Raw genomic sequence first — 51,505 nt, 5'->3', positions numbered from 1 at the left:
AAAACCCGCGAGCACTTCTGGGGCATGCCCAAGCGCGGCCTGGCGTTCATCCTGGCCAACGCCATGTTCTGGCAACCGCTGTGGGCCCAGGCGGAAGGCATCGTGGTCAGCGCGCCGGGCACCAGCCTGGGGCAAGCGGGCAACGGCGTGCCCATCGTCAATATCGCCACGCCCAATGGCAGCGGCCTGTCGCACAACCAGTTCCACGACTACAACGTCGGCCAGCAGGGGCTGATCCTCAACAACGCCACCGACCGCACGCAAAGCACCCAGCTGGGCGGGATCATCGTCGGCAACCCGAACCTCAAGGGCGTCGCCGCGCAAACCATCCTCAACGAAGTCAACGGTGGCAGCCCCAGCCAACTGCGCGGTTACACCGAAGTGGCGGGGCAGTCGGCCCATGTGATCGTCGCCAACCCCTATGGCATCAGCTGCAATGGCTGCGGCTTCATCAACACCCCGAAAGCCACCCTGACCACTGGCAAGCCGGTGATCGAAAACGGCCAGCTCAGCCGTTATCAGGTCGATCAGGGGCAGGTGACCATCGAGGGCGCGACGCTCAACGCCAGCAACGTCGACCGCTTCGAAATCATCACCCGCAGCGCCAAGATCAACGCCGAGATCCAGGCGAAAAACCTGAGCATCGTCACCGGGCGCAACGACGTCAACGCCCAGACACTGAACGCCACCGCCCGCGCCGACGACGGCAGCGCCAGGCCGGAACTGGCGATCGACTCTTCGGCCCTGGGCGGGATGTATGCCGGGGCGATCAAGCTGGTGGGAACTGAAGCGGGCGTGGGGGTAAAACTCGACGGCAAGCTGATCGCCAGTGGCGGCGATATCCAGCTCGATGCCAACGGTCACCTGAGCATGGTCCAGGCCTCGGCCAATACGGCGATCAAGGTCAAGGCGGCCAGTCTGGAGGCCCAAGGTCCGGTCCATGCCGGTAGCACGCTCGATGTGCGGACCCAGGGCGACCTGAATAACCGACAAAACCTGACTGCGCGCGACAGCATCAGCCTGAGCGCCGGCGGCCGCCTGAGCAACAGCGGCATCATCGAAGCCGGGATCGAAACCGGCAACAGCCGCAATGCCAATGGCGATGTCAGCCTGAGCGCGCAGCACCTCGACAACAGCGGCAAGAGCGTGATCGCCAGCCGTAACCTGACGGTCAACACTGTGCAAACCCTGAGCAACCAGGGCGGCACCTTGAGTGCCGGGCAGAGCGCCAACGTCAGCGCCGCGACCCTGGATAACCAGAGCAAGGGGCGGGTGCTGAGCAGCGGCAGCATCGATCTCAAGGCCGGTCAGGTGCTCAACGGCCGGGGCCTGATCAGCGGCGACGGCAATCTCAGCGCCACATTGGGCCATCTGAATAACCACGATGGCGAAGTCTCCAGCGCCGGCATCACCACCCTGACGGCCAACAGCCTGGACAACAGCGACGGTCAGGTCAGCGGTGACGTGGCATTGAACATCGGTTTGAGCGGCGCCCTGAACAACCAGGGCGGTGTCCTGGGTTCCGCCAAGCGTGTGAGCATCAGCGCCGCCAGCCTGGATAACCGCCATGCCGGCAGCCTGGCCAGCGATGGCAGCCTGACCACGCGGATCGCGGGCCTGTTCGATAACCAGAGCGCAGGAGACCTGGGCGCCAAGGGTGTAGTGGACCTGCAGGCTGGCAGTCTCGACAACCGTGGCGGCAGCCTGACCGGCCAGGATCGCCTGACCCTGGACACGGCTTTGCTGGACAACCGCGGGGGCAAGGTACGCGCCGACAAGCACCTGCAGCTCGATGTGCGCCAACTCGACAATCGCGACAAAGGCGTGATCACCAGCCAGGCAGGGATCGGCCTGACCGGTACCCACCTGGACAACCGCGGCGGCTTGCTCAGCGCCGTTGGCCCGGTGACGCTGAAGGCCCAGAACGTGCAAAACGCCTTGGGGCGGATCGCCAGCCAAGGCGACGTACATGCGACTGTCGACACCCTCCAACAGCAGGGCGGCACCCTGGTGGCGCAAGGCAACCTGACGCTGATCGGCAGTGTTCTCGACAACCGTGACAACAGCCTGGTCGCGGCGACAAAAGCGCTGAAGCTCGAGGTTCAGGGCATCGACAACCGCGCCGGAAAACTGTCCAGCGGAATCACCACTGAAATTGCCGGCCAGCAACTCGACAACAGTGACGGCGGCAGAGTCCTGGTCGGTGGCGATCTGCAGCTGAAGGTTGCCCGTCTTATCAATCAGAGCAAGGGGCTGATCCAGGGCAAGGGCACCACGACGCTGAACAGCCAGAGCCTGGATAACACCGATGGCGAGATCGACAGCCACAACGGGCTGCAGATCACCCTGGCCGGTGGGCTCGACAACACCCGCGGGCGGGTCCACAGCGACCGCTCCTTGACCCTGGGCACCAGCAAACTGACGAACACCGCCGGCCGTATCGAGAGCGTGGAAGACCTGTCGATCACCAGCCGTGGCGAACTGCTCAATCAGGGCGGCTCCATCAAGTCCGAGAAGGGCCTGACTGTTGCCAGTGGCCCTCTCGATAACAGCCAGAAGGGCCTGCTGTCCGGCAAGCACGCCACGCAAATCACCGCGACGACCTTCAACAACAGCCAGGGTGGAAGCCTGCGCAGTGAAAGCAGACTTGGCCTGATCGCCACCCAGGTCAATAACGCCGATGGCAGCATCAGCAGCGCACAGGACCTCACGGCCAGCGTGACCGGGCTCGATCAGCAACACGGGGAGCTGTTCAGCGAGGCCGCCCTGAGCCTGGACCTGAACAACGGACAGCTCAATAACCAGAGCGGCTACATCCATTCGCCGGGAGCCCTGCTGCTCAAGAACCTGAAGGGTGTCGACAACCAAAAGGGTGAGATTTCCAGCGCCCGGGCTTTCAGCCTGAAAGCGCAAAGCCTGGACAACAACGGTGCCAAACTGATCAGTGACCAGGGGCTGACACTGCGCATCGCCGAGGCCCTGAACAACGTGAAGGGCCTGGTCAGCGCCAGTTCCATCGACAGCCACAGCGCCAGCCTGGACAACACGGATGGCCTGCTCAGCACGACCGGTGACCTGGACCTGAAGGTCGATACGGCTTTTGCTAACCAGCGCGGCACCGTTGTTGCCGACGGCGCGTTGCTGCTCACCGCCGCCAGCCTGGACAACCGCGCTGCCGATATCTCCGGCAAACAGGATGTGACCGCGCACATCGGCACCCTGGACAACCAGGGCGGCAAGTTGATCGCCACTGGCGCGCTGGACCTGACGGGGGCGAGCCTGGATAACCGCCAAGGCGGTCTGGTAGGGGCGACAAAAGCGCTGAAACTCAAGGTCGATACGCTCGATAACCGAGGCGGCGAGCTTTCTACCCAGGCCGGTCTGAGCTTGACAGGCAAGCAGCTGGATAACAGCGACCAGGGTCTGGTCGAGGCCCATGACAGGCTGACGCTCAAGGTCGATGAGGTGATCAACCAGGCTGCCGGCTTTATCAATGCGCTGGCCGACCTGACGATCACGGGCGGGCGTATCGATAACCGCAGTGGGAAAATCAAAAGCCAGCAAGGCCTGGACCTCACCCTCAAGGGCGACCTGCAAAACAACCAAGGGCTGATCGATAGCCAGAGCACCCTTGATGTGGCTGCGGCAGCCCTGGACAACAGCGACGGTCGTCTCATGAGCGCTGCTGCGCTGGACCTCGGCGCTCGTGGCGCCTTGACCAACGTGGGCGGCAAGCTGGTGAGCGAGGGCGGCGTGCAGTTGCGCAGCGCCAGCCTGGACAACAGCCACAAAGGCGTGATCAGCGGCAAGGGCGCGGTACAGGTCACCACCGGTGACTTCGATAACAGCCAGGCCGGCAGCCTCGACAGTGGCGACACCCTGGACCTGACGGCGGCAAAACTGACCAACGCGGCCGGGCGCATCGGCAGTGACAAGGCACTGACCGCGAAGGTCAGCAGCCTCGAACAGCAGGGCGGCAGTCTGTTCAGCAACACCAGCCTGAGCCTGGACCTGAATCGGGGGCGGCTGAACAACCAGGGCGGCTTCATTCACGCACCGGGTGCGCTGCTGCTGAAAAACCTCAGTGACGTCGATAACCGCAACGGCGAAATCTCCAGCGACGCGACCTACGAACTCAACGCCAAGAGCCTGAACAACGACGGCGGCCAGTTGCTCGGCAACCAGGCATTGACCCTGCGGGTCGAACAGGCGCTCAGCTCCATCAAGGGCAAGATCGGTGCCTCGGCGCTGGAGGTAGAGGCCGCCAGCCTGGATAACAGCGCCGGCGCATTGACCAGCCGTTCCGGGCTGAAACTGACGGTACAGGGGTCATTGACCAACCAGGACCAGGGGCTGATCAACGCCATCAACGGCTTGAGCATCGCCAGCGGTGACTTGAACAACCGTCACGGTTCCGTTCTGGCCGGTGACTGGCTGAACCTGTCGGCCAAGGCGCTGAACAACACGGACAGCGGGCTGATCAACAGTAAAGGCGCGCTGGAGCTGACCGCGCACCAGTTGGACTCGAGCGATGCCGGCGAGGTATCGGCCAAGGGTGACATGAACCTCAAGGTCACGGGGCTGACGCAGCGTGGCGGTCGCCTGTTGGGCGACGGCGCGGTGACCCTGGACCTGGCCAATGGCGATCTCGACAACAGCCTCGGCAAGCTGAATGCCAAAGGCTTGTTGAGCATCAAGCAACTGCAGGACCTGAAGAACCAGCAGGGGACATTGTCCAGTCGTCAAGGCTTCACGCTGACGGGCCGCACGCTGGATAACAGCCAAGGCAAGTTGATCAGTGAGGCGGCACTGGGTGTCGTGTCCGGCCAGTTGCTGAATGCCAATGGCCTGGTGTCGGGGATCAAGGGCCTGACCGTCGAGGCGGGGAGCCTGGACAACCGCAACCACGGGACGCTCTCCAGCAAGGAGGGCAACCTGGCCGTTGATGTCAGCGGCGCCCTGCTGAACAGCGGCGCCGGCGCCCTGGCCAGCAATGGCACGCTCAAACTGAGCGCCGCGAGCCTGGACAACAGCGGCGAAGGGGTGGTCTCCAGTGTCGGCGGCCAGACGCTCACGGTCGCCGGCCTGCTGAATAACGCGGGCGGCGGTCTGCTCGACAGCGGTGCCACGCTTGATCTCAAGGCGGCAACCTTGAACAACAAGGCCGGCAACCTCAGTGCGTTGCAATCGGTCGATCTGCGCGCCGGCAGCCTGGACAACAGTGGCGGCAGCCTGGCGACCAAAGGTGCCCTGACCCTGGATGTGGCGGGTAACCTGGACAACGCCCTGGGTACCCTCAGCAGTGACGGGGCCTTGTTACTCAAGCACGCGGCCCACGTCGATAACCGCGGCGGCAAACTGATCGGCCAGGATCTGTTGACCTTCAATGCCGACAGCCTGGACAACCGTGACCACGGCACCGTGGCGGCCAATCAGCAAGCCACGCTGGGTGTCGCGGGAGCTGTCCAGAATGCTCAGGGCGGTTTGATTTACAGCCGTGATGCGGGTCTTGAGCTGACGGCTGCCAGCCTCGATAACAGCAAGGCCGCGGTGCAAAGCCAGAACGGCCTGACGCTGAACATCAGCGGCGACTTCAACAACCAGGGCGGCAAGGTCATCGGTCAGGACGGCGCGGTCAGTATTACCGCGGCCAGCGTCGACAACCGTGGCGGGGTGCTGTCGAGCCTCAAGGGCGCGCTTGAAACCCACATCAGTGGCGTGCTGCTCAACGGTTATGACCTGAACGACCAACGCCAGCGTGGCGTGATCGAAGCCCAGCGCTTGAACCTGCGTGCCTTGGCCGGGCTGAACAACAACGGGGGCCGCATTGCCGCGCGCCAGGGCGATGTCATCGTCAACACCGCCGGCTTCGATAACCGCAATGGCGGGCTTTACGCCAGCGGCCAGCTTGGCGTCACTGCGACTACGTTCGACAACGGCGGCGACAAAGGCGGGCAGGTCGCCGGTCAAGGCATCGATCTCGGCTTGAGCGGTGCATTGAATAACCGTTTGGGGGTTATCGAGAGTGACACCTCGCTGCTTATTCGTGCGGCCAGTATCGACAACGCTCAGGGTCAGCTACGGGCCGCAGGGAGCGGCGGCAAGAGCCTGTTCCAGATCGGCGGCTTGCTGGACAACCGTAACGGTCGCATCGAAGTGGCCAGTACCGACCTGGGCCTCAACGCGACGAGCTTGCAGAATGCCGGCGGTACCCTGCTGCACTCCGGCAAAGGGCAATTCGATATCTCGATGGCCAACGTCAGCGGGGCGGGCGGCACCCTGGTCACCCAAGGGGGGCTGACCCTTGCGGCCGATTCGTGGAGCAACACCAGCGTCATCCAGGCCGGGCGTCTGAAGGTCAATGTCAACAACTTCTACCAGAGTGCCAGCGGCCAACTGCTGGCCTCCGACAGCTTCGAAGGCGGTGGCGGCAACTGGACCAACGATGGCCTGATCGCCAGTGACGGCAGCCTGAGCCTGCAACTGTCCGGTGCCTACGGTGGCAACGGCCGATTGACCAGCCTGGGCGACATGAGCTTCGGCGCCGCCCAGCTCGACCTGCCAGGCTCCGCGACTATCGCCGGTGGTGGCAACACCCGGATCAATGTCGGCGGGGTGCTCACCAATCGCGGACGCCTGAGCTCCACCCAGGGGCTGACGGTCAATGCCGGGGCGATCAATAACTATGGCTCCCTCGGCAGCGCCGGGGCGCTGACCCTCAATTTCGGGACGCTGCTCAATTCCGGTGTCAGCGATGCCGAACACAGCTCGATCTTCAGCGGCGGCGACATGCAGTTGCTGGGCAACAGCTTCAGCAATCGCTATGCCGACGTTTACAGCATGGGCAGCCTGCTGGTGGCCGCCAATGCCGGGCAGGCCCAGTCGAGCCTGCTGGAAAACCGCTCCGGCACGATCGAAAGCCTGGGCGACATGACCATTCGCGCCATGACCGTGAAGAACGTCATGGACATCCTCACCTACTCGGAACACGAGAAGTACTACGCCGCAATCACTGAACTGCCGTGCGGCCCCTTTGGCGTATGCCATGTCAAGAAACATGGCAATCGGCGCAATGCGGTCTGGCAGCTCACCGAGCGTGATCGCCTGCAGGTGACCGCCAGTACGGCGGCCTCCAGTATCTCCAGCGGCGGGCAGCTGAACATCGGTGCCCAGGAGCTGAGCAACGAAAGCAGTGTTATCGCTTCCTCCGGCAACCTGGCGATCAATGCCGTCAGCATCAAGAACCAGGGGGTGGTGCCTCAGGACATTGAAACCACCACCATCAAATACAACCACGTGGATGAGTACCAGGGCGCGGTCGCCGCGGTGGCTGACTTCAATGCCAAAAATGGCGCAAAGCCCTCCAGTACCTTCGAAGCCGACCTGGCGCGGTTCAACGCCCTGATGACCGGTACCCGAAAACTGGCCGGTGGCGGTACCAAGACCCTGGACAGCAGCGACGGCAAGCACTTCGACGCCATTATCCAGTCCGGCGCCAGCGTCCAGCTCAACGCCTCGGAGAAGATCGACAACGGCGTGGTACGTGGTTATTACGCCTATGTCGGTGGTGGCAAGAAGACCGGCGACACCTCGGCGGGCAGTCAGTATTCGACGCCGATCTACATCAACTCGCAATTGCCGCCGGACCTGGCCAAGCAGCAGGTCAACCCCTTGGCCCTGCCAGGCTTCACGTTGCCGGTCGGGCAACACGGCCTGTTCCGCCTGAGCAGCGAAGGAGCCGGCGACACCGCGGCGACCCAGCGCAACCCGGCACCGATGGACTGGAGCATGGGCAGCATCAGCCTGAGATTCGCCGAGCGCGAGCAGAACCAGGCCCAGAGTCAGGCGCGGGCGATCCAGATCGATTCGCTGGCCCCGGTGGCGGCGACTGAGCGCAAGCTGGCGCAGGTTGGCGCGGTGCAGCCTGGCGTCGATGCCAGTCTGCCGACGATTAGCGTCACGACCCCGACGGACAGTGGAACGGCTACTCAGGGGCCGGTGTACAGCCGTACCCCGGCGCAACAGGTGCAAGGCAGCATTGTGCGGGTCCAGGGCATCCCGACGCTCGACAATCCCCCTCAAGCGCACAAATACCTGGTTGAAACCAACCCGGTGCTGACCAACCAGAAACAGTTCATGAGCTCGGACTACCTGCTGTCGAACCTGGGTTACAACCCCGACAACAGCTGGAAGCGCCTGGGCGACGGTTTCTACGAACAACGGCTGATCCAGCAGGCGGTGGTCGCCCGCACCGGCCAACGTTTCATCGACGGCCAGAACTCCGACGAGAAACTGTTCAAGTACCTGATGGATAACGCGCTGCAGAGCAAGCAGCAGCTCAACCTGGCGATCGGCACCTCGCTGACCTCCGAGCAGGTCGCGGCCCTGACCCACGACATCGTCTGGCTCGAATCGCATCAGGTGAATGGCGAGAACGTGCTGGTGCCGGTGCTGTACATGGCCCACGCCAACAACCGCCTGGCCGCCAACGGCGCGCTGATCGCCGGGCAGGACATCAGCCTGATCGCCGGCAAGGACCTGCTCAACGCAGGCACCCTGCGCGCCACCAACAACCTCTCGGCCAAGGCGGGCAACGACCTGGTCAATAGTGGCTTGATCGAAGCCGGCAATCGCCTGGACCTGCTGGCGGGCAACAACCTGGTGAACAAGGCGGGCGGCATCATCGCCGGTCGCGATGTGAACCTGAGCGCGCTCAATGGCGACCTGATCAACGAACGCACGGTCACCAGCCACCAGAACAGCGGCGGCGATCTGCAACAACGGCGTGACTTCCTCGACAGCGCCGCGCGTATCGAAGCCGCCAACGACCTGACGCTCAAGGCCGGTCGTGACTTCAACAACGCCGCTGGCGTGCTGCAAGCCGCCCGCGACACCACCATCAACGCCGGCCGGGATGCCAACCTTACCGCAGTCGAACAGCAGGACAACGAGACCCGGACCAACTCCCTGCACACCAGCACCAGCCAGCACGGCTCGGTGCTCACCAGCGGCCGCGACCTGACAATCAACAGCGGCCGCGATCTGTCGGCCATCGCCAGCCAGATCGACGCCAAACGCAACCTCGCCATGGCCGCCACCGGCAACCTGACCCTGGCCTCGGCGGCGGACGAACAGCACTCGTACTCCAGTTCCAAGAAGTACAAGGGCCAGTCCGACAAGGTCAGCCAGGTCTCCACGGCGGTGACCGCGGGTGGCAGCGTGGCACTGAGTGCCGGCAAGGATCTGGAGCTGATTGCCAGCCGGGTGAGTGCGGGGGACGAGGCGTATCTGGTGGCCGGCGGCAACCTGGCGCTGGAGTCCGCGGAAGACAGCAACTACAGCTTCTACAGCAAGACCAAGAAGAGCTCGTCGGGCAAGAAGAGTCGGCTTGATGAGGTGGCTAGCACCACCAACATCGCCAGTTCAGTCACCTCGGGTAATAACAGCGTGTTGATCGCTGGCAACGACTTGTTGGTCAAAGGCAGCGAAGTCGCAGCAGACAAAGGCGCTGCCCGGCTGACGGCGGGTAATGACGTGCAAATCCTGGCCGTCAGCGACTCCAACAGCGCGCGCCACGAGAGCAGTAAAAGCAAAAGCAGCTGGGGCGGCCTGAAGGCCAGCAAGGTCCAGGACAAACTGGCGGAAACCCAGACCAAGGCGGTCGGCAGCATCATTTCCGGCAACACCGTGGACGTGGTTGCCAAGCACGATGCCACCGTTACTGGTTCCGCGCTGGTCAGCACCAAAGACCTGAGCGTACAGGCCGGCAATGACCTGACCATCGACGCGGCTGAAAATACCTTCACCCGTAGCGAGTTGCACAAGCAGAAAAACCGCGACCTGATGGGCGTGCTCACCGCCAACAACCTGGGCGTGGACGACATCACCGGCAACCAGCACTTGTCGATCAGCAGCAGTAACCACACCGGCAAGGCGGCGCAAACCACCTTGACCGGCAGTACCGTGGGTTCGAGCGAAGGCAGTGTGAAGCTTGAGGCGGGGCGTGAGTTGAAGGTGGTGGCCAGTGATTTGGTCAGCACCAAGGATATGGCCCTTAAAGGTTCCAATGTCACCATTACCGCGGGTATGGAGAGCGCTAGCCAGAGCTCTACCGACAAGTCCAAGAGCCTTGCCGTGGGGCGTGTGATCGGCGGCACCGTTGTGGATACTGCACGGAGTATTCGTGATGGGGTCAAGGCCGCAAAAGAGGCGGATGACCCGCGCCTCAAGGCCGTGAAGCTGGCCCAGGTCGCCATGGATGCCTACAACCTTGGCGGGTACGCCTCGGATGCCAATGGTCAGAGTTCCGGTTTCAAAGACAAGCAAGGTGGGACGGCCAGCAATGGTTCGTTGATCAAAATCGGTACTGAGCTTGCCAATACCCACAGCAAGAGCACCAGCGAATACACCAGTGAAACTGCCAAGCAAAGCACGCTCAATGTGGGTAAAGAGCTGTCTATCGTGGCAACGGGTAAGGCACCTGATACCCAAGGCGATATCCATGTGGTGGGCAGCGACCTGAAGGCAGGCAGTACCACGCTGGTGGCCAAAAACGACATCACCCTGGAAAGTGCGCAGAACACCACTGAGAGAAAAAACGACAGTAAAAACAACAAAACCAGCATCGGTGCCAGCTTCAACATCGGTGAGCAAAACGGTTTCACCCTGGACCTGGGGGCACAGATCGCCAAAGGCATGGGTTCGGGCAGCTCGGTCACTCAGGTCAACAGCACGCTGGAAACCGGTGCACTGGTCCTGAACAGCGGCAAGGACACGACCTTGGCCGGCGCCCAGGTACATGCCGACAGCATCCAGGCAGATGTCGGCGGCAATCTCAACATCGCTTCACGGCAGGACACCGAGACGCAGAAGAGCAAGCAAAGCAGCGCTGGTTTTGGCGCGAGCATTTGCGTACCGCCGTTCTGCTACGGCTCGATGGTCACGGCGTCCGGGAGCATGTCCGCCGGCAACATGAGCAGCGATTACAAGGGGGTCACTGACCAGAGTGGTCTGTATGCGGGCAAGGGCGGCTACACGATCGATGTCGGCAAGAACACCACCTTGCAAGGCGCCGTCATCGCGAGTGAGGCCTCTGCCGACAAGAACCTGCTGATCACTGATCGGTTGCTGCTCAGCGACATCAAGAACACCAGCGAAATCAAAAGCACATCGGCCAGCGCCAGTGTTTCCAGTGGCTCGGGAGGCACGACACTGGGGGCTCCGATGGGCATGGCGCTCAATGAGTCGGACCATAGCCGGACCCAGTCAGCGGTCAGCGAGGGCACGATTATCGTGCGCAATCCTGAGGGCGCCAATGACTTGGTTGGCCTCAATCGCGACACGGCCAATGCCAACAAGAAACTCGACAAACCCGATGAAAAGGCCATGCGCGAGCGTATGGAGCTGATCACCAGTTCGGTGGCGCTGGCGCAAAGCATTGGCAATACCATCGCTACAGACAAAATCCGCGAGGCAGAAGATGCCAATAGCGACACGGCGAAAACGGCGCGGCAAAAGTTACTGGACAAGGGGATCGTCAACCCGACAACCGATCAGGTAAGGCAGCAGGTCCAGCAAGATTACGGTGTGGGAAGCAGCTTCCAGCGCACCACCCAGGTTGTGTCGGCCATCGTGCAGGGGATTGCAGGTGGGAATATCGGAGCGGCCGCTGCGGGGGCAGCGGCGCCGTATCTGGCACGGACAGTGAAGGAAATGACCGAGGGCGATGCCGCCGCGAACCTCATGGCTCACGCGGTGCTGGGCGCAGTGCTGGCCAGGGCCGGCGGTAACTCGGCACTGGCAGGGGCAGGTGGCGCTGTAGCCGCTGAGGTCACGGCGAAGTTGATCCGCAGCCAGCTGTATGGCGACGTCAGCAACGAAGAGCTGACGCCGGAGCAGAAGCAAACGATCTCCGTATTGTCGACATTGGCGGCGGGTATTGCGGGCTCTGCTGTGGGCAAGGATGCGCTGAATGCGGTGGCGGCGGCTCAGGTTGGGAAGAATGCGGTTGAGAATAATTATCTTAGTGTGCGCGAGGCTCAGAAAAAGAAAGATCTATTAGCTAAAGAGCGTCAAGGCACAATTACATCTGAGGAAGTCAAAGAATTAGTAGCTATAAACAAGCTTGACCAAGATAGAGATTCTGCAATCCGTGCAGCTTGTACTGCGGGCAATAAGGCTGGAGCGGAGTGTGGACGTCTAGTTGCGTTGGCAAATAGTGCGTTAGCGCAATATGGTCAAAATGTTAGCTATTCACTGCTTTATAAAGATTTGTTTCCGAACGACGCTGCTAACGTTGAGAGGGTATTGAGAGGGTTAGATTCTGGGAGCATTACCCGGGACTCTGCTATAACCGCAATCGTTAAAGAGTCGGGGAGAAGTCGAGAGGAAATTGAGCAGCGTTATGACTTGGCGATGACCCTGCAGGCAGTGACTTCAACCCTTGCAGGTTTCTATGGGGTTAAGGCGGCTGTTCCTGAAACTCGATCATCAGGTGGTGAAGCTGCGAAGGGAGCAGCACTCGACTTGGTGTCTGGGGAAACGAAAACTGTAGGTACTGGCAAAGCTGCAGCTAATGATGCAAGCTTCGGTACAAGCGTGGGAGGAGGAACAGCTAAGCTCCTAGATGATGCTAGTAAACAATTAGAGCAATACATCAGGACGTTTGATAAATATAAACCGCCAACCGCGATTGGTGCCGTAGATCCATTGACAGGAAAAATAGTCACCATGTCCAGCGGGAAAGTACCGACTAAAATTGCACCTGAATTACAGATGTATGCAGATAAGTTGGGAGGCTTGGGTGTTAAAACTGCATGTGGAAACACTCTAGGGCGTTGTGCTGAGTTTAGAGCTGCTAATGAACTGCTTTTGAGTAATCCTGCTCTTAAGCTTAACGATATTAAATTTACTCCTGCTATTCGTCCAAGAACGGGAGAGGTTGTTCCTCGTTGTGAAAACTGTACTAATATTTTTGGAGCGGAATGATGGAGATGGATGATGAGTTTTTAGAAACTAATGATTTGGATTGGTTTGCTTGCTGCCAAGATGGGCTGCTTGCGCATTTTGCGAGTGGAGGCCGAGGATTTGTTCCTGTAGCGATAAGGAAGTCAGTTTTTGAATATGAAGTTATTTATGATTATTTTTATTCGTTGACTGATGGTTTTGAGTTTGAAGTTGTTGAAAGAAATTTGCAGGAATTTAATTCTGCTGCTCAGCGTGATCGTTATTTGCAGTCGTTTGTGGAAATGGCGAAAAGAGGTTTGTTTAGTTACGATGTGAGTGATGCTGGTTATAAGCTGATAGCTAGGCCTAAAGGGTTTAAAAAGTTTCAGGAATTGCCGGATGAAATTAAAAATGTTCTTCATGTGTTATCGGTGAGTGTTTCTGAGAATGTAGATGTAAGTAATGATGTTTAGACTTGAATAATGCACTCAAGCGCTAAGGTATTTGCTGGCTTTGTGAATTGGTTGCTCTCTTTGTGTCTTGTTTCTGAGGGGGAACTTCTTGAAATACTTGAGGGGTTTGATGGTGTTCAGGGAGTTATAGAAAGCAATTTGTATATATCAGCATACGAGGAGATCGCTCGCTACCTTGCCCATCTTCGATCTTTTGAAGAAATGATTTTCTTTGTTGAATCGAATAGTGAAGTTCTGAGCGAGTTGCCAGGGGAGCAGTATTACTTTGTTGAGGCTGTAGTTGATGTGTATTCTGTCGGTGGACAAAATGTTGCGAGGTTGATTGATGCCTCACCCAAAAGATATAGGGAGTATTTGATTAAGCGCTTTGGGTAGTTGGTGCAAAAGGAGTCAATCCTCCGTCCGTACCATGTAATGCAAGTAATCTTTTGGAGGGGGGCAGGCAAATGCTGGCCAGATTAGTAGGCTTTTCAAGCTAGATGGTACGCCAGTCAATGGAGCGGTATGTCGAGCGAATAACCAAGGATGCTGTAAAACGATTGGGAGCAACATATCAGAAATATCAATTCTGATGGAATATTGATATCGGATAAGGTTAAAGGGCTGCAATAATGATCCTTGTTAGGGTTTTAGATGCAGAAGGTGAGTTGCTGAATGTACTTTATGATTTGAGTGCGCTTGAGTATAGGCAGCGCAAGCCAGAGGTGTGGGTGAAAGATCACTTTGAAAGATAGGATCGCTCGAGTCTTCCTCCGTATGTATCCTTTCGATTTGGAAGAGAGGATGATCGTATTGTTTCTACTTTGAGGGGGGCGGTTAGTTTATATAAAGGTCTGATAGATTGGGTCTTGACAGGGTATGAGCGCCATGCGTTTCCTGGCATGAATTGGGTGATAGAGCCTGCGCGAATTAAAGAGGTAGAGACTAAGGCTGGGGCTTTGGGTTTGTCGCCTGAGGACTATCTTTCTGAATATGAGCCGGAGTTTGGCCCTATTTCTTTTGAAGACTTGGTCGGATTAACCCAATATGTTCGTCAAGTATTTTCAGGGCAGGGCAACCTCAGCTCTTGAACTGGGGTGTTGTATTTGTCTTGCCGTAATCACCAGACGCCCTTCATGATTTAACTCTAAAATTCTTAGTTACCTAAAGCCCCGCAAAACATCTCCGTAACCGACCCGAGCGCTGCCTCGAATCCTAAGAACTACGGCACACATCAAATCGAAATCGACGTGAAGCGATTGCAGCAGGATATTGATTCCGGTGTATTGCCAAACACTAGGTTCTTGAGCAACCGTGAAGTCACGGCCGAGTTGCAATCAAAGGTAGATGCGGCACGGGAGAAATACACGAACAACCCCTCCACGAAAAATGAGACTTCATTGACGAGGGCAGAGGCAGACTTGAGCAACGCCACGCGTGATGGCGAGTGCTTGATCAAGGGCTGTGTCCCGGCCGGCTATATTAAATTTATCGATAAATAGGTATTTGTCATGGATCGGAAAACAAACGACCTGCTTAATAGCATTCCGGAGCATGCAGATTATGCAGCTGATGCAGGAGACTTGGACCCGGAGGATATTCCGCAGGAAAGAATGGATGCTGTGATGGATTTGCTTCGTCACGCAGATAATGACGTGGTGCGCTTCCTGGCTGCGAAGTTATTGACCAGTTGGGGGGTCCATGAAGGCTTGATTGCCTTGGAGAAGAACATGGAAAGACCCGAAATTATCGAAGGCATCTATTCTCATAGGCTGCATGGATACGATGATACTTATCGTCAGATACTTATGGCAGTGACCATGTATTTTGCCAATATGGCTGACAGGGGGGAAAGAGAGGTGGCGAGAACCCAGGTCTACTCACCCTTGTCGAAAATCATAGCGTTGGCGGGCAGCAAACCTTTTGAAATAGCCGATGCTTTTGCTTTCGTGAAGCGTGAAAGATATCTGGAGTATGTACTTCCTATTAAACAGCATCTTGTTTCGATAATTGATCATCCAGAAATACATCGTTGGAAGATTTATGATGCTATCGAATTATTGATGGGTTTTGATCCTGAGTTCGTCATGTCTCTATTGAAAGAAAAAAACAAGACGATTGATGATTTCAGACCAACAGTACAGGGTTGACCCAGTAAGCGGGAGGCAAGGCTCAGGTCGGCTCCGGTGCAAAAGGTACTATTGGACTACCGAAGCCTACTGTAGAGCTGTTCGGTGGTAAGGATGCTCAAACTTCTGGTGCAATCAATAAAGGGAAGTTTGAGTGATGTGTCGGTAAGGCGCTGTTATATCGATTGGAGCTGGCGAGGAATCTCAAACATCTGCTCAATATAGTGGAGATATGAAAAAGACATTTCGTTCAATAGCGGCCGCTATGGGGTCTAAGTGGGAGCCGGAACGCGAACCTTCGTCCTTGACTCAGTGGTACTTGTCCGCTCTCGATATCCCTATTGAGGAACTTGGGCTTGAGGATCTATGTCGGGCTTTGAGGCAGGATTTATTCTCACTTGAATTACTGCCAATTGCCGTTGATGTTCTATCCAAAGACCTGCTCTCAGGTTTCTTTGATGATGGGGAGTTGCTGGCCCTGATCAATGATTTGCCATTGATCTATTGGTCTGATAATGAGCTTTTGGCTCAAAGGCTTTTATCTGTTCTTGTTAATGGTGAATATTTACTGAGTGAGGAGCCTGAGACATTGCTTGTGGCTAAGGGGTTGGAAGTTAAATTGCGAGAGGTATTGATTGAATAGGTTTGATGGTCATTTAGCTCGTGTAGTCTAATCCAGAACACAGGCCGGGTGATGCTAAGGTCTGATTAGTTTTAAAAATGGGCATGGGGAACTCACAATTGAAGGCGTTAAAGCTCGAAAGGCCAAGCGGGCGACTTTAAGATCGCCCGCTATTGCTTAGGCTGAAATCTGTTCCTGTAATTTTCGCCCTGTTACATCTAGAAGATCGCAACCGTCACGCAACAGAATAGTGCAGACCAACGTCAACTCCTGAAGAACCATAGGGTGGCTTCTAGCATTTTCAGGTTCCACAAAGTTTTCCAACAACTGAGTCACCGCACGAATGCGATAAGCCGCTGCATCGTGCAGCACATCGACAGGTGCCTGGGTGTCGATCAGCAGGTAGGGAATGTTGCAGTCGTGGCCGGTAATGGGCATGTAGCGGTTCATATGTGTAACTCCATTCAGTTGAAAAGAGCTATCACTCAAACGTCGCCAAACGAAAGGTGGCAGCTGTACGCGGGTTGGCGAGCCGGGAATGGAAAACCGACAGGCCCGAAGGCCTCCCGCGCACAACTGCCGTAAAGCAGCTTTGCATGCGCAAAAGCTTCTGTAATTAGAAATCTTTTGCACACCATTCCCCAGGTCGCCAAACCCGGTCGCCATCTGGGCGACCCACCGACTGTAAATCGCACTGTGGTTGGCGGGAATAAGGTGAGTGCACAGCAGGCTGTAGGGCTTTTCTGATTAGCCCAGAAGGAAGCTGTCGGCTTGGCGGGCAGCTCCAATACCCAATAAAACACCCCGTGCGTTTTCCAGAGTACGGCTTCCCGCAAAAGGTTTCGGGCAATACTGGCACTTTGCTAAAAGCACTGGGCTCAGACGAGAACTTTCGGCCCCAAGCTCTGTTACCATTCGGCGCGCACATCCGTTCGGCAGGGCCTGTGGCGGCTGTTTCAGCGGTTCCGGCTGCGGTCGGTCTCTTGTCACGGCTTGCGCGGGATGTGCACGCATAGCCTCCTGATTTCCAGACGGCATCGCTTTTGCGCGGTGCTTTCGATGCTCCTGTCTGTACCTGATTCCGAGGGGTGGAAGCCCCTTCGCCTATTCACCTGTCAAAGGATGATGGAGCTTTTGAACCAAGGCTCCACACTGGGAATACGCCTATGAACTACCTCGAACGCTCCATGTCTGCCCTCCGCTCGGTCGGTATCAACTTTCCCACCCAGGATGCACCCGTGCTGGCGCTGCTGGACAAGGTGTCGGTGTATGACGCCAACCGGGTGACCAATATCGCCGCGACCCTGCAACAGTCCACGGTCTTTAATGCCTCGGTACGCGACAAGCTGCAGAGCATGGATATCAGTACCCGGTATGCCGACATCGCCGCCAGTTTCGACTCGATTCAGGCCGACGCGCAGCAGATGATGGAGTGGATGGCCGACGGCAAGCTGCAATTCTCCGAGCGGATCCAGCTGACCTGGCTGAACATGCGCCGTGGCTCGATTCCGGATCGCTTCGAGGACATTCGCAAGAATTATCTGGCGGTGGCCAAGTCGGCCAATGAGCAGATCCAGCTGGAAACCCTGATTCTCGAGGCTTACCAGGATTATCGCCTGGCCATGAAGACGGCCGAGGTCGATGCCTGTGAGGTGCAGAAAGTGGCCCAGGCGCAGCTCGATGCCGGGCGTAAAACCCTGGCGGACGCCGGTACGGCGCTGGAGGTGGCCGAGCTGGAGGCGGCCGAGCGGGTGAAGCTGGAGCTGGCGCGGGATGTGGCGTTGCGCAATCTGCAGGACGAGGACAAGCGCTACCAGATCATCACCGACATCGCCGATCAGCTGAAGGCGGGCTACAACGCGGCCGAGCTGGTGTTCGCGCGCTTGAGCCAGTACCACTCGGTGAAGGAGCGCCTGTATCAGCGCGCCGTGAGCTTTTTCGCCACCAATGAAATCGTGCTCACCGGCCTGGCGGCGGGCTTCACGTCGTCCGGCGGGTTGGCCGAGGTCACCCAGACCCTCAATGCCATGAACGACGGCATAAACTCCAGCCTCGAGGCCCAGGCCAAGGTCGGCGGGGAGCAGCTCGAGGCCGCGCTCAAAGCGGGCTACGGGACCAACCTGAAAGTCAGTTCGGTCAAGGCCCTGGCCGAGGCGGTGGTCGACTTCCAGGCCAGCAGCCTGAGCCTGATCCAGGAGCTGCGCAAGGAGTCCGCTTCGGCGGCCGCCGAGATCGAGTCGATTACCGAGGACAGCAAGCGTCGCTTCAGCGCGCTCCTGCAAAAGGGGCTCTGAGGTGAGCCAGGTTTCCCTCACCGAACAGATGGGGGCCATGGCCCTGATCGACGAGCTGCGGCACAGCCAGGCCGAGGTGCAGAAACACCTGGACCTGCCCCGGCATCGTCAATTGGTGGCTGAACGAATTCGCGAGTTCTATCGATCCCGGGGGATCGAGGTCGAGGATGCTCTGGTCGAGGAGGGCGTGCGGAATTTCTTCGCCACTCGACTGACCTACGAGGCCCAGCCGATGGGCCTATGGTCGAAATGCTTGGCGCAGGTCTATATCACTCGCGCTCAATGGTTGATGCCCCTGGCGGTGTTCTCGATCGTGAGTCTGGGCGCGATTTTCATGGCGCGGCCGGTAGCCAATTTTTTTGGCGAGGTGCGGCTGCAGACCACCCAGACTCAGGTGGATCAGGCACGGACCCTGGCTGATGCTCGGGGCGTGCAGTTGGATCGTCTGGAAAAACGCCTGTCAGGCCTTGAGTCGGAAGCGTTGGCCGCCAATCTGTCGGCCGCGGTCCGGCTGCTCAAGCCTGTCCATGAGGCGCTGGAGAAGCTTCGCCTGGCGCAGCCGATCACCTTGCCGCCAAAAGTCACCGCACAGAGCCGGGCAGAGGACGCCGCGCTGGCCGTTGCGGTGACTGAAAGCCTGAAGAAGGAGGCTGCCGACCTGCAGGCGCTGGAGCCTCAGCTGAATACGGCTGCGCTGCTTCTGGCGGCTGATACCAAGCTGAAAACCCAGGTGACGTCTGCGTCGTTCGCGGTGCTCGGCGCGACCTACCCGGCGCTTGCTGCCGCGGCAACCAAGGCGCGCTCCGTATTGGATCAGGCCGATACCCAAGGCCAGCCGGCGGTTCAGTCGGCGCTTGAGCAGCTGGATGCGCTGATAGCGCAAACCCGTGTGATCAGCCCCTATCTCACGCAGTTGCAAGAGGCCCGAGGCAACCTGCGCAAGATGGGCTTGAGCAAGGCGGACGCCGAGCAGTTCCAACCCTTGTTCGCCAAGGTCGATCAGGCCGTCAAGGATATGGATACGGCGGCGGCCGAGCATGGCCTGCAGGAGCTCGAACGACTGCGGACCGTCGCAGCCACGCCGTTGACCCTGGAAGTGGTCAGCCGTACCGGCGAGAAGTCGATGATCGAACGCAACTATGATCCGACTGGAGGCAAGACCTGGTATCTGCTGACCGAGGCGAGCGATGCCTCAGGCAATGTGGTCTCGGTACCCATCACCAGCATCGAGAGCGGGGAGCGGCGTTATGCCTCGATCTTTGGCGTGCGCGTCAGTCAGGCAACCTATCAGGCCGCCAAGAATGACAAGCTTCTGGATGGTCATGTCGATGATCGCTTGATGGGTAAAAAGGCGGCCAACTCGCTGACCTTTACCTTCGTTAAAGGGCCTGTCAAAACCAAACCCGATTACATCCTGGAGTGGTAATGAACTCGAGCAGCATGATTGCGTCCCTTGGCGAGAACTCTCGGCGATACGAGGCCGAACTGCGTAGGTTCCAGCTCGAGTTGTCCAATGCCCACGAGCAGGAGTTGCGCCTGCAGCAGCAGATCGCTGGCGTCTTTCCACAGATTGCCAACTTTCAGCTGGCCGGTGGGGCTCGGCTGTCGGACGAGGTTCAGCGTTTGCTGGACCAGCGGGAGCGGAGCGAGTCCGAGTTGCGTGAGCAATTGGCGGTGGCGGAGGCCGGGGTTGCCAAGCACCTGCAGGAGATGTCGACGGTTTCCCAGGAAATCGAGGCCCTCGTTGCCGATGTCGACCGGCAGTTGACGGTAGATCCAGCGTACCAACAGCAAGCCGCGATCCTCGCGGAGGCCGTCGAGCGTTGCAACGAAGCGGCCGCGTCTTACCAGGAGCTGCGTGATGAATGTCGCGGCAAGCTTCGGGCCTTTCAGACCGAGCCTCTGTACCTCTACTTGAAGGGCCGCGGGTTCGGTACGGATCGTTATGTTGGCCGGTCGTTTTTTCGGGAGTTGGATCGGTGGATTGCTCGCCTGTGCAATTTCCCGCAGAACAGCGCGATCGAGCAGAGCCTTCTGGCCATGCAGGAAGCCAATGAAGGCGCCCAGTGGCAACGGGACAGCCATCGGGCCGTTCAGGAGGCCGAGCTGGCGCGGCTGTATCAGCAAGCCCTGGCGGGCACCCTGTTGTCGGTGCTGCAAGCGCGCCTGAAGACGGAGCGCGAGGCCGTGGAGGCCGGCAAGGCTCAGGCCAATGCCGTTCATGAGCGCCTGGGGCTGTTCGTCTCCAAGGGGGACGAGCACTTTGCCCAGGTTGCTGAGCTGTTGTCCCGGCAATTGGCCGAGATGAGTGATGCCAAGCTTGAGCACTTGGCCGGACAGACAACGACGCCGCAGGACGACGAGCTGGTGCAGAGGGTGCGTGATTTGCGTTCTGAGCTCGATGATCTGCGGTTGCGCGTGCCGTTCCTGGAGATGAAGTGCAGGGATACCGAGCGCGACTATGCAAGAGCCAAGCAGCTTGAGCGTGAATTACAGTCGAGTGGGTCTATCAGCGGTAGCTACAGCTATTCCGCAGGTATGAATCTTGACTCTCTGGTTGCCGGGTTCATGCAGGGCGCGCTGTCCCTCTCCCAGGTGGCGAATGAGGTGGGGAGCCATCGCCGCGCCAGCAGGCCGGCCCCGAGCTTTTGGAGCAGTGGCTCCAGCAGCGGTTCGAGCAGCCATTCCAGCAGTCGCCCGAGCAATTCCGCAAGCAGTAGCTCAAGTTCCAGCAGCTCGTTCAGTTCCTCCCGATCGACGGGCGGCGGTGGGTTCTCTACCAGCGACAGCCTTTAGGCCGAGTATTCCTGAGGCGTAAAAAACGGGGCAGCGTTGGCTGCCCCGTGTCGTTTCTCCGTTCGTTACGGCTTACAACGCCTTCACCGGAATACAGATCTCACATTCCAGTTCCCCCGTCTTCATGTCGTATTTCGCGTCCACCGGATAACGTTCGAACGCTGGCCGTGCATCGAATTGCATGCCGCTCTTGGGCAGCCAGTCGCGGCACAGTTCGGTCCAGGCGTCGGCGATGTCGGGGCCTTTGCCCTGGTAGTGGGCGACGGCGTAGAGGCCGCTGAGCAGGGTGGTGACGACGGCGGGGGCGCTGGCCTTGAAGTCGGCAGGGACTTCGACGCAGGCGTCGTAGCGGCATTTTTCCGGTGGGGTGACGTAGGGATCGTCGTGGCCGATGCCGTAGCGCGCACGGCCCAGCAGGCCGTTTTCGACCATCCAGGGGGCGACGGTGTCGCGCCAGAAGGTGCCGATGCCTGGCCCGTAGGGGCCGATGTAGCGCAGGTAGGCGACGCGGACCGGTGGCAGTTCCTTGAGGGTGACGTTCATCGTGAGTTCCTTCAGGTGGATGAAGGCGTCAGGATCGTCGAAGGCCGGGATGTGCGTCTGATCAGGATTGCTCAATTCGCGCAGGCGCCGTTCGCGGACGTCGCTGAGGCGGCGGTGCCAACGCTTGGGTTCGGTACTGCGCCAGGTGCTCGGGGTGACCGAGAAATGCTGCTTGAACGCCCGGGAGAACGCTTCGCCGGAGCTGAAACCGACCTCCAGCGCCACCTCCAGAATGCTCAATTCCGGATGACTGGCCAGCTGATAGGCGGCACAGGCCAGGCGCCGCCGGCGCAGGTAGTCGCCCAGGGTTTCGCCGACCCAGGCGGTGAACAGGCGATGGAAGTGAAAGGGCGAAAAATGCGCGACCTGCGCGAGTTCGGCCAGCTCCAGCGGCTGGTCCAGGTGTTGGTCGATATGCTCCAGCACCCGGTTCATGCGCAGGGTGTATTCGTGGAGGCTGTGATAGGCAGAGCTCATGGAGCCAAGTTTAGCCGGGGGCGAGACGGTGGGTTTGCGCCGGCCGGTTTTTTTGTCGTGACAGGACGGACGAGATCGCGAGCAAGCTCGCTCCTACAGGGGCGGGCTTGTTCGCGATCTCGGTCTAACGCTCAGGAACCGCCATGGCAGCAACTGGCGGCCGGTTTGTCGTCATAACGATCATGGTGCCTGACCCAGTCCATGATCTGCTCTTCATTGCGCCCTTTGGGTGTCAGGTCCAGGTAGTTGTAGGCCCCCACCAGCAGGTCCAGGCCACGGGCGTAGGTGGAGTAGGTGTGGAAGATCTCGCCGGCTTCATTGCGGTAGAACACGCTGAGGCCGGGCAGCTCTTCTTCGGCGCCGTCGGTCTTTTCATAGTTGTAGGTGGCGGTGCCGGCGGCGACCTCGTCGGCCCGGGCGCAGACCCCGAAGTCATAGTTGAAATCACAGCCGGCGGACGAGACCCAGTCGAACTTCCAGCCCATGCGCCGCTTGAACGCCTGGAACTCGGCGAAGGGCGCGTGGGACACCGCCACCAGCGCGATGTCGTGATGGGCCAGGTGCTGGTTGGCGCCGTCGATATGGTCGGAGAGAAAGGAGCAACCCGGGCAACCTTCGTCCCAGCCTTCGGCGAACATGAAGTGGTAGACCACCAGTTGGCTGTGATCGCCGAACAGGTCGGCCAGGCTCAGTTCGCCGTGGGGGCCCTGGAAGCGGTAGGGCTTGTCGATTTTCACCCAGGGCAGGGCGCGCCGCTCGGCGCTGAGCTGGTCGCGCTGGCGGGTGAACGCCTTTTCGTGAATCAGGTGCTGCTTGCGGGCCTGTATCCATTGTTCCCGGGATACGACCGGATGATCGTTGAGGTGCATGACGTCTTCTCCTGCGACAAAGGTGGCGCGGCGACAGTGCCTACACAGGCTAGTCGTTTCACCCGCGGGCAAATCGACAGCCGCCGGACGGTTCCGCCCAACGGTCGCCCGCCAGCCCCACCTCGCTGGACGGCTATTCAGGCGTTACTTCTGGCGTGCCGTCCTCATGCATTTCAACGCTTCGAATTCATTGCGCACATTCTGCAGCTTGTTGCGCAGATGCTTGCGCTGGGTTGGCGTGCTTTGGGCCATCACGTCCACCAGCAGGTTGCGCGACGCCTGTTCGCTGTTGGCATAGGCCTGGCGATAAGCCGGTGTCCAGAAGCTTTCGCGATCCACCAGCAGGCGCTCGATGCGTTTGTCGAAGTCGCTGTTCTGGCGTTGTTCCAGCGCGGCACTGAACTGCGCCTGCCAGTTGGCCCGGTTGGCAAGCCAGAGCTGGTTCTGTTCGCCGAGGGACGTCGACCAGTCCGCCACCCGCCGGGTCTGCTCGGGAGTGAGGGAGCCGAGCCAGGTAGTCAGGCGTTTGTCCATGCGTTCGGCGCGCAGCCTGATCTGTTGTTCCAGTGGTGACTTGAGGTATTTGCTGCGGCGTTGGCGCATGTCCTTGGCGAAGGCCGCCTTCATTTCCGCGACCTGTTGATCATCCAGGCCTCGCAACAACTCGATGGCCGACGGCGCGATCGCGCGGGCGGTCTGGGCAATGGCCTGCTTGGCTTCGCGGGTGAACTCTTGCAGCTCGGCATCGTTGACCTGATTGCGCTCGACCATCTGCTGCAGGCGGTCCAGGTAGTCCAGGTAGCCGGGCAGTTGCGTGCCGCAATGCCAGCTCAGGTGTTCCTTGAGGCGCTCGTTGAACCAGATTTTCTGCTCGCGGTTCATTTCCAGGTAGTCGTTGAGCGTCCAGGGAATGATCACATCGAGGTTGCGGTAAGCCAGGCCGACCCGATTGCAGGAGGTCAGCACCAGGCTTAGCAGCAGTAGCAGGGTGAGGTGTTGCAGCCGGCGCGACATGGCAAGTCCTTGCGAAGGCCTGGGGTTGTAAGGCATGGGTTTCTTATCTGAACCCGGAACGCTTCCGGCAGTTCAGCCGCTCAATAGAACGAGTGCTCGGCCTTGAAGGTGAGCAGACCGTCGCATTGCGCGTTATGTCCAGAATAGGCCGAACAATCGCTACCGTTGAGGCTGGAGTCGCTGTAGATCAGTTTCAGGTCGATGCCCATCCAGGGGCGGGAGAACTTGATCGACCAGTCGTTGAAACTGCTGACGTAGCCGCTGCTCACCGAAACCGGGTTGCCCAGCTGATGAGTGGTGTACTTGATGCTGACGCCGATGCCGAACGGCTGGTTGCCGCCCAGGTCGGCGAACAGGGTGCTGTTGCGCGTGTCCGGGTCCTGGCTGAACGCGGCGCCGAAGCGGCTGCCCAGCAGCGTCAGGCCGCCGTAGAACTCCTGGCTGTCCTGCGGGGCCAGTTGCGGGTAGTTGTACTGGATCATCCCCACTTCATAACCCAGGGTCTTATCGAAGGGGCGCTTGAAGCCCAGGTAGGAGTCCACTTCCAGGTCGCTCTCGCCCAGGCCCATGCTCGGCGACCACTGGCCGATGTACCAGCCACTGTCGTGGGTCAGGTCCAGGCCGCCATGGAACGAACCGGTGGCTGAGGGTTTGACCAGGCCCTGGGCCATGCTGCGGCTCGGGGTGCTGCTGAGCTTGAGGTCGAAATCCCCCAGTTCGCGCTGGAAGATCTGCCCGTGGACCAAGGGGCTGGCGAGAAGGCTGGCGAGCAGCACATGAGACGGTTTGAGCATGCTTCACTCCATGAAACGCGAGGAGCAGGAACCGCGAAACCTGCTGAAATGCTCGATCTAGAGGTGTGCAAGGATACCGGCGAAACCTCGGGGATGAGGGCCGTTCGTCGATTTTTACAGGAGGGGAGGGCTCAGAACTCTAGTCCTAGCGCTTTGAGGCTCAAAGCGCATAGGGACCAGGAGGTGTTGCGGAGGGATTACTTCTTGCCCAGGCTGATCTGCTTGGACGGGCCGAAAGTCTGGCCGCTGACGCCTTTGGCAATTTGCTGGATCTCGCCGCCGGATTTCAGGAAAGCAGCAATCTGATCGTTGATCGATTCGCTGGTTTCAACGGCTGGAGCTGGCTTTGCTTTGCTGTTGGATGCTTTTACACGCATGGCGGCCATTAACCTTCAGGAAATTAATTTGGCCAGCCATCATACATGAAATGCTTGACAATTGCTTGGTAAATATCCTCCTGGAATAACGGTGGAAAACTCTCGAATAATCCTAAGTTGATCTCGGGAATATCCCCATAAGCTGCTGTTTTAAATAAAGACAATGGTAAAAAGAAAGGCTTGCTCGGCGGCGCTGAGGCAAAAGCCGCTGCCGGTTGGCCTGACGGGCGGAACCGGTTGCTGGCGCAAAGCCATAAAAATCAAGGCATTCAGGAAAATATCCGCTGCTATCCGGCGACTCGGGCCAACCAGGCCCGGAAAAACGGGTAGAATGCCGCCCACGCAATGAGGGTATTGGAAATGGCTTTAGTCGGGCGCTACAACAGTTTGCAAGTGGTTAAACACACTAACTTCGGTTTATATCTGGACGGCGGGGCGGATGGCGAAATATTGCTGCCCAATCGTTATATTCCCAAGGATATTCCCAGTGAAGATGAAGACTGGTTGAATGTTTTTGTTTATCTGGATAGCGCCGACAAGTTAATTGCAACTACCGAAAAACCAAAAGTTCAAGTCGGTGAGTTCGCCAGTCTTAAAGTCGTGGAAGTTAACAGCATCGGTGTGTTCCTCGACTGGGGCCTGCCCAAGGACCTGTTGCTGCCGTACTCCGAGGAAAAGCGCCAACTGACCGCCGGCGAGTATTGCGTGGTGCACGTCTACCTCGACAAGCACACCCGTCGCATCACCGCCACGGCCCGTCTGGACCGCTACCTGGACAAGGCTCCGGTGACCTACAAGGTCGGCCAGGAAGTCGATCTGCTGGTGGCCGAGAGCACCGACATGGGCTTCAAGGCGATCATCAACAACAAGCACTGGGGCCTGATCCACAAGAACGAAGTGTTCAAGTTCCTGCGTCCGGGCAAACAGGAAAAGGGCTTCATCAAAGAGATCCGCGCCGATGGCAAGATCAGCCTCAGCCTGCAACCGGTGGGCGAAGAACTGGCCAGCAGCCTGAACGCCAAGATCCTCGCCAAGTTGCGGGAAAACAACGGCACACTGCCGGTCAGCGACAAGAGCGATCCAACGGTGATCAGTGGACTGTTCGGTGTCAGCAAGGGCAACTTCAAGAAGGCCATCGGCGCCTTGTACAAGAATGGCCAGATCGTTATTCATGCCGATCGCATTGAGCTGACCTGATCCGTTCCTCCCGGGCGTAGGTGCGGTCGAAGATCACGACCGCGCCACGAGGGCATTACCGAACAACCGCTGCCGGTTCCGGCAGCGGTTTTTTATTGCCTTTTTTCTGGCTGCTTGAGGCGGGAGTCGGGGCCGGTGTATCCGAACACTCGCAAAGGCGCTGTATACAATCGATCACCCCTTGTCGATGCACTGATATCAGGCAGTCATGCACAGCCAACGGGCATGCCTACTTCTGATTCCGCCTGCTGATCATCTTTGTGTAGCCAAGCCTCAGCCCTTGATGGACAAGCGATTAGCGCCGTTCGCCTACAGCTTTTTCCGGTATGGCACGCATTCTGCGTAGCGCTTCGTATACAAATCATGCCGGCTCCCGTACGCAGTGTGGTCGCAAGGTCAATCGCGGGGGCAGAGCCTGTCCAACAAGGAGCCTTGCAATGACCGAGCAACTACCGAAGGGCTACAGCCCGCGCTTGTACAACCAGGACCTGGGGCCGCTGCCGCAGAAGTGGAACTGGTACAACATCTTCGCCTTCTGGATGAGCGACGTGCACAGCGTCGGCGGTTATGTATTCGCCGCCAGCCTGTTCGCCCTCGGGCTGGCCAGCTGGCAAGTGCTGGTGGCCCTGTTGGCGGGGATCTGCATCGTGCAACTGATCGCCAACCTGGTGGCCAGGCCCAGCCAGCAGGCGGCGGTGCCGTACCCGGTGATCTGCCGGCTGGCGTTCGGCGTGTTCGGGGCGAATATCCCGGCGGTGATCCGCGGCCTGATCGCGGTGGCCTGGTACGGGATCCAGACCTACCTGGCGTCCAGCGCCCTGATCATCGTGGTGCTGCGCTTTTTCCCGGCCATGGCGGCCTATGCCGAGCCGCATTTTGCCGGGCTGTCCTACCTGGGCTGGTTCGGTTTCCTGGCGCTGTGGCTGGTCCAGGCCCTGGTGTTCTGGGCCGGCATGGAGTCGATCCGGCGCTTTATCGACTGGGCGGGTCCGGTGGTCTATGCAGTGATGTTCCTTCTTGCCGGCTGGATCGTGTGGAAGGCGGGCTGGAGCAACATCAGCTTCACCCTTGGGGAGAAGTCGCTGTCGGGTTGGCAGGCATTCGGCCAGGTGATTGTCGCCACGGCGCTGGTGGTGTCCTACTTTTCCGGGCCGACCCTGAACTTCGGCGACTTCAGCCGCTACTGCCGCAGCATGCAGGATGTGCGGCGTGGCAACTTCTGGGGCTTGCCGGTGAACTTCCTGGCGTTCTCCCTGGTGACCGTGGTCATCGTCTCCGGCACCCTGCCGGTGTTCGGTGAAATGCTCCATGACCCGATCGCCACCGTGGCGCGGATCGACAACGACGTCGCGGTGCTGCTCGGCGCCTTCGCCTTTGTCACCGCCACCGTCGGCATCAACATAGTCGCCAACTTCGTCTCGCCGGCCTTCGACTTCGCCAACGTCGCCCCGAGCCGGATCAGCTGGCGCACCGGCGGCATGATCGCGGCTCTGGCGTCGATCTTCATCACCCCCTGGAACCTGTTCAACAACCCCCAGGTGATCCACTACACCCTCGACGTGCTGGCCGCCTTTATCGGCCCGCTGTTCGGCATTCTGCTGGTGGACTACTACCTGATCAAAAAGCAGCAGATCGATGTCGACTCGCTGTTCAACGACGGCCCGGACGGGCGTTATTACTACAGCGGCGGCGTCAACTGGACCGCGGTCAAGGCGCTGGTGCCGGCGACCCTGGTGGGCGTGGCGATCACCTTCACGCCAGCATTGCAGCCGATGGCCAACTTCGCCTGGTTCACCGGGTGTTTCCTCGGTGGCGCGCTGTTTTTCCTCCTCGCGCGCCATGAGGCCTCGCCATCCCTGAGGCTGAGCCCGACGGCCTCGAGCTGACGGTCAGGATAAAGGTCTTTTTCCAGGCGTTTTTTTCTGTCCGTTTGGTTGATAATCGACAGCACATTAATTCTTCGCCCCGGACCGGTTCCGGGGCTTTGTCGTTTCTGTCGAGTAACTGCCATGTCTATGAATCTGCCCGAGGGGCTGCGGTGAGCATCGAGCGGCGCAGCGCCGACGGTTTTGCACTGCAAGTGATGCTGGGGCTGTGCCTGATCTGGGGCGTACAGCAAGTGATGATCAAGTGGGCCGCGGCGGATATCGCACCGGTGATGCAGGCTGCCGCCCGTTCGGGCATTTCGGCGCTGCTGGTGGCCTTGCTGATGTGCTGGAAGGGCGGCTGGTCGCAGATCGGCAGCACCTGGCGCGGCGGTTTGCTGGCCGGCAGCCTGTTCGGCCTGGAGTTCCTGTTTATCGCCGAAGGGCTCAAGCTCACCAGCGCGGCGCACATGTCGGTGTTCCTCTATACCGCGCCGATCTTCACCGCACTGGGGGTGAACTGGCTGCTGCCCAGCGAGCGCCTGAGGCCCTTGCAATGGCTGGGGATCCTGCTGGCGTTCATTGGCATAGGCGTGGCCTTCGCCGGCGGCATCTCGCTGGATAACCTGGACACGCGCATGCTGCTTGGCGACGCCCTGGGCGTGCTGGCCGGCCTGGCCTGGGGCGCGACCACGGTGGTGGTGCGCGCGTCGCGCCTGTCCGAGGCGCCGGCGACCCTGACTCTGTTCTATCAGTTGATCGTCGGTTTTGTCGGCCTGCTGCTGATCGCCGTGCTGAGCGGCCAGGTCACCCATGTCAGCCTGACCCCGGTGGCGGTGGCCAGCGTGCTGTTCCAGGGGCTGGTGGTGTCGTTTTTCAGCTACCTGACCTGGTTCTGGCTGCTGCGCCGTTACCTGGCCGCCAATCTGGCGGTGTTTTCCTTCATGACGCCGCTGTTCGGCGTCACCTTCGGGGTCCTGTTGCTGGGCGAACCCCTGAGCCTCAACTTCGTGATCGGCGCGGTGCTGGTGTTGCTGGGCATCACCTTCGTCAGCGCCGAACAGTGGCTGCGCCGACGGATCCGCAGTTTGCTGTAACCCCCTCAGGCGGTGGCGTGGCATTCCCGGGCAAGCGGTTGTTGGCTCAACAGCAAGCCCCCTGCCAGCAGCAGGCTGCTGCCGGCGACGATCAGCGCCGGTTGCAGGCCACCGCTGAAATGGCTGCTCAGGGCCGCCAGCAGTGGCCCGCTCAACTGGCCCACGGCGAAGCTGGCCGTGAGCAAACCAGCGTTGCGCTGGGTGGTGTGGGGCGCCAGCTCCCGCGAGCGCTGCATCACCAGTTGCATGCAGGCCAGGAACGGCGTGCCGCAAAGAACCACCCCCAGCGCCAGGCCAGCGCCATTGCCCAGCAGACAGGCAAACACCCCGGCGGCTTGCAGCCACAAGGTCGCCATCAGCCAGTGGCGGGTGGCGTTCAGGCTGTGCCGGCGCAGGCTCACCAGCCCCACACCGATGGCTGCCGCCAGACCGAAGCACGGCCAGAACAGGTCGGCCTGCCATTGCCCTTGAAAGCGCGCGCTGGCCATCTGTGACAGGAAGGTCGCCGGGATGATGTAACCCAGGCCGTACAGCGCATAAACCAGCCCGAGGCGGGGGATGCCGCTGTGGCTCGAGGCGTGTGGCATCTGGGTGGTCGGGGCGGGCATGGCGGGTTGCGGCAGGATCGGCAGGATCACCAGCAGCATCAGCAGGCCGGCCGCGGCGTACACCAGCCACAGGGTCGCGGAGCTTTGCCCCAGCAGGTTCGAGCCCAGGGCCAGCAGGCCAGTGAGGAAAATCCCCAGCCCGGGCCCGGCAAACACCAGGGCGCCCAGGCGTGGCCGGCCGGTGGCATGTGCCAGGGGCTGGCTCAGGGCGGCGATCATCACCATCACCCAGGCACTGGCCACGCCGGTGCCGAAGCGCAATACCGAATGCGCCCAGAAGCCGCCGGCCCAGAACGAGGCCAGGGTCAGCAGCACGCACAGCCACAGCCCGCCCAACAGACGTCGGCGAACCTGGCGCGGGCGGCGGGCGAACATGGCATCCAGCGCGCCGATGAAATACCCCAGGTAGTTGGCGGCGGCAATCAGGCCGGTGTCGGTCAGGTCGACCTGGCCCTCGCTCAGCAGGTGCGGCAGTTGCGGGGTGAGGGCGAAGCGACCAATGCCCATGGCCATCATCAGGGCAATGAAACTGGCGAGTAAGCGAATCAGCGGTGACATGGTCCGGGTTCCGTCGAGTGGGCAATGACCGTCAGGCTAGGACTGATTGACTTTCTATAAAAATGAATAATATTGAGTAACTTGTTCGTTTTTGGAGAATGGTCGTGGAGTTCAGCCAGTTGCGCATCTTCCAGGCGGTCGCCGAGGAAGGTTCCATCACCCGGGCGGCCGAGCGCCTGCATCGGGTGCCGTCCAACCTGTCGACGCGGCTCAAGCAACTGGAAGAGCAACTGGGCGTCGAGCTGTTCCTGCGGGAACGGCAGCGGCTGCAACTGTCGCCAGCGGGCAAGGTACTGCTCGATTACGCCGCGCGCCTGTTTGCCCTGCGCGATGAGGCCCATGGGGCAGTGCAGGGCGGTCAGCCGGCCGGGGATTTCGTACTGGGCACCATGTACAGCACGGCGGCGATTCAATTACCGGCGCTGCTGGCGCGTTACCACCGCGCCTACCCGGCGGTGAACCTGCAGGTGCAATCGGCGCCCAGCAGCGAGTTGCTCGAAGGCCTGCTGGCCGGGCGCCTGGATGCGGTGCTGGTGGACGGCCCTCTGGAGCTGGCCAGCCTGGACGGGGTGCCGCTGTGCGATGAAAAGCTGGTGCTGATCAGCGAGGCGGATCATCCGCCGATCCGCAGCGCCCGGGATGTCGAAGGGCGCGCGGTGTTCACCTTTCGTCGCGGCTGTTCGTATCGCCTGCGCCTGGAGTCGTGGTTCGCCCACTATCATGCGGCCATGGGGCGGGCGATAGAAATCGAGTCCTACCAGGGGATGCTGGCCTGCGTGATTGCCGGCTCCGGGGTGGCGCTGATGTCGGAGTCGATGCTCGCCAGCCTGCCCGGTCGCGAAAGCGTGGCGGTCCATCCACTGGCCGAGCCATTCGCCAGTGCCACTACCTGGCTGATGTGGCGCAAGGGCATGCTCGGCGCCAACCTCAATGCCTGGATCGAGCTGCAACAGGCGAGTCAGACGGATCTGCGGGCGACGGCCTGAAATGGGCAGGCTGATTCAGATTAATCCGGTAACAGATCATTGCCATCCAGGTTGAGCAATGCGCGGAACTTAGCGCTATTATCAGAGCTAAGCGGCTCCAGAACCCTGCCGCTGGGCACGACCCTTAAGGGGGGCACTATGAAAGAGAAACTGCAAAACTGGCTTCACGACCTCGGGGTCGCACTGGGGCTGATCGAGCCGCCATTGCAGCCGGTGCCAATTCGCACAGACGACGAACAACGGCGTCGGCAACAGCGTCGCCGCTAACCATCGGCTCGGGAGTGGAGCAGGCATCCAGCCTGCTCCCGTCACTTTTCAGCCGCGCGAGGGCAGGTTTACTCGCGATCGGTTGCCGCCTTCTGATTCAAACCCGTCAACTCGCAACCCGCCAATGGCGCCCAGCGCCATGAAATCCTTAGCGCCGTGAAATCGTCAGCAGAAACCGGCTCAGGTCGTTGGCGCTGTTCGCCGCCTTGAGCATCTGGTCTTCTTCGTGGGTGAAGGCGGTCACTCCAAACTCATCTTCCAGGTGGAAGATCAGGTCCTCGATATCCTGCTTGTCCAACCCCAATTCCTGCAGACTCACGTCGTCGGAAAATCCGTCATTGCCATCCAGCAGGCGGCTGATGAAGTCATGCACGGCTTGTCGGACTTCGGCTCTATTCATGTCGCTCTTTTCGCCAGGGGCCTGCGCAGGGGCTTTGAAGCGGGCGGGATTGTGTGCAGTACAGCACAGCTTCAGGGGTGCCGACGGATCCAATCCTCGATCATCGTGCGCAGCTGCGCTCCCGAAAAACTGCCGAAATGGCCGCCGTGCACAGTACGCACCGGCAGCTGGTACAGGCGTTCCAGGCTGGTGGCGTAGTCCTCCAGGTTGGAGTGATAGGCGTCTTCGACCAGCGGACCGTCGTAGATGATGTCGCCGCTGAACAGGGTGCCGCTGGCCGCTTCCCAGAGGCTGATCCCCCCGGGGGAGTGACCGGGCGTATGCAGCACCTGGAGGCTACGGTTGCCCAGGTCGAGCACGTCGCCTTCCTCGATCAGGCGCGTTGCCGGGGCGGCCTTGACCCGATATTCGGCGTAGCACAACGGACAATCCGGGTGGGCCTCGAACATTGCGTCGCCAACGTAGGCGGCAGACAGGGTATTGGCGCCGTCGGGCGCGGCGAGGATCTGCGCCTCGGCCGGGTGCACCAGGCGTTCGGGGAATTCGTGATGCCCGGCGATATGGTCGAAATGGCAATGGCTGGCCACCGCCAGCAAGGGCCGTTCGGTGAGCCAGGGCAACTGCTCGCGCAGGCTGACCAGGCCGGAGCCGCTGTCCAGCAGCAGGTCCCTGTCGCGGCCCTGGATATGCCACAGGTTGCAGCGATAGAACGGCCGGATATAGGGCTCGTGGATCAGCCGAATCCCGTCGCTCAGGCTTCTGACTTCGAACCAGCGGTCGCGGCTGACAATCTTCATCGACTTTCCTCCAGGCGAAAAAAACGGGTGCAGCCACCGACGCTGCACCCGCCGAAGAAAAATGTACGGCGTCTGACCTGAGGTTAGATCGCGTTGGCCAGGGTTGCCGGACGACGAGACAGCAGGCTCACCACCACGAAGCTGATCAGGCCGACAGCCAGGCTGTAGTAGATCGGGGTGTTGGCATCCAGGCCGTCCTTGAACATGAACGCCAGGGCGGTGAGGAAGCCCAGGCCCATGCTGGCGATGGCACCGGCGGTGGTCGCGCGTTTCCAGAATATGGCGCCGATCAGCGGGATCAGCATGCCGCCCACCAGCAGGTTGTAGGCCAGGGTCAGGGCGCTGATCACGTCGTTGACCACCAGGGCGATGCCCAGTACCAGGATGCCGGTCAGCAGGGTGAACAGGCGGTTGATGCCCAGGCTCGACTGCTTGCCGCCACGCAGCTTGGGCAGCAGGTCTTCGGTCAGGGTGGTGGAGGCGGCCAGCAGGCCGGCGCTGGCGGTGGACATCATGGCGGCCAGGGCCGCGGCGATCACCAGGCCACGGATGCCGTCCGGCAGCGAGGCTTTGACGATGGCGGCGAAGGCGTTGTTGACGTTGTCCAGGTCCGGCAGCAAGACGTGCGCGGCCATGCCGATCAGGGCGCAGGCCAGGCCGTAGAGGATGCAGTAGAAGCCGGCGACGGTGCCGGCGTATTGCGCGACTTTTTCGGTCTTGGCGGTGAACACCCGTTGCCAGATGTCCTGGCCGATGAGGATGCCGAAGAAGTAGATCATGAAGTAGGTGACGATGGTGTCCCAGCCGATGGTGGTGAAGCTGAAGCTGGCCGCCGGCAGCTTGGCCACCAGCTCATCCCAGCCACCGACGCGGTACAGGCAGATCGGCAGCAGGATGAACATCAGGCCGACGGTCTTGATCACGAACTGGACGATGTCGGTCAGGGTCAGCGACCACATTCCGCCGATCGCCGAATAGATCACCACCACGCCGCCGCCCAGCAGCACCGAGATCCAGAACGGCAGGCCGAACAGCACTTGCAGCACGGTGCCGATGGCGAGGATCGAGGTCACGCCGATCATCAGCGCGTAGGCCAGCATGATCACCGCGCTGGCCTGGCGGGCCATCGGGTTGTAGCGTTTTTCCAGGACCTGGGTAACGGTGAAGATCCGCAGCTTGAGCAGGGGTTTGGCCAGCAGCAGGTTGAGGGCGATGATGCCCAGGCCCAGCGCCGCGCACAGCCAGAAACCGGAGATACCGTGGACATAGCCCAGGCGCACGGTGCCGACGGTGGAGGCCCCGCCCAGCACGGTGGCGGCCATGGTGCCCATGTACAGGGTCGGGCCCAGGTTGCGGCCGGCTACCAGGTAGTCCTCGTGGGTCTTGGCCTTGCGCATGCCGTAATAGCCGAGCACCAGCATGCCGGCGGCATAGATGAGTACGACGAGTAGATCTAAAGCCATGATGGCGTGTCTCCGATTGTCTTTCTTATAGTGGCTTGCTGTAGAAGCGAGGCTTGCCGCAATCAAGGCGACGCGGTCTGGCGGACCCGTCGTGTGAGGCGTGATTGCCGGCGAGCCTGCCGCTACAGGTCATGCTTGAGTCAGGCGGCTTGGCGCATGACCGGTTTACCGAGCGAATCCGTGCTCTTGCTGCGTGGATCGTTGGGGCCGTAGACCGCGGGCGGTTCCGGGAACAGGTTGAGCAAGGCCAGGTACACCAGCGAGGCCAGGCCCAGGGTCACCGGCAGGCTGATGTCGATGCCATCGGCCAGGTTGCCCAGCGGACCGACGAACTGCCCGGGCAGGTTGACGAAGCACAGGCCAACCAGCGCGCTGGGGATCCAGGCCCCCAGGCCACGCCAGTTCCAGCCATGCTGGAACCAGTAGCGGCCACCTCGCTCGCCACGGGTGAAGACTTGCAGGTCGTCGGGGCAGTAGAAGCCGCGACGCACCAGCAGGCCGATCAGCATGATCACCATCCACGGGGTGGTGCAGGTGATGATCAGCACGGCGAAGGTCGACACGCTCTGCACCAGGTTGGCGGCGAAGCGCCCGATGAAGATGAAGGCGATCGACAGCACGCCGATCAGCAGGGTCGCCTTGACCCGCGACAGCACCCGCGGAAACACGCTGGACATGTCCAGGCCGGTGCCATACAGCGAGGTGGTGCCGGTGGACATGCCGCCGATCACCGCGATCAGGCACACCGGCAGGAAGAACCAGCTCGGCGAGACCGCCAGCAGGCCGCCGACGTAGTTGTTGGCGGCGATGTAGTCGGGTGCCTTGATCGCCACGATGGTGGCGGTGGCCAGGCCGAACAGGAAGGGAATCAGGGTGGCGATCTGCGCGGCGATCACCGCCAGCATGATCCGGCCCTTCGGCGTTTCGCGGGGGATATAGCGCGACCAGTCGCCGAGGAACGCGCCGAAGGAAATCGGGTTGCTCATGGCCACCAGCGCGGCGCCGATAAAGGCCGCCCAGAAACCCGCCTGGCCGAGGGCCACGGTCCCGGCGAACTGGCTGTCAAAGGCCGGCGCGAAGGCGAAGATCCCCAGCAGGAACAGCAGGCTCGCCGCCCATACGGCAATGCGGTTGACCCACAGCATGAAGCGGAAGCCGTAGATGCACACCGTCAGTACCAGGATCGCGAACAGGCCGTAGGCCAGGCCCAGGGTCAGGTCGGTTTCCGGCAGATCGATCAGGCGCTTGGCGCCGCCCACCAGGGCGTCCCCCGAACTCCACACGGAGAGCGAGAAGAAGGCGATGGCGGTAAGCAACGACAGGAACGAGCCGACGATCCGCCCGTGCACGCCGAAGTGCGCACCGGAAGAGACCGCGTTGTTGGTGCCGTTGATCGGCCCGAACAGGCCCATGGGCGCGAGGATCAATGCCCCCAGGATCACGCCCAGCACGATCGCCCAGACACCCGCCTGGAACGACAGGCCGAACAGCACCGGGAAACTGCCGAGCACGGCGGTGGCAAAGGTATTGGCGCCGCCGAAGATCAGGCGAAACAGGTCGCTGGGCCGGGCGTCGCGTTCATGGTCGGGAATCTGTTCGACTCCGTTTGTTTCGATGCTGCTAAGGCTTTTTTCTTTGTTGTTGTTATTCATGATCTGCTCCGATCACAAAGGCGCGCTCATCGTGCGTGAGCGTCACCTTTCTGGCTAAGGGGGTGGCAGCCCTTCCGGCATTGCGGACAAATGTTCGTGGCAGGCCAGCCATAGGCCTTGTTGTTGTGTGCCGGACCCTTGTCTGCAAAAAACAATGGTCTCGCGCTCCTGGCTGAAGTGTTGCTCCCCTTGCATGCGCAGCTCGGTGGCGACGTCATGAATGAATACCGCGGTGTCCCCCAGCAGGCTGACAAACGCGTTGCTCGAAGTGCAGGACAGCACCTCGAAGCCATCCTCGCGGCGCCAGCTGTCCCACAGCGCCTGGTAGGCGTCGCGGGACAGCAGGGGCTGGGCGAGGGTGTAGAAGACGAAGCTGGCGTCAACGCTGAACGCACCGAAGTAGGCTTCGCGATCGTTACGGGCGAAGGCCGCCACCAGCTCGGCGGCGGCTTTGAGAACCTGCTCGCGCTCGTTCATGGCCGGGCCTCAGCGACGCGCCACGCCCGGCAGTACGCAGAGCATTTCATACAGCAGGTTGGCGCCCAGCAGCGAGGTGTTGCCGGTGGTGTCGTACGGCGGCGAGACTTCTACCAGGTCGCAGCCGACCAGGTCGAGGCCCTGGCAGCCACGGACAATCTCGATCGCCTGGATGGTGGTCAGGCCGCCGATTTCCGGGGTGCCGGTGCCAGGCGCCCAGGCCGGGTCGATGCCGTCGATGTCGAAGCTCAGGTACACCGGGCCGTCACCGACTTTTGCCCGCACTTCGGCCATCAGCGGGTCCAGCGACTTGTGCCAGCACTCTTCGGCCTGCACCACGCGGAAACCCTGCTTGCGGCTCCAGTTGAAGTCTTCGGCGGTGTAGCCCTGGGCGCGCAGGCCGATCTGCACCACGCGGTCGCAGTCCAGCAGGCCTTCTTCGACGGCGCGGCGGAAGGTGGTGCCGTGGGCGATTTTCTCGCCGAACATGTGGTCGTTGACATCGGCGTGGGCGTCGATGTGCACCAGGCCGACCTTGCCGTGTTTCTTGTGGATGGCACGCAGGATCGGCAGGGTGATGGTGTGGTCGCCGCCCAGGGTCAGCGGGATCACGTTGTGCTCGAGGATGCCGTCGTAGGCTTCTTCGATGATGCGCACGGCGTCCAGCAGGTTGAAGGTGTTGATGGCCACGTCGCCGATGTCGGCCACGTTCAGCGAGTCGAAGGGCGCGGCGCCGGTGGCCATGTTGTACGGACGGATCATTACCGATTCGGCACGGATCTCACGGGGCCCGAAGCGGGTGCCGGCGCGCAGCGAGGTGCCGATGTCCAGCGGGACGCCGACAAAGGCGGCATCCAGGCCAGCCGGAGTAGGTACATGGGGAAGACGCATCATGGTGGCGATGCCGCCGAAGCGCGGCATTTCGTTGCCGCCCAGTGGTTGGTGGAGAATCTTGTCCACGGGATTGGCCTCATCGTTGTTTTATTTATGGGGTTTTCAGCGCAGCAATGAGTGCCGGCGAAACCGAGTGGGGCCGATTCTGCGAAATGTAGTGGGCGGGAAGAATCGCTACGGGCAAATACTTAGTTCAGATTTTTCTAAACTAAGGGCGGCGCTAGAGGATAGACTTCCCGCTGTCGAGGGTGGGTGGCGTCAGGGCTGATGCAATCGCGGGCAAGCCTCGCTCCTACAGAAACGCACGGTCCTGTAGGAGCGAGGCTTGCCCGCGATTGGCTGCATGGCAGCCATAATCAAGATCGCCAGATTCTCTATGGAGGAACGCCGATGGGGCAGGATGACCCTGACACTCGATCCCCGTTGTCGATTTTCCTTGTGGAGCTCCCATGGCCAACGCTTTACCTGATCTGAAACTATTGCGCATCTTCGTCAGCGTGGTGCGGCATCAGGGATTCGCCAATGCCCAGCACGAACTGAACCTCTCCACATCGGCCATCAGCACCTACATGAGCCAGCTGGAGTCGGCCCTGGGGTTGGTCCTGTGCCACCGTGGCCGCGGCGGTTTCAGCCTGACCAGCAAGGGCGAGCTGTTCCACCAGGAAACCCTGCGCCTGCTGGGCGAGCTGGAGGGCTTCGAGCAGTACGCCGCGGCGCTCAAGGGCGAACTGCGCGGCACCCTCAACCTGGGGGTGATCGACTCGACGGTGAGCGACAAGGCCCTGCCGTTCGCCGAAGCCATCGGCGCCTACAGCCAGGAACACCCGGCGGTGCACTTGCATCTGTCGGTGCTCAGCCCCTACGAATTGCAGCTCGGCGTGCAGGACAACCGCCTGGACCTGGCCATCGGCGCGTTCTCCACGCGCATGAGCGGGCTGGTGTACATGCCGCTGTACCGCGAGCAGCACTGGCTGTATTGCAGCAGCCGGCACCCGCTGTTCAACGAGCGGCGCATCCCCGAGCAAGTGATCACCCAGCAGCGCATGGTCGGCCGTGGCTACTGGAGCCAGGCCGAACTGGCGCGCCACGGCTTCAAGCACAGCGCGGCGACGGTGGAGAGCATGGAGGCGCAGCTGATCCTGGTGCTGTCCGGCGCCTATATCGGCTACCTGCCGGAGCATTACGCCCAGGCCTGGGCCGACAAGGGCGACTTGCGCGTGCTGCTGCCGGCCACCTTCGGCTATCAGGCGCCGTTTTCGATGATCGTGCGCCGCGGGCGTAGCCGTGAGCCGCTGATCCAGACGTTCCGCGACCTGCTCAAGGCGCAGCTCAACCAGGTCTGAGGAGGCCGATGTGTCCAGAACCCAATGCCCGCGTTGCCTGCGCCCGAAAACCCATTGCCTGTGCCCGTTGATTCCACGGTTGGACAGTCGCACCCGGATCCTGCTGTTGCAGCATCCCAGCGAAGTGAACCACGCGCTGAATACTGCGCGCTTGGCGGCGCTGGGGCTGAACAATGCCGAGTTGATCGTGGGGGAGGTGTTTGACGACCTGCCGAAGCTGTTGAACTGCCCCGGGTATCAGGCGCGCCTGCTGTTCCCGGCGGAAGACGCGCAGCCGTTGCAGGCCTATTCCAGCACGCCGGACGCGCAGCCCTTGCTGCTGGTGGTACCCGACGGCACCTGGCGCAAGGCGCGCAAGTTGCTGCACCTCAATCCGCTGCTGGCCGCGTTGCCGCGAGTGACCCTGGCCGCAGGCGCGGTGTCCCGTTACCGGCTGCGCAAGGCGCCGGGACCGGGGGCCTTGTCGACCATCGAAGCCATCGTCCAGGCCCTGCAGACCCTGGAGGCGCCAACCTCGTTCGAGCCCTTGCTGAAACCTTTCGAGGCCTTGATCGACGGGCAGATTGCGGCGATGGGGGAGGACACCTATCAGCGTAACCACCTGCGGGCGCAAGACGACTCCCTGTAGCCGCTGCCGCAGGCTGCGATGGGCTGCGCAGCGGCCCAAAACGCCATACCTCATACCATCTGAAAGACCGAGGCGCCTGATTGACGCCCGCTTCGCGGTCGGTCGCAGCCTGCGGCAGCGGCTACAGGTTAACGCTCGCGCATCGCCTCGGTCCGCGCCTTGAGCACCGGCTTGAGCAGGTAGTCGAGCACGCTTTTCTCGCCGGTGATGATGTCCACCGTGGCGACCATCCCGGGGATGATCAGCAGCGGCTTGAGGTCGCCGCCCAGGTGGTTCTTGTCGGTCCGCACCTGGATCAGGTAGAAGCTGTTGCCCTTGTCGTCGGTGATGGTGTCGGCGCCGATCAGTTCCAGCTTGGCGCTCAGGCCGCCGTAGATGGTGTAGTCGTAGGCGCTGAACTTGACCATGGCTTTCTGCCCGGGATGGAGGAAGGCCACGTCCTGCGGCCGTACCTTGGCCTCGATCAGCAGGTTGTCCTCCAGCGGCACGATTTCCAGCATGTCGCTGCCCGGCTGGACCACGCCGCCGATGGTGTTGACCTTGAGCTGCTTGATCACCCCGTGCACCGGCGAGGTCACGGTGGTGCGGGTCACCCGGTCGTCGATGGCGATGCTCGAGGCGGTGATTTTCGACAGGTCGGTGCGTTTCTCGTTGAGCTCCTTGGCGGCGTCGGAGCGGAAGCCTTGTTCGGACTCGTCGATCTTGCTCCGGATTTCGTTGATCGCCGATTCCGCCCGGGGAATGGCCAGTGTCGTGGCATTCAGCGAGCCGCGGATCTCCACCGCGCTGCGCTTGAGACGCAGGATCTCCACCGGTGACACCGCGCCGGTACTTACCAGCGGCGCCGACATGTTCATCTCCTGGTTGAGCAGGGCCAGGCTGGAACTGAATTGCCCCTGTTTCGAGCGGAACTCCGCCAGCTCCTGGGTCTTTTGCCGCAGCTGTTCGCTCAAGGTCCGCTGTTCGCTGGCCAGGCGACGCTGGCGCTGTTCGTACAGCGAGCGTTCGTCCTCCGCCACCTGCGGCGCCTTGGCCACCACCTCGTCGGATGGCTTGAACGGCCGGCCCTCGGCTTCGGCGGACAGGCGTTCGACCTGGGCCATCAAGGCATAGCGGTCGGCCTCGCTTTCGCCCTTGTTCGACAAAAAGCGCGTGTCGTCCAGGCGCAGCAGGGTGTCGCCCTTGTTCACCATCTGCCCTTCACGCACGAAGATCTCGGTGACGATGCCGCCCTCCAGGTTCTGCACCACCTGCACCTTGCTCGACGGAATGGCCTTGCCTTCGCCGGTGGTCACCTCCTGCAGCACCGCGAACTTGGCCCAGAGCAGGGCACTGATGAGCAGCCCGGTGGTCAGCCAGACGACAATGCGCGAGCCGCGGGGCGAGTCCTGCAGCGAGGCACCGGCGGTTTCGGGCATGAACTCGCTTTCCGCGCTTTTGCGCAGGCTGGCGAAGTAGCCGCGTGATTGCGATGAGGCAGGCATGGGGCGACTCCTAGACCGCCGCAGAGCCGACACGGCCCTTGCGCAGTGCATCGATGACCGCTTCTTTCGGCCCGTCGGCGACGATCCGCCCGTTGTCCAGGACCACCAGCCGGTCCACCAGGCTGAGCATCGAGGTGCGGTGGGTCACCAGCAGCAGGGTCTTGCCCTGTACCCAGGCGTGCAGGCGCTGGCGCAGGGCGTCTTCGCTGCTGTTGTCCATGGCGCTGGTGGGTTCGTCCAGGAGCATGATCGGCGGGTCCAGCAGCAGCGCTCGGGCCAGCAGCACCGCCTGGCGCTGGCCGCCGGACAGCAGTTGGCCGCGCTCGCCCACCGGCCGGTCGAAGCCCTGGGGATGCTGGCGGGCCAGTTCGGTGACTCCGGTCAGCTCGGCGACCTCGAGCATGCGTGCATCGCTGATATAGCGGGCGCCGAGGGTCAGGTTGTCGCGCAGGCTGCCGGCCAGCAGCGGCAGGTCATGGGCGACATAGCCGATCTGCTGGCGCAGGTCGGCCACGTCCAGTTGGCGCAGGTCGAGGCCGTCCAGCAGCAACTGGCCTTCCTCGGGGGCATAGAAACCCATGACCAGGCGCCCCAGGGTGCTCTTGCCGGAGCCGCTGCGGCCGATGATGCCGATGCGTTCGCCGGGCTGCATGCTGAAGCTGATATTGCTCAGGGCCGCGGCATTCTGCCCCTGATAACGGAAGGTCACCTGATTGAGCGCCAGCGCGCCTTGCAGTTGCGTGCGTTCCAGCGGGCGCTGGCGGGCATCGCGCTCCTGGGGCAGGGCCATCAGGGCGTCGGTGCTGCGCATGGTCAGTTGCGCCTGCTGGTAGCGGGTGATCAGCCCGGCGATCTGCCCCAGCGGCGCCAGGACCCGGCTGCCGAGCATGTAGGTGGCCACCAGCGCGCCGACGCTGAGGTTGCCGGCGATGATGCTGTAGACCCCGGCGACTATGGTCGCCATGCCGCAGAACTGCTGGATGAACAGGGTGCCGTTGGTGGCCAGGGCCGAGAGATTGCGCGCGTGGCTGTCGAGGCGGGTGAGGGCGCCGTGGGTGCTTTCCCAGCGGTGCTGGCGTTCGCTTTCGGCGCTGCAGGCCTTGAGGGTTTCCAGGCCGCCGAGGGTCTCGATCAGCAGCGCCTGGCGTTCGGCGCCCAGGCTCAGGCTCTTTTGCACGGTGTCGCGCAGGCGGGCCTGGATCAGCATGGCGAAGACGATGGTCAGGGGAAACGCCAGCAGCGGAATCACCACCAGCCAGCCGCCGAGCAGGCCGATCACCAGCAGCATCAGGACGGCGAAGGGCAGGTCGATCAGGCTGGTCAGGGTCACGGCGGTGAGAAACTCGCGCAGGCCCTGGAAGTCATGGATGCTCTGGGCGAAGCCGCCGATGGTCGCCGGCTTGGCTTTCATCGCCATGCCGGTGATGCGCTCGAACAGGGTGGCGGAGAGGATCACGTCGGTGCGCTTGCCGGCGCTGTCCAGCAGATGGGCGCGCACCACCCGCAGCACCAGCTCGAAGCCAGTGCCGATCAACAGACCAATAGCCAGCACCCAGAGGGTCGAGGTGGCCTGGTTGGGCACCACGCGGTCGTAGGTCTGCATGACGAACAGCGGCACCATCAGCCCCAGCAGGTTGATCAACAGGCTGGCGAGGATCGCGTCGCTGTACAGCCAGCGCGAGAGTTTCAGGGTGTCGCGGAACCAGGCTTCGACCCGCGGCACCAGGGAATTGCGCAGTTCTTCCAGTTCATGGCGTGGCCGGGCGAACAGCGCCTGGCCACTGTAGTCGTCATTCAGCTCCGCCTGGCTGACCCACTGTTCGCCGCCCTCGGCTTCGCTGGGCAGGATCAGCGCCTGGCCGTCATCGCCCCAGCGGCGCAGGACCGCGCAGCGGCCATGCTTGAGGATCAGCAGCACCGGCAGGTTGAGCTTGGAAATCGCCGACAGCTCGCGGCGCAGCAGGCGCGCCTGCAGGCTGGCGCGGGCCGCGGCGCGGGGCAGCAGGTCCAGGCTCAGGCGTTGCTGGGCCAGGGGCAGCCCCGCGCTGAGGCTGGCACGGCTGACGGTGCAGTCATGCAGTTTGCAGAGGATCAGCAATCCGTCCAACAACGGGTCATCAAAGCTCAGGCGCGGATCGACGCCTGAGCTCCCGGGTTCCATGCTGGTCACATTGAAGTCCTCCGAGGACTTAACGCATCTCCGGCAGACGGGCGTCGCTCTTCACTTCGGTCTGGGCGATCGCTTCGGCTGGCACCACGACTTTTTCCTTGTTCAACAGCTCGCCCATGTTCGCCAGCACGCGATACATCGAGAACTCCTCGGTGTAGCGCACTTCGGTGTAGCGGCGGTTGGCGTTGTACAGCTCGTTTTCGCTGTCCAGCAGGTCGAGCAGGGTGCGCTGGCCGAGACCGAACTGGTCCTGGTAGGCGGCCCGTACGCGGGTGGTGGTTTCAGCGTATTCGCGAGCGGTGGGGGTCTGCTTCTTGGCGTTGAGCATGGCGTTCCAGGCCAGGGTGATGTTCTCGTTGAGCATGCGCAGCGCGTTGTTGCGGATGTCCATGGCCTGGTTGATCTTGTGCGCGTCCGATTGCAGGCGGGCCTTGTCGCTGCCGCCGCGGAACAGGTTGTAGTTCATCACCACGCCCACCCGCCATTCATTGTCGTGGCCCTTGTCGCCCTGCACGTTGTCGTTGGCGCCCACCGCGGCCTCGGCATCGAAGCGTGGGTAGAACGGCGACTTGGCGACCTCGTACTGGCTTTCGGCCGCGTGCACGTCGGCCTGGGCCGATTTCAGGTAGGGGTTGTTCTCCAGCATGCTCTGCCGGGCGTCCGGCAGGCTGGCGGGGATCTCGCCGCGCACCGAAGGCAGGCTTTCCAGTTCGTCGGGCATACGGCCCACGGCGCTGAAGAAGTTGGCCTCGGCATCGGCCAGGTCGACCTGCGCGGTGTCGTAGTTGTTTTCCGCCAGGGCGCGACGGGCCTTGGACTGGTCGAGGTCGGCGGTGCTGCCGACACCGCGTTCGCTGCGCAGGCTGATCTGGTCGTTGACCCGCAGGTGCGCCTGCAGGTTGTTCTTGGCCAGGGTCACCAGTTCGCGGCGCTTGAGCACTTCCAGGTACACCTCGATGGTGCGCAGGGCCAGGCTCTCGGCGGTACCGCGGGTGTAGTAGGCCCGCGAGTTGGAGACCGACTGGGTGCGCCCGACCTCGTTGGCGGTATTGAAGCCGTCGAAGAGCATTTGCCGCAGGCGCAACTCCGACTGGGTATAGGTCAGCGTCTCGGTGTGATGGTTGCCCAACGCGCGCGTGGTGGTGTTGTCGCTGTAGCCACGGCCATAGGCAGCATTCAGGTCCAGCGATGGATAGAAGCCCCCTTTGGCGACCTTGACGTCCTCATCAGCCGACAGACGGTTGTTCTGGCTCGCGCGCAGTTCCGGGTGGTTGTCCAGCGTGCTTTGAATCGCCTCCGTCAGAGACATGGCTTGGGCCTGATGAATACAGGCCATGGCTAATAAAATCGCGCTACTGAGGGGGGTAAAAACGCGCATGAGGTACATCTCCCTGGTCCATGTATGGTGCTTTGCAGTCGCCAAAAAAATGACGAAATTTATAGGTCAAACCGTTTCAGGCTTGTAACAACAGAGCTAAGAACATCCTGAGCGGAAGCTAAGAAGAATTTTTCATAAGCCTTATGCTGAAAAAAACTTATGCACTCTGTGAAATCCAGCACATTGTTCAGTTCGAAAGCCCCGTATTTATAGGCTCTAGGGAGCTTTTTGGGGACTTGAAAAGGTTCAACAAAATTTGCGACATAGGGCGGGAAAGGAGCGGTGAGGAGGGTGCGATACGGATTTTTGAGCGACATTTTTTTGTCACTTGCAGTGTTTTAATCCGTGTCGCGACTTTCGCGGGAGGGCTGTCCGGAGCCGGAATGCGCTTGACTGCATTCGGTTTTGCCTTCGGCAGAAACAGCAGGCCAGCGAGGGACGAGCGAGAGGGACAGGCCGGTGCGCAGGTTCGACTGAGCAGACATCAGCGAGCCTTCAGGCTGGCGTTTCCCGTCGCTGACCCGATAACGCCATAGCACTTTTCCGTGCAACCAGATGCCGATAGCGGTCGGCAGCGGAGGAAGTGCTCATGGCTAAGTTGATCGGCGTCGTCAGTAAGGTAATCGGGCAGGTAGTAGTGGTCGCGGCGGATGGCAGCCGGCGCGTCCTGATAGAAGGCGATCGTCTGTTCGCAGGGGATCAACTGGTGACCGGTGCGCAAGGCGCGGTGGCCGTGCATTTGCAGAACGGCCAGGAACTGACCCTCGGGCGCGACAGCAGCCTGCAATTGACTCCGCAACTGTTGGCGCACCAGGCGCCCCATGTACAGACTCCGGAAGCCGTGACCCCCAGCGCGGCGCAGCTGACCGATGTCGAGCAACTGCAGAAAGCCATTGCTGCCGGTGCCGACCCGACGCAAACCGGCGAAGCCACGGCGGCCGGCCCCGGTGCCACGGGTGGCACCGCCGGCGCCCTGGGCGGCGGGCACACCTTTGTACTGCTTGAAGAAGTCGCGGGTCGGGTCGAGCCGGTCATTGGTTTCCCCACCGCGGGCTTCAACGGAATTCCCGAATTCGTGCCTGAGCGGATTGCCGCGGTACCGCCAAGCGACGACAGCGGTATCGCACCGCCACCCCCACCGAACAACCCGGTCACCCTGGGCGGCCTGTCGGTCGCCAATGGCGAGTTGACCCTCAGCGAAGCCAATCTGCCCCAAGGCTCGGCGAGCAATCCGGCGGCGCTGGTGCAGAACGGCACCTTCAGTGTTTCCGCGCCCGACGGCCTGCTCAACCTCAGTGTGGGCGGGATCGTCGTGGTCAGTGGCGGGGTGGCCGCGGGCTTTCCCCAGTCGATCACCACTGCCCTGGGGAACACCCTGACCATCACCGGTTTCGATCCTGCCACGGGTACGGTCAGCTATAGCTACACCCTGGTCGGCAACGAAATCCATTCCGCCGCCGATGGCGCCAACAACCTGAGCGAGCATTTCACCGTGCTGGCCAGCGACAGCAATGGCGATTCGGCGAGCAACTCGCTGGACATCAACATTACCGACGATGTGCCCCAGGCGTTCAACGACGGCAATGGTGTCGCCTCGGAAAGCCAGCTGGTACTCACTGGCAATGTCCTGACCAATGATGTGCAGGGCGCCGACCGGGTGCCCAGCGGACCGATCATCGCCGGTACCTTCAATGGCACCTACGGCACCCTGGTGCTGGCGGCCGACGGTACCTATACCTACACCCTGCACACTGGCGATCCGGCATTCCTCGCGCTCAAGGGCGGCGGCAGTGGCACTGAAACCTTTACCTACACCCTGACCGATGCCGATGGTGACAGCAGCACCGCCAACCTGGTGCTGCAGGTGCACAACAACGACGATCCGGTGGTGATTCGCGGCTTCAACCTCGAAGGCGCCGAGGTCACGGTCTACGAGAAGCACCTGGCGGACGGCAGCAGCCCGGATGCGGGCGCGCTGACCCAGAGCGGCACCTTCAGCATCTCGGCGCTCGACGGCCTGCAAAACCTGACGGTCGGCGGTCTCTCCCTGGTCAGCGGCGGAGTGGCTGCGGGCTTCCCTCAATCGATCACCACCGGCCTGGGCAATACCCTGACCATCACCGGCTACGACCCCGGCACTGGCGTGGTCAGCTATAGCTACACCCTGGCCGCCAATGACGCGCACCCGACCGGCAACGGTAGCAACGCGCTGGGTGAGAGTTTCACGGTGTCCGTCACGGACGTCGACGGCAGCACTATCAGTGGCCTGCTGGATATCAATGTGGTCGATGACGTGCCGACGGCGGTCGACGACAGCAATGGTGTCGCCTCGGAAAGCCAGCTGACCCTGAGCGGTAATGTGCTGACCAACGATGTACAGGGCGCCGACCGGGTGCCCAGCGGGCCGATCACCGCCGGCACCTTCAACGGTACCTACGGCACCCTGGTACTGGCGGCCGACGGTACCTATACCTACACCCTGCACCCTGGTGATTCAGCGTTCCTCGCCCTTCAGGGCGGCGGTAGCGGCACCGAGACCTTTACCTACACCCTGACCGATGCCGACGGTGACAGCAGCAGCGCCAACCTGGTGTTGCAGGTGCACAACAACGACGACGGCGTGACCCTTAATGGTCTGGACAGCAACGGCGGTGAACTGACGGTCTACGAGAAGAATCTGTCAGATGGCAGCAGCCCGGATGCAGGCGCGCTGACCCAGAGCGGCACCTTCACCGTGACCGCGCCGGACGGCCTGCAGAGCCTGAGCGTAGGCGGAGTTAATGTGGTGACCGGCGGGGTGCCCGCGGGCTTCCCCCAATCGATCACCACCGACCTGGGCAATACCCTGACCATCACCGGCTACAACGCGGCTACCGGGGTGATCAGCTACAGCTACACCCTGGTGGACAACGAGGATCACCCAACCGCCAACGGCGCCAACAGCCTCAGCGAACATTTCAGTGTGCTGGCGACCGATGTCGATGGCAGCACCGCCAGCGGTTCGCTGGATGTGAACGTGGTGGATGACCTGCCAACAGCGGTCAATGACAGCAACGGCGTCGCCTCGGAAAGCCAGCTGGTGCTCAGTGGCAACGTACTGACCAACGATATACAAGGCGCCGACCGGGTACCTACTGGTCCAGTCACCGCCGGCACCTTCACCGGCACCTACGGCACCCTGGTTCTCGCAGCCGATGGCACCTACACCTATACCCTCAATGCCGAGGATGCCGACTTCAAGGCCTTGTACGGCAATGGCAACGGCACGGAGACCTTCGCCTACACCATCACCGACGCCGACGGCGACTCCAGCACCGCCAACCTGGTGCTGGACATCCATAACAACGATGACTGCGTGACCCTCTACTGCCTGGATGTCCCGGGTGGCGAGCTGACGGTCTACGAGAAGCACCTCAGCGACGGTACCAGCCCCAATGCCCCGGCCTTGACCCAGAGCGGCTTCTTCGCCGTTAGCGCGCCGGACGGCCTGCAAACCCTGACCGTGGGCGGGATCAATGTGGTGACCGGCGGAGTGGCCGCGGGCTTCCCGCAATCGATAATGACCGCCCTGGGCAACGTCCTGACCATTAACGGTTACGACGCCAGCACCGGTGTCGTCAGTTACAGCTACACCTTGCTTGACAATGAAAATCACCCGACGGGGCTGGGGGCCAACAGCATCGCCGAGCATTTCACTGTGTTCGCCAGCGATGGCGACGGCAGCAGTGCCTCCGGGGTGATCGATGTGAATATCGTCGATGACCTGCCCACCGCGAATCCTGACGTGGTGATGGCCGACGAAGGCACCACCATCAGCGGTAACGTGCTGGGTAACGACGTTGGGGGAGCCGATGGGCCGGCAGCCACGGGCGCGGTGGTCGGCGTGCGCGCCGGCAGCGATACCTCGACCTCGGCCATTGGCGGTTTGAACACCACCATCAACGGCCTGTATGGCACGCTGACCCTGGACGCCTTCGGCAACGCGACCTATCACAGCTATCCGAACTCGGTCACCGCTCCCGATTCGGAGGATGTGTTCGTCTACACCGTGCGTGATGCGGACGGCGATGAAAGCACCACCACCATCACCATCCAGATCTGCGGCAACGAGCTCAGGGCGGTCACTGACCAGGATGTCACTGTCTTCGAAAAAGCCCTGGACCTGAACAAGGATGGCCAGGACCTGGCGGCCGGCACGGTGATCGGCAGTGACCCGGGCAATACCGGCGAAACCGCCACCGGCACCCTGGTCGGCTCGGTCACTGGTGGCAGCGGCACTATCACCTACACCCTGGTCGGCAGCGCCACTGGCACTTACGGGCAGATCCTGCTCAACCCCGACGGCACCTACCGCTACACCCTGACCTCGGCGCCGAAAACCTCGCCGACTGCCAACGACGGCCCCAACGAGCTGGGCGAAAGCTTCACCTACAAGGCCACCGACGCGGTGGGCAATACCACCACCAGCACCATCCAGATCAGCATCGTCGACGACGTGCCCCAGGCGGTCGCCAGCGAGCGTGCGGTCACCGCGCTGGAAGTCGATTCCAACCTGCTGCTGGTGATCGACGTCTCCGGCAGCATGGCCGATCCGTCCGGGGTACCGGGCCTGTCGCGCCTGGAGCTGGCCAAGCAGGCGATCAGCACCTTGCTCGACAAGTACGACGACATGGGCGATGTGAAGGTGCAGATCGTCACCTTCAGCAGCAGCGCCACGGACAAGACGCCGATCTGGGTCGATGTGGCGACGGCCAAGTCGATCATTGCCTCGCTGACCGCGGGCGGCGGCACCAACTACGATGCGGCCGTGGCCGCGGCGAAGCTGGCGTTTGTCACCAGTGGCCAGATCAGTGGCGCGCAGAACGTCGGTTATTTCTTTTCCGACGGCAAGCCCACCGATGGCCAGGAGATCGGCACCGCTGACGAAACCGCCTGGAAAGCCTTCCTCGACGCCAACGGCATCAAGAACTACGCAATCGGCCTGGGCAGCGGTGTCAGCAACAGCAACCTCGACCCGCTGGCCTATGACGGCAGTACCCATATCGACACCAATGCCGTGGTGGTCACCGACCTGAACCAGCTCGACTCGGTGCTGGCCGGTACGGTACAGGGCACCCCGGTCACCGGCTCGCTGCTCGGCGAAAGCGGCTCGTTCGGCGCCGACGGCGGTTTCATCAAGACCCTGGTGGTCGATGGCACCACCTACACCTATGACCCCAGCGGCAATGGCAACCAGGGCTCGCTGAGCTTCAGCGGCGGGGTCAACCACGGCACCTTCAACACCCTGGACAACAGCCTCAGCATCGCCACCAACAATGGCGGCACGCTGGTGGTGAAACTCGACACGGGCGACTACACCTACACCTCGCAGAAAATCACCAGCGTGGTGCTGACCGAGACGGTCGGCTTCACCGTCAGCGACAACGACGGCGACCTGGCCAGCTCGACCCTGGTGGTCAAGGTCAACCCGAACGCGGCGCCGGTGGCGGGCGACGACCACATCATCACCAACATTCTGTCGGGCACTATCGTGGTGCCGGCCGATGCCCTGCTGGCCAACGACAGCGACGCCAACGGCGATCCGCTGACGGCCGCGCCGACCAGCTTCAACACCGGCTGGTTGTCCCCGGGGGCGGACTTTACCGCCGGCAGCCTGCAGACCATCAGCTTCACCGGAGGGTCCAACCAGACCCTGACCGTCGCCCGGGCCTCGTTCAATGCCAATACGGCGGCGATGACGGCCGCGGTGGTGATCAGCGGCTTCCTGGGCAGCATCAACAACGGCAATGACAACGACGAGGATGTGATCAGCGTCAACCTGAAGCAGGGCGAGACCCTGAACCTGGATCACAACCTGACGGCGGGCCGGGTGGGCATGGAGTACGCCTTCAATGGCGGGGCCTACACCGCGATTACCGACGGTGGCTCGTTCACCGCGGGGGCGGACGGCACCTACCAGATCCATATCACCAACCTGACCAACCCCAGCGGCGCCAACGCCAACGGTTCGGAAAACTACCAACTGACCATGACCGTCAACTACGCTGGCGGCCAGGAGTCCACGCCGGATTACCACGGTACCTACACCGCCAGCGACAGCCATGGCGGCAGCGACAGCGCGGCGGTGAGCATCAGCTATCAAGGCGGCCATACCCTGACCGGCACCGCTGGCGACGATGTGCTGCTGGCCGGTAGCGGCGACAACCTGATCAATGCCGGCGACGGCAACGACGTGCTCGTCGCCGGCAGCGGCAACAACATCCTGCACGGCGACGCTGGTAACGACCTGCTGTTCAGCGGGCCGGGCAACGACCTGCTCGACGGTGGCACGGGCAACGACACCGCCAGCTACGCCCATGCCAGTGCCGGGGTCACGGTCGACCTCGCGCTGCTCGGTGCGCAGAACACCGGCGGTGCCGGCACCGATATCCTGGCCGCCATCGAAAACCTGGTGGGCTCCAACTACAACGACAGCCTGACCGGCGACAGCAACGCCAACATCATCACCGGCGGCCTGGGCAACGATGTGCTCAACGGCGGTGGCGGCGACGACCTGTTGATCGGCGGGCTGGGCAACAACACCCTGACCGGTGGCAGCGGCAGCGACACCTTCCAGTGGCAGCAGGGCAACAGCGGGCATGACCTGGTCACCGACTTCACGCCGGGCACCGACAAGCTCGACCTGTCGCAACTGCTGCAAGGCGAGAACGCCAGCAGCGCATCGCTGGATGACTACCTGCACTTCACCGTCACCGGCAGCGGCCCGTCGCTGGTCACCAGCATCGATGTCAGCGCGGCGGCGGGGGCCACGCCGAGCCAGACCATCGACCTGGCCGGGGTCAACCTGGCGGCGCATTACGGGGTGACGCCGGGCGCGGGTGGGGTGATCGCCGGTGGCGCGGATACCGCGACCATCATCAACGGCATGC

Annotated in this window: 34 protein-coding genes; 17 read left to right on the top strand and 17 right to left on the bottom strand. The window is 61.5% G+C overall.

All coding sequences use genetic code 11. From position 1 onward, the window contains the following. The 6 genes from J4D28_RS26290 to J4D28_RS26265 form a co-directional block, all read left to right on the top strand. Nucleotides 1-12,987, top strand: a 12,987-nt coding sequence (locus J4D28_RS26290) for a hemagglutinin repeat-containing protein (RefSeq protein WP_207246481.1), incomplete at its 5' end; no start/stop codon positions are given. Next, nucleotides 12,987-13,418: a hypothetical protein gene (locus tag J4D28_RS26285; RefSeq protein ID WP_080577937.1), complete on the top strand. Its 432-nt coding sequence runs from the start codon at nucleotides 12,987-12,989 to the stop codon at nucleotides 13,416-13,418. The genes J4D28_RS26290 and J4D28_RS26285, both read left to right, overlap by 1 nt. 9 nt (nucleotides 13,419-13,427) lie before the next feature. Then, on the top strand, nucleotides 13,428-13,793 hold the full coding sequence (locus J4D28_RS26280) for a hypothetical protein (protein ID WP_016702309.1): 366 nt from the start codon (nucleotides 13,428-13,430) through the stop codon (nucleotides 13,791-13,793). Nucleotides 13,794-14,299: 506 nt separating this feature from the next. Next, a complete protein-coding gene (locus J4D28_RS26275) occupies nucleotides 14,300-14,488 on the top strand; it encodes a hypothetical protein (RefSeq protein ID WP_100208957.1) in 189 nt (62 codons plus the stop codon). Between the two features lie 420 nt (nucleotides 14,489-14,908). Then, nucleotides 14,909-15,547 (top strand): hypothetical protein, encoded by a 639-nt coding sequence (locus J4D28_RS26270; protein WP_028681971.1) that lies wholly within the window; start codon nucleotides 14,909-14,911, stop codon nucleotides 15,545-15,547. A gap of 211 nt (nucleotides 15,548-15,758) precedes the next feature. Further along, nucleotides 15,759-16,169 (top strand): contact-dependent growth inhibition system immunity protein, encoded by a 411-nt coding sequence (locus J4D28_RS26265; protein WP_016702306.1) that lies wholly within the window; start codon nucleotides 15,759-15,761, stop codon nucleotides 16,167-16,169. A 156-nt stretch (nucleotides 16,170-16,325) separates the two neighbouring features. Here J4D28_RS26265 and J4D28_RS26260 read toward each other — a convergent pair whose 3' ends face one another. Beyond that, nucleotides 16,326-16,598: a hypothetical protein gene (locus J4D28_RS26260; protein WP_016702305.1), complete on the bottom strand. Its 273-nt coding sequence runs from the start codon at nucleotides 16,596-16,598 to the stop codon at nucleotides 16,326-16,328. A 716-nt stretch (nucleotides 16,599-17,314) separates the two neighbouring features. Between J4D28_RS26260 and J4D28_RS26255 the strand changes: the two genes are divergently transcribed. The 3 genes from J4D28_RS26255 to J4D28_RS26245 are packed head-to-tail and all read left to right on the top strand — an operon-like array spanning nucleotide 17,315 to nucleotide 21,238. Beyond that, complete coding sequence (locus J4D28_RS26255) at nucleotides 17,315-18,442, top strand: merozoite surface protein 3b (protein ID WP_103331645.1); 1,128 nt, start codon at nucleotides 17,315-17,317, stop codon at nucleotides 18,440-18,442. Between the two features lies 1 nt (nucleotide 18,443). Beyond that, nucleotides 18,444-19,868, top strand: a complete 1,425-nt coding sequence (locus J4D28_RS26250; RefSeq protein WP_103331646.1) for a DUF6384 family protein — start codon at nucleotides 18,444-18,446, stop codon at nucleotides 19,866-19,868. Next, complete coding sequence (locus J4D28_RS26245; protein WP_103331647.1) at nucleotides 19,868-21,238, top strand: hypothetical protein; 1,371 nt, start codon at nucleotides 19,868-19,870, stop codon at nucleotides 21,236-21,238. The genes J4D28_RS26250 and J4D28_RS26245 overlap by 1 nt, the downstream gene beginning before the upstream one ends. Nucleotides 21,239-21,310: 72 nt before the next feature. On the opposite strand, the gene J4D28_RS26240 is transcribed toward J4D28_RS26245, so the two are convergent. From J4D28_RS26240 to J4D28_RS26220, 5 genes are all read right to left on the bottom strand, one after another. Then, complete coding sequence (locus J4D28_RS26240; protein ID WP_103331648.1) at nucleotides 21,311-22,258, bottom strand: GyrI-like domain-containing protein; 948 nt, start codon at nucleotides 22,256-22,258, stop codon at nucleotides 21,311-21,313. 131 nt (nucleotides 22,259-22,389) lie between these two features. Continuing rightward, complete coding sequence (locus J4D28_RS26235) at nucleotides 22,390-23,127, bottom strand: thioredoxin family protein (RefSeq protein ID WP_009047621.1); 738 nt, start codon at nucleotides 23,125-23,127, stop codon at nucleotides 22,390-22,392. 144 nt (nucleotides 23,128-23,271) lie between these two features. Continuing rightward, entirely contained in the window at nucleotides 23,272-24,141 is an 870-nt protein-coding gene (locus J4D28_RS26230; RefSeq protein ID WP_028681965.1) for a DUF6279 family lipoprotein, read from the bottom strand. A gap of 80 nt (nucleotides 24,142-24,221) precedes the next feature. Beyond that, the gene (locus tag J4D28_RS26225; protein WP_009047623.1) at nucleotides 24,222-24,935 is read right to left on the bottom strand and encodes a TorF family putative porin; all 714 of its coding nucleotides are present in this window, start codon (nucleotides 24,933-24,935) and stop codon (nucleotides 24,222-24,224) included. Nucleotides 24,936-25,132: 197 nt separating this feature from the next. Then, nucleotides 25,133-25,321: a hypothetical protein gene (locus tag J4D28_RS26220; protein WP_016702300.1), complete on the bottom strand. Its 189-nt coding sequence runs from the start codon at nucleotides 25,319-25,321 to the stop codon at nucleotides 25,133-25,135. Nucleotides 25,322-25,672: 351 nt separating this feature from the next. Here J4D28_RS26220 and J4D28_RS26215 point away from each other — a divergent pair, with 351 nt between their 5' ends. The 3 genes from J4D28_RS26215 to J4D28_RS26205 all read left to right on the top strand — a co-directional run bounded on the left by J4D28_RS26215 (nucleotide 25,673) and on the right by J4D28_RS26205 (nucleotide 29,471). Further along, nucleotides 25,673-26,509, top strand: a complete 837-nt coding sequence (locus J4D28_RS26215) for a S1 RNA-binding domain-containing protein (protein WP_023968236.1) — start codon at nucleotides 25,673-25,675, stop codon at nucleotides 26,507-26,509. A 437-nt stretch (nucleotides 26,510-26,946) separates the two neighbouring features. Further along, a complete protein-coding gene (locus tag J4D28_RS26210; RefSeq protein ID WP_016702299.1) occupies nucleotides 26,947-28,395 on the top strand; it encodes an NCS1 family nucleobase:cation symporter-1 in 1,449 nt (482 codons plus the stop codon). A gap of 152 nt (nucleotides 28,396-28,547) precedes the next feature. Next, nucleotides 28,548-29,471, top strand: coding sequence for a DMT family transporter (locus tag J4D28_RS26205; RefSeq protein WP_009042666.1), 924 nt, complete (start codon nucleotides 28,548-28,550; stop codon nucleotides 29,469-29,471). A gap of 5 nt (nucleotides 29,472-29,476) precedes the next feature. On the opposite strand, the gene J4D28_RS26200 is transcribed toward J4D28_RS26205, so the two are convergent. Further along, complete coding sequence (locus tag J4D28_RS26200) at nucleotides 29,477-30,637, bottom strand: MFS transporter (protein WP_103331649.1); 1,161 nt, start codon at nucleotides 30,635-30,637, stop codon at nucleotides 29,477-29,479. A 104-nt stretch (nucleotides 30,638-30,741) separates the two neighbouring features. Here J4D28_RS26200 and J4D28_RS26195 point away from each other — a divergent pair, with 104 nt between their 5' ends. Together J4D28_RS26195 and J4D28_RS30515 are read left to right on the top strand one after the other, a co-directional pair. Next, the gene (locus J4D28_RS26195; RefSeq protein WP_041987047.1) at nucleotides 30,742-31,623 is read left to right on the top strand and encodes a putrescine utilization regulator PtrR; all 882 of its coding nucleotides are present in this window, start codon (nucleotides 30,742-30,744) and stop codon (nucleotides 31,621-31,623) included. 138 nt (nucleotides 31,624-31,761) lie between these two features. Then, nucleotides 31,762-31,890, top strand: a complete 129-nt coding sequence (locus J4D28_RS30515; protein ID WP_009042667.1) for a PA1414 family protein — start codon at nucleotides 31,762-31,764, stop codon at nucleotides 31,888-31,890. A 148-nt stretch (nucleotides 31,891-32,038) separates the two neighbouring features. On the opposite strand, the gene J4D28_RS26190 is transcribed toward J4D28_RS30515, so the two are convergent. The 6 genes from J4D28_RS26190 to speB all read right to left on the bottom strand — a co-directional run bounded on the left by J4D28_RS26190 (nucleotide 32,039) and on the right by speB (nucleotide 37,639). Further along, on the bottom strand, nucleotides 32,039-32,290 hold the full coding sequence (locus J4D28_RS26190) for a hypothetical protein (protein WP_009047628.1): 252 nt from the start codon (nucleotides 32,288-32,290) through the stop codon (nucleotides 32,039-32,041). Between the two features lie 71 nt (nucleotides 32,291-32,361). Beyond that, nucleotides 32,362-33,087, bottom strand: a complete 726-nt coding sequence (locus J4D28_RS26185; protein WP_009047629.1) for an MBL fold metallo-hydrolase — start codon at nucleotides 33,085-33,087, stop codon at nucleotides 32,362-32,364. An 83-nt stretch (nucleotides 33,088-33,170) separates the two neighbouring features. Beyond that, complete coding sequence (locus J4D28_RS26180; protein WP_016702295.1) at nucleotides 33,171-34,550, bottom strand: sodium:solute symporter; 1,380 nt, start codon at nucleotides 34,548-34,550, stop codon at nucleotides 33,171-33,173. A gap of 140 nt (nucleotides 34,551-34,690) precedes the next feature. Further along, a complete protein-coding gene (locus J4D28_RS26175; protein ID WP_009047632.1) occupies nucleotides 34,691-36,202 on the bottom strand; it encodes a cytosine permease in 1,512 nt (503 codons plus the stop codon). A 54-nt stretch (nucleotides 36,203-36,256) separates the two neighbouring features. After that, on the bottom strand, nucleotides 36,257-36,679 hold the full coding sequence (locus tag J4D28_RS26170) for a nuclear transport factor 2 family protein (RefSeq protein WP_009047633.1): 423 nt from the start codon (nucleotides 36,677-36,679) through the stop codon (nucleotides 36,257-36,259). A gap of 9 nt (nucleotides 36,680-36,688) precedes the next feature. Beyond that, nucleotides 36,689-37,639 carry an agmatinase gene (gene speB / locus J4D28_RS26165; protein WP_007920678.1) on the bottom strand — a complete coding sequence of 317 codons (951 nt, stop codon included), beginning with the start codon at nucleotides 37,637-37,639 and terminating at the stop codon, nucleotides 36,689-36,691. A gap of 383 nt (nucleotides 37,640-38,022) precedes the next feature. Here speB and J4D28_RS26160 point away from each other — a divergent pair, with 383 nt between their 5' ends. After that, nucleotides 38,023-38,916, top strand: coding sequence for a LysR family transcriptional regulator (locus J4D28_RS26160; RefSeq protein WP_009047635.1), 894 nt, complete (start codon nucleotides 38,023-38,025; stop codon nucleotides 38,914-38,916). 10 nt (nucleotides 38,917-38,926) lie between these two features. After that, on the top strand, nucleotides 38,927-39,544 hold the full coding sequence (locus tag J4D28_RS26155; RefSeq protein WP_038630972.1) for a tRNA-uridine aminocarboxypropyltransferase: 618 nt from the start codon (nucleotides 38,927-38,929) through the stop codon (nucleotides 39,542-39,544). 128 nt (nucleotides 39,545-39,672) lie between these two features. On the opposite strand, the gene J4D28_RS26150 is transcribed toward J4D28_RS26155, so the two are convergent. From J4D28_RS26150 to J4D28_RS26135, 4 genes are read right to left on the bottom strand one after another with little or no spacing between them, the layout of a single operon-like run. Further along, nucleotides 39,673-41,028, bottom strand: a complete 1,356-nt coding sequence (locus tag J4D28_RS26150; RefSeq protein WP_016702292.1) for an HlyD family type I secretion periplasmic adaptor subunit — start codon at nucleotides 41,026-41,028, stop codon at nucleotides 39,673-39,675. Between the two features lie 10 nt (nucleotides 41,029-41,038). Next, the gene (locus J4D28_RS26145) at nucleotides 41,039-43,198 is read right to left on the bottom strand and encodes a type I secretion system permease/ATPase (RefSeq protein ID WP_039967835.1); all 2,160 of its coding nucleotides are present in this window, start codon (nucleotides 43,196-43,198) and stop codon (nucleotides 41,039-41,041) included. 19 nt (nucleotides 43,199-43,217) lie between these two features. Beyond that, nucleotides 43,218-44,576, bottom strand: coding sequence for a TolC family outer membrane protein (locus J4D28_RS26140; RefSeq protein ID WP_009047639.1), 1,359 nt, complete (start codon nucleotides 44,574-44,576; stop codon nucleotides 43,218-43,220). Nucleotides 44,577-44,635: 59 nt separating this feature from the next. Beyond that, complete coding sequence (locus J4D28_RS26135) at nucleotides 44,636-44,893, bottom strand: hypothetical protein (RefSeq protein WP_135006320.1); 258 nt, start codon at nucleotides 44,891-44,893, stop codon at nucleotides 44,636-44,638. Nucleotides 44,894-45,165: 272 nt separating this feature from the next. Here J4D28_RS26135 and J4D28_RS26130 point away from each other — a divergent pair. Continuing rightward, nucleotides 45,166-51,505, top strand: a 6,340-nt coding sequence (locus J4D28_RS26130) for a retention module-containing protein (protein ID WP_207246480.1), incomplete at its 3' end; no start/stop codon positions are given.

Source organism: Pseudomonas sp. GW531-T4, assembly GCF_017349615.1.
Classification (GTDB): Bacteria; Pseudomonadota; Gammaproteobacteria; order Pseudomonadales; family Pseudomonadaceae; genus Aquipseudomonas; species Aquipseudomonas chlororaphis_I.
Note: the sequence above shows the minus strand (reverse complement) of the source record. Positions and strands in the feature narration are given on the sequence as shown.

Excerpts from the sequence above, each read along its gene's own strand:
- J4D28_RS26245 (WP_103331647.1), top strand. The coding sequence starts at position 19,868 with ATGAACTCGAGCAGCATGATTGCGTCCCTTGGCGAGAACTCTCGGCGA.
- J4D28_RS26235 (WP_009047621.1), bottom strand. The coding sequence starts at position 23,127 with ATGCACCTCAACGATCATCCGGTCGTATCCCGGGAACAATGGATACAG.
- J4D28_RS26200 (WP_103331649.1), bottom strand. The coding sequence starts at position 30,637 with ATGTCACCGCTGATTCGCTTACTCGCCAGTTTCATTGCCCTGATGATG.
- J4D28_RS26210 (WP_016702299.1), top strand. The coding sequence starts at position 26,947 with ATGACCGAGCAACTACCGAAGGGCTACAGCCCGCGCTTGTACAACCAG.
- J4D28_RS26160 (WP_009047635.1), top strand. The coding sequence starts at position 38,023 with ATGGCCAACGCTTTACCTGATCTGAAACTATTGCGCATCTTCGTCAGC.
- J4D28_RS26270 (WP_028681971.1), top strand. The coding sequence starts at position 14,909 with ATGGATCGGAAAACAAACGACCTGCTTAATAGCATTCCGGAGCATGCA.
- J4D28_RS26265 (WP_016702306.1), top strand. The coding sequence starts at position 15,759 with ATGAAAAAGACATTTCGTTCAATAGCGGCCGCTATGGGGTCTAAGTGG.
- J4D28_RS26175 (WP_009047632.1), bottom strand. The coding sequence starts at position 36,202 with ATGAATAACAACAACAAAGAAAAAAGCCTTAGCAGCATCGAAACAAAC.
- J4D28_RS26260 (WP_016702305.1), bottom strand. The coding sequence starts at position 16,598 with ATGAACCGCTACATGCCCATTACCGGCCACGACTGCAACATTCCCTAC.
- J4D28_RS26190 (WP_009047628.1), bottom strand. The coding sequence starts at position 32,290 with ATGAATAGAGCCGAAGTCCGACAAGCCGTGCATGACTTCATCAGCCGC.
- J4D28_RS26140 (WP_009047639.1), bottom strand. The coding sequence starts at position 44,576 with ATGCGCGTTTTTACCCCCCTCAGTAGCGCGATTTTATTAGCCATGGCC.
- J4D28_RS26285 (WP_080577937.1), top strand. The coding sequence starts at position 12,987 with ATGGAGATGGATGATGAGTTTTTAGAAACTAATGATTTGGATTGGTTT.
- J4D28_RS26240 (WP_103331648.1), bottom strand. The coding sequence starts at position 22,258 with ATGAGCTCTGCCTATCACAGCCTCCACGAATACACCCTGCGCATGAAC.
- J4D28_RS26185 (WP_009047629.1), bottom strand. The coding sequence starts at position 33,087 with ATGAAGATTGTCAGCCGCGACCGCTGGTTCGAAGTCAGAAGCCTGAGC.
- J4D28_RS26280 (WP_016702309.1), top strand. The coding sequence starts at position 13,428 with ATGCACTCAAGCGCTAAGGTATTTGCTGGCTTTGTGAATTGGTTGCTC.
- J4D28_RS26135 (WP_135006320.1), bottom strand. The coding sequence starts at position 44,893 with ATGTCGCTCAAAAATCCGTATCGCACCCTCCTCACCGCTCCTTTCCCG.
- J4D28_RS26215 (WP_023968236.1), top strand. The coding sequence starts at position 25,673 with ATGGCTTTAGTCGGGCGCTACAACAGTTTGCAAGTGGTTAAACACACT.
- J4D28_RS26180 (WP_016702295.1), bottom strand. The coding sequence starts at position 34,550 with ATGGCTTTAGATCTACTCGTCGTACTCATCTATGCCGCCGGCATGCTG.
- J4D28_RS26230 (WP_028681965.1), bottom strand. The coding sequence starts at position 24,141 with ATGTCGCGCCGGCTGCAACACCTCACCCTGCTACTGCTGCTAAGCCTG.
- J4D28_RS26220 (WP_016702300.1), bottom strand. The coding sequence starts at position 25,321 with ATGGCCGCCATGCGTGTAAAAGCATCCAACAGCAAAGCAAAGCCAGCT.
- J4D28_RS26255 (WP_103331645.1), top strand. The coding sequence starts at position 17,315 with ATGAACTACCTCGAACGCTCCATGTCTGCCCTCCGCTCGGTCGGTATC.
- J4D28_RS26170 (WP_009047633.1), bottom strand. The coding sequence starts at position 36,679 with ATGAACGAGCGCGAGCAGGTTCTCAAAGCCGCCGCCGAGCTGGTGGCG.
- J4D28_RS26225 (WP_009047623.1), bottom strand. The coding sequence starts at position 24,935 with ATGCTCAAACCGTCTCATGTGCTGCTCGCCAGCCTTCTCGCCAGCCCC.
- J4D28_RS30515 (WP_009042667.1), top strand. The coding sequence starts at position 31,762 with ATGAAAGAGAAACTGCAAAACTGGCTTCACGACCTCGGGGTCGCACTG.
- J4D28_RS26275 (WP_100208957.1), top strand. The coding sequence starts at position 14,300 with ATGAATTGGGTGATAGAGCCTGCGCGAATTAAAGAGGTAGAGACTAAG.
- J4D28_RS26150 (WP_016702292.1), bottom strand. The coding sequence starts at position 41,028 with ATGCCTGCCTCATCGCAATCACGCGGCTACTTCGCCAGCCTGCGCAAA.